The sequence below is a fragment of the Dialister invisus DSM 15470 genome (assembly GCF_000160055.1).
GTDB classification, from domain to species: Bacteria; Bacillota; Negativicutes; order Veillonellales; family Dialisteraceae; genus Dialister; species Dialister invisus.
Map to the genome: position 1 here is coordinate 346030 of NZ_GG698602.1, position 57671 is coordinate 403700.

General features: G+C 43.2%; 52 protein-coding genes, 5 tRNA genes and 1 other RNA gene (1 of these 58 running past the window's edge). 7 read left to right on the top strand and 51 right to left on the bottom strand.

The genetic code is table 11. The features are described from left to right. Positions 1 to 172: 172 nt before the first annotated feature. Positions 173 to 670, top strand: coding sequence for a Cys-tRNA(Pro) deacylase (gene ybaK, locus GCWU000321_RS01650; protein WP_007069333.1), 498 nt, complete (start codon positions 173 to 175; stop codon positions 668 to 670). A gap of 131 nt (positions 671 to 801) precedes the next feature. Here ybaK and GCWU000321_RS01655 read toward each other — a convergent pair. The 15 genes from GCWU000321_RS01655 to fumC form a co-directional block, all read right to left on the bottom strand. Further along, positions 802 to 890 (bottom strand) — tRNA-Leu (locus GCWU000321_RS01655). A 27-nt stretch (positions 891 to 917) separates the two neighbouring features. Continuing rightward, positions 918 to 991 (bottom strand) — tRNA-Cys (locus GCWU000321_RS01660). Between the two features lie 3 nt (positions 992 to 994). Next, positions 995 to 1069, bottom strand: a tRNA-Gly gene (locus tag GCWU000321_RS01665). A 3-nt stretch (positions 1070 to 1072) separates the two neighbouring features. Next, positions 1073 to 1149, bottom strand: a tRNA-Asp gene (locus tag GCWU000321_RS01670). A gap of 323 nt (positions 1150 to 1472) precedes the next feature. After that, positions 1473 to 1549: transfer RNA gene (locus GCWU000321_RS01675), tRNA-Val, on the bottom strand. A 92-nt stretch (positions 1550 to 1641) separates the two neighbouring features. After that, a complete protein-coding gene (locus GCWU000321_RS01680; protein WP_007069335.1) occupies positions 1642 to 2886 on the bottom strand; it encodes a methionine gamma-lyase family protein in 1245 nt (414 codons plus the stop codon). 9 nt (positions 2887 to 2895) lie between these two features. Continuing rightward, positions 2896 to 3096 carry an RNA chaperone Hfq gene (gene hfq, locus GCWU000321_RS01685; RefSeq protein WP_007069336.1) on the bottom strand — a complete coding sequence of 67 codons (201 nt, stop codon included), beginning with the start codon at positions 3094 to 3096 and terminating at the stop codon, positions 2896 to 2898. Then, positions 3081 to 4004, bottom strand: coding sequence for a tRNA (adenosine(37)-N6)-dimethylallyltransferase MiaA (gene miaA, locus GCWU000321_RS01690; RefSeq protein ID WP_007069337.1), 924 nt, complete (start codon positions 4002 to 4004; stop codon positions 3081 to 3083). Before miaA ends, hfq begins: the two co-directional genes overlap by 16 nt. After that, a complete protein-coding gene (locus GCWU000321_RS01695; RefSeq protein ID WP_007069338.1) occupies positions 4001 to 4777 on the bottom strand; it encodes a class I SAM-dependent methyltransferase in 777 nt (258 codons plus the stop codon). Before GCWU000321_RS01695 ends, miaA begins: the two co-directional genes overlap by 4 nt. Beyond that, positions 4774 to 6711, bottom strand: coding sequence for a DNA mismatch repair endonuclease MutL (gene mutL / locus GCWU000321_RS01700; protein ID WP_007069339.1), 1938 nt, complete (start codon positions 6709 to 6711; stop codon positions 4774 to 4776). Before mutL ends, GCWU000321_RS01695 begins: the two co-directional genes overlap by 4 nt. Continuing rightward, complete coding sequence (gene mutS, locus GCWU000321_RS01705; protein WP_040381089.1) at positions 6711 to 9269, bottom strand: DNA mismatch repair protein MutS; 2559 nt, start codon at positions 9267 to 9269, stop codon at positions 6711 to 6713. Before mutS ends, mutL begins: the two co-directional genes overlap by 1 nt. Before the next feature lie 5 nt (positions 9270 to 9274). Next, positions 9275 to 10615 (bottom strand): tRNA (N6-isopentenyl adenosine(37)-C2)-methylthiotransferase MiaB, encoded by a 1341-nt coding sequence (gene miaB / locus GCWU000321_RS01710; protein ID WP_040381741.1) that lies wholly within the window; start codon positions 10613 to 10615, stop codon positions 9275 to 9277. Positions 10616 to 10711: 96 nt separating this feature from the next. Then, positions 10712 to 11545, bottom strand: coding sequence for an Asp23/Gls24 family envelope stress response protein (locus GCWU000321_RS01715; protein WP_007069342.1), 834 nt, complete (start codon positions 11543 to 11545; stop codon positions 10712 to 10714). A 49-nt stretch (positions 11546 to 11594) separates the two neighbouring features. Continuing rightward, complete coding sequence (gene murB / locus GCWU000321_RS01720) at positions 11595 to 12500, bottom strand: UDP-N-acetylmuramate dehydrogenase (RefSeq protein ID WP_007069343.1); 906 nt, start codon at positions 12498 to 12500, stop codon at positions 11595 to 11597. A 179-nt stretch (positions 12501 to 12679) separates the two neighbouring features. Further along, positions 12680 to 14068: a class II fumarate hydratase gene (fumC, locus tag GCWU000321_RS01725; RefSeq protein ID WP_007069344.1), complete on the bottom strand. Its 1389-nt coding sequence runs from the start codon at positions 14066 to 14068 to the stop codon at positions 12680 to 12682. A 142-nt stretch (positions 14069 to 14210) separates the two neighbouring features. Here fumC and ffs point away from each other — a divergent pair. The 5 genes from ffs to GCWU000321_RS01745 all read left to right on the top strand — a co-directional run bounded on the left by ffs (position 14211) and on the right by GCWU000321_RS01745 (position 17825). Beyond that, an RNA gene (gene ffs, locus GCWU000321_RS09335) (signal recognition particle sRNA large type) lies at positions 14211 to 14427 on the top strand. Positions 14428 to 14491: 64 nt separating this feature from the next. Further along, entirely contained in the window at positions 14492 to 16408 is a 1917-nt protein-coding gene (gene dnaX, locus GCWU000321_RS01730) for a DNA polymerase III subunit gamma/tau (RefSeq protein ID WP_007069345.1), read from the top strand. Positions 16409 to 16519: 111 nt separating this feature from the next. Further along, positions 16520 to 16846, top strand: a complete 327-nt coding sequence (locus tag GCWU000321_RS01735; RefSeq protein WP_007069346.1) for a YbaB/EbfC family nucleoid-associated protein — start codon at positions 16520 to 16522, stop codon at positions 16844 to 16846. Further along, positions 16846 to 17436, top strand: a complete 591-nt coding sequence (recR, locus tag GCWU000321_RS01740; RefSeq protein WP_007069347.1) for a recombination mediator RecR — start codon at positions 16846 to 16848, stop codon at positions 17434 to 17436. Before GCWU000321_RS01735 ends, recR begins: the two co-directional genes overlap by 1 nt. Before the next feature lie 140 nt (positions 17437 to 17576). Then, the gene (locus tag GCWU000321_RS01745) at positions 17577 to 17825 is read left to right on the top strand and encodes a hypothetical protein (protein WP_007069348.1); all 249 of its coding nucleotides are present in this window, start codon (positions 17577 to 17579) and stop codon (positions 17823 to 17825) included. A gap of 65 nt (positions 17826 to 17890) precedes the next feature. Here the strand turns inward: GCWU000321_RS01745 and dnaJ are convergent, their stop codons facing one another. The 15 genes from dnaJ to GCWU000321_RS01820 all read right to left on the bottom strand — a co-directional run bounded on the left by dnaJ (position 17891) and on the right by GCWU000321_RS01820 (position 31646). After that, positions 17891 to 19066 (bottom strand): molecular chaperone DnaJ, encoded by a 1176-nt coding sequence (gene dnaJ / locus GCWU000321_RS01750; RefSeq protein ID WP_040381742.1) that lies wholly within the window; start codon positions 19064 to 19066, stop codon positions 17891 to 17893. Positions 19067 to 19162: 96 nt separating this feature from the next. Beyond that, the gene (gene dnaK / locus GCWU000321_RS01755; RefSeq protein WP_007069350.1) at positions 19163 to 21025 is read right to left on the bottom strand and encodes a molecular chaperone DnaK; all 1863 of its coding nucleotides are present in this window, start codon (positions 21023 to 21025) and stop codon (positions 19163 to 19165) included. Between the two features lie 59 nt (positions 21026 to 21084). Continuing rightward, positions 21085 to 21687, bottom strand: a complete 603-nt coding sequence (grpE, locus tag GCWU000321_RS01760; protein ID WP_007069351.1) for a nucleotide exchange factor GrpE — start codon at positions 21685 to 21687, stop codon at positions 21085 to 21087. Between the two features lie 70 nt (positions 21688 to 21757). Continuing rightward, a complete protein-coding gene (hrcA, locus tag GCWU000321_RS01765; protein WP_227137554.1) occupies positions 21758 to 22819 on the bottom strand; it encodes a heat-inducible transcriptional repressor HrcA in 1062 nt (353 codons plus the stop codon). A gap of 231 nt (positions 22820 to 23050) precedes the next feature. Further along, positions 23051 to 23716, bottom strand: coding sequence for a metal-dependent hydrolase (locus tag GCWU000321_RS01770; RefSeq protein ID WP_156777726.1), 666 nt, complete (start codon positions 23714 to 23716; stop codon positions 23051 to 23053). Between the two features lie 46 nt (positions 23717 to 23762). Next, entirely contained in the window at positions 23763 to 24359 is a 597-nt protein-coding gene (locus GCWU000321_RS01775) for an ANTAR domain-containing response regulator (protein WP_007069354.1), read from the bottom strand. Further along, the gene (locus tag GCWU000321_RS01780; RefSeq protein ID WP_007069355.1) at positions 24356 to 25759 is read right to left on the bottom strand and encodes a sensor histidine kinase; all 1404 of its coding nucleotides are present in this window, start codon (positions 25757 to 25759) and stop codon (positions 24356 to 24358) included. Before GCWU000321_RS01780 ends, GCWU000321_RS01775 begins: the two co-directional genes overlap by 4 nt. Before the next feature lie 14 nt (positions 25760 to 25773). Next, a complete protein-coding gene (tsaD, locus tag GCWU000321_RS01785; RefSeq protein ID WP_007069356.1) occupies positions 25774 to 26808 on the bottom strand; it encodes a tRNA (adenosine(37)-N6)-threonylcarbamoyltransferase complex transferase subunit TsaD in 1035 nt (344 codons plus the stop codon). Between the two features lie 9 nt (positions 26809 to 26817). Then, the gene (rimI, locus tag GCWU000321_RS01790; RefSeq protein WP_007069357.1) at positions 26818 to 27276 is read right to left on the bottom strand and encodes a ribosomal protein S18-alanine N-acetyltransferase; all 459 of its coding nucleotides are present in this window, start codon (positions 27274 to 27276) and stop codon (positions 26818 to 26820) included. Next, the gene (tsaB, locus tag GCWU000321_RS01795; protein WP_007069358.1) at positions 27249 to 27941 is read right to left on the bottom strand and encodes a tRNA (adenosine(37)-N6)-threonylcarbamoyltransferase complex dimerization subunit type 1 TsaB; all 693 of its coding nucleotides are present in this window, start codon (positions 27939 to 27941) and stop codon (positions 27249 to 27251) included. Before tsaB ends, rimI begins: the two co-directional genes overlap by 28 nt. Next, on the bottom strand, positions 27925 to 28398 hold the full coding sequence (locus GCWU000321_RS01800; RefSeq protein ID WP_007069359.1) for a bifunctional tRNA (adenosine(37)-N6)-threonylcarbamoyltransferase complex ATPase subunit type 1 TsaE/phosphotransferase: 474 nt from the start codon (positions 28396 to 28398) through the stop codon (positions 27925 to 27927). Before GCWU000321_RS01800 ends, tsaB begins: the two co-directional genes overlap by 17 nt. After that, positions 28391 to 29293, bottom strand: a complete 903-nt coding sequence (locus tag GCWU000321_RS01805) for a patatin-like phospholipase family protein (protein WP_007069360.1) — start codon at positions 29291 to 29293, stop codon at positions 28391 to 28393. Before GCWU000321_RS01805 ends, GCWU000321_RS01800 begins: the two co-directional genes overlap by 8 nt. A 38-nt stretch (positions 29294 to 29331) precedes the next feature. Next, entirely contained in the window at positions 29332 to 30093 is a 762-nt protein-coding gene (gpmA, locus tag GCWU000321_RS01810) for a 2,3-diphosphoglycerate-dependent phosphoglycerate mutase (protein ID WP_007069361.1), read from the bottom strand. 9 nt (positions 30094 to 30102) lie between these two features. Beyond that, a complete protein-coding gene (gene thiL, locus GCWU000321_RS01815; protein WP_007069362.1) occupies positions 30103 to 31092 on the bottom strand; it encodes a thiamine-phosphate kinase in 990 nt (329 codons plus the stop codon). Then, positions 31092 to 31646, bottom strand: a complete 555-nt coding sequence (locus tag GCWU000321_RS01820; RefSeq protein ID WP_007069363.1) for an isochorismatase family protein — start codon at positions 31644 to 31646, stop codon at positions 31092 to 31094. The genes thiL and GCWU000321_RS01820 overlap by 1 nt, the downstream gene beginning before the upstream one ends. A gap of 174 nt (positions 31647 to 31820) precedes the next feature. Here GCWU000321_RS01820 and GCWU000321_RS01825 point away from each other — a divergent pair, with 174 nt between their 5' ends. After that, the gene (locus GCWU000321_RS01825; protein ID WP_007069365.1) at positions 31821 to 32795 is read left to right on the top strand and encodes a hypothetical protein; all 975 of its coding nucleotides are present in this window, start codon (positions 31821 to 31823) and stop codon (positions 32793 to 32795) included. A 233-nt stretch (positions 32796 to 33028) separates the two neighbouring features. Here the strand turns inward: GCWU000321_RS01825 and nth are convergent, their stop codons facing one another. The 21 genes from nth to GCWU000321_RS01935 form a co-directional block, all read right to left on the bottom strand. Beyond that, a complete protein-coding gene (gene nth, locus GCWU000321_RS01830; protein ID WP_007069367.1) occupies positions 33029 to 33688 on the bottom strand; it encodes an endonuclease III in 660 nt (219 codons plus the stop codon). A 1-nt stretch (position 33689) separates the two neighbouring features. Next, positions 33690 to 34604, bottom strand: a complete 915-nt coding sequence (locus GCWU000321_RS01835) for an NAD(P)/FAD-dependent oxidoreductase (protein ID WP_050754512.1) — start codon at positions 34602 to 34604, stop codon at positions 33690 to 33692. A 65-nt stretch (positions 34605 to 34669) separates the two neighbouring features. Continuing rightward, positions 34670 to 36319, bottom strand: a complete 1650-nt coding sequence (locus tag GCWU000321_RS01840; RefSeq protein WP_007069369.1) for a nucleoside kinase — start codon at positions 36317 to 36319, stop codon at positions 34670 to 34672. A gap of 667 nt (positions 36320 to 36986) precedes the next feature. Continuing rightward, positions 36987 to 37718: an alpha/beta hydrolase family protein gene (locus tag GCWU000321_RS01850; protein WP_007069372.1), complete on the bottom strand. Its 732-nt coding sequence runs from the start codon at positions 37716 to 37718 to the stop codon at positions 36987 to 36989. After that, positions 37715 to 38611: a lysophospholipid acyltransferase family protein gene (locus GCWU000321_RS01855; protein WP_040381094.1), complete on the bottom strand. Its 897-nt coding sequence runs from the start codon at positions 38609 to 38611 to the stop codon at positions 37715 to 37717. Before GCWU000321_RS01855 ends, GCWU000321_RS01850 begins: the two co-directional genes overlap by 4 nt. An 85-nt stretch (positions 38612 to 38696) precedes the next feature. Next, positions 38697 to 39722 carry a UDP-3-O-(3-hydroxymyristoyl)glucosamine N-acyltransferase gene (gene lpxD, locus GCWU000321_RS01860; RefSeq protein WP_022027182.1) on the bottom strand — a complete coding sequence of 342 codons (1026 nt, stop codon included), beginning with the start codon at positions 39720 to 39722 and terminating at the stop codon, positions 38697 to 38699. Between the two features lie 8 nt (positions 39723 to 39730). After that, a complete protein-coding gene (locus GCWU000321_RS01865) occupies positions 39731 to 40186 on the bottom strand; it encodes an OmpH/Skp family outer membrane protein (protein WP_007069375.1) in 456 nt (151 codons plus the stop codon). Further along, positions 40183 to 41148: a hypothetical protein gene (locus tag GCWU000321_RS01870; RefSeq protein ID WP_007069376.1), complete on the bottom strand. Its 966-nt coding sequence runs from the start codon at positions 41146 to 41148 to the stop codon at positions 40183 to 40185. Before GCWU000321_RS01870 ends, GCWU000321_RS01865 begins: the two co-directional genes overlap by 4 nt. 12 nt (positions 41149 to 41160) lie before the next feature. Continuing rightward, complete coding sequence (locus GCWU000321_RS01875) at positions 41161 to 41700, bottom strand: OmpH/Skp family outer membrane protein (RefSeq protein WP_007069377.1); 540 nt, start codon at positions 41698 to 41700, stop codon at positions 41161 to 41163. Between the two features lie 15 nt (positions 41701 to 41715). Continuing rightward, complete coding sequence (locus GCWU000321_RS01880; protein WP_007069378.1) at positions 41716 to 43014, bottom strand: hypothetical protein; 1299 nt, start codon at positions 43012 to 43014, stop codon at positions 41716 to 41718. Positions 43015 to 43034: 20 nt separating this feature from the next. Next, a complete protein-coding gene (locus tag GCWU000321_RS01885; protein WP_007069379.1) occupies positions 43035 to 45002 on the bottom strand; it encodes a BamA/OMP85 family outer membrane protein in 1968 nt (655 codons plus the stop codon). Positions 45003 to 45044: 42 nt separating this feature from the next. Beyond that, entirely contained in the window at positions 45045 to 45545 is a 501-nt protein-coding gene (locus tag GCWU000321_RS01890) for a hypothetical protein (protein ID WP_007069380.1), read from the bottom strand. A 141-nt stretch (positions 45546 to 45686) separates the two neighbouring features. Continuing rightward, positions 45687 to 46304 carry a sigma-70 family RNA polymerase sigma factor gene (locus GCWU000321_RS01895; protein ID WP_007069381.1) on the bottom strand — a complete coding sequence of 206 codons (618 nt, stop codon included), beginning with the start codon at positions 46302 to 46304 and terminating at the stop codon, positions 45687 to 45689. 9 nt (positions 46305 to 46313) lie between these two features. Then, positions 46314 to 50699, bottom strand: coding sequence for a translocation/assembly module TamB domain-containing protein (locus GCWU000321_RS01900; RefSeq protein WP_007069382.1), 4386 nt, complete (start codon positions 50697 to 50699; stop codon positions 46314 to 46316). Positions 50700 to 50732: 33 nt separating this feature from the next. Further along, on the bottom strand, positions 50733 to 52214 hold the full coding sequence (locus tag GCWU000321_RS01905; protein ID WP_156777727.1) for a TolC family protein: 1482 nt from the start codon (positions 52212 to 52214) through the stop codon (positions 50733 to 50735). A 30-nt stretch (positions 52215 to 52244) separates the two neighbouring features. Then, on the bottom strand, positions 52245 to 53393 hold the full coding sequence (locus tag GCWU000321_RS01910; protein WP_007069384.1) for an MlaD family protein: 1149 nt from the start codon (positions 53391 to 53393) through the stop codon (positions 52245 to 52247). Then, positions 53390 to 54151: an ABC transporter ATP-binding protein gene (locus GCWU000321_RS01915; RefSeq protein ID WP_007069385.1), complete on the bottom strand. Its 762-nt coding sequence runs from the start codon at positions 54149 to 54151 to the stop codon at positions 53390 to 53392. The genes GCWU000321_RS01910 and GCWU000321_RS01915 overlap by 4 nt, the downstream gene beginning before the upstream one ends. A gap of 8 nt (positions 54152 to 54159) precedes the next feature. Continuing rightward, entirely contained in the window at positions 54160 to 54921 is a 762-nt protein-coding gene (locus GCWU000321_RS01920; RefSeq protein ID WP_007069386.1) for an MlaE family ABC transporter permease, read from the bottom strand. Between the two features lie 91 nt (positions 54922 to 55012). Next, complete coding sequence (locus GCWU000321_RS01925; protein WP_007069387.1) at positions 55013 to 56959, bottom strand: SpoIVB peptidase S55 domain-containing protein; 1947 nt, start codon at positions 56957 to 56959, stop codon at positions 55013 to 55015. Between the two features lie 20 nt (positions 56960 to 56979). Continuing rightward, positions 56980 to 57282 carry a hypothetical protein gene (locus tag GCWU000321_RS01930; protein ID WP_007069388.1) on the bottom strand — a complete coding sequence of 101 codons (303 nt, stop codon included), beginning with the start codon at positions 57280 to 57282 and terminating at the stop codon, positions 56980 to 56982. A gap of 125 nt (positions 57283 to 57407) precedes the next feature. Then, positions 57408 to 57671, bottom strand: partial view of a rod shape-determining protein gene (locus GCWU000321_RS01935; RefSeq protein WP_007069389.1) — the final stretch only. It continues 825 nt past the right edge of the window; 264 of the gene's 1089 nt are visible here — the last part of the coding sequence; its start codon lies beyond the right edge, outside the window; its stop codon occupies positions 57408 to 57410.

The window sequence follows — 57671 nt, forward strand, 5'->3', positions numbered from 1 at the left end:
TCCATAAAATCTCTCTCAATTCTGACAATCAAATCCATCGCCCAAATGATTCCACAAAGAAGAGTAATTGTATAAAAACCCCCATTAAAATTTTATATCAACATTGCATAAAATCAGCAATAATTGATTGACAATGCTTTTGCACGCGCGTATGTTCTAAGCAGGAGGTTTTATGAGTAAAGAAAAGAAGACCAATGTTATGCGTATACTTGATAAGGCAAAAATACCATACATCGCAAGATCTTATGAATACAAAGAAAGTAATCTGTCAGGCACCCACGCTGCTACTGCCCTCGGATATGACCCCGCCATAGTTTTTAAGACCATCGTGACAAAAGGCGATAGAACCGGCCCTATTATTTTTTGCTTGCCATCCTCAAAGGAACTAGATTTAAAGGCAGCCGCCCGAATTAGTAAAAATAAAACTCTTGAAATGATTCATGTAAAAGACCTTCCCGCTCTCACCGGATATGTAAGAGGCGGATGTTCACCGATAGGAATGAAGAAACAATTTTCTACTTATATAGACAGTTCCTGTCTGTTTCATGAACAAATCAGTATCAGTGCCGGCCAACGGGGTCAACAGATTCTTTTATCGGCAAGAGCACTGATTGATTTTATCCATGCCACTACTGCAGATATTACACGGACCGCTTCATCTCATTTATGACAAAGCGCGACATCATGCACTAATGATTATAAGTTGTTTTACTGATCAGTCAGTTAAAAATAACTCACAGACAAATCCATTTTAGAAATAAGCAATAAAAAACTGCTGCGAAATTTCACAACAGTTGTTTTTGGTGCCGAGGACCGGAATCGAACCGGTACGAATCTCACGATTCGAGGGATTTTAAGTCCCTTGCGTCTGCCAGTTCCGCCACCCCGGCAGGTTCATGGAACTTTCATCTAAAATATGGAGGCGGCATCCGGAATCGAACCGGAGATAAAGGTTTTGCAGACCTCTGCCTTACCGCTTGGCTATGCCGCCATATGGAGCGGAAAACGGGACTCGAACCCGCGACCCCAACCTTGGCAAGGTTGTGCTCTACCACTGAGCTACTTCCGCACTTGGCGACCCGGATCAGATTTGAACTGACGATCTCCGCCGTGACAGGGCGGCATGTTAGACCACTACACCACCGGGCCGCAAGTTACCTTATAAGTATATCTATCACCCCCTGTTTTGTCAATAATTTATCAGCATCTTACCGACATTGATTTCTCAGTGAGTAAACTTATTTACCACTATCTTCAGGCAGATAATAAACCGAGTTTCCTGTTATTTGTCAAACAGACATTATGCCCGTCTTTCTAAATCAAAAGACACATCATTTTAAATCTTATTTTTATTTTCACCAAATTGCAGTAGCAAATTGGACAATCAAGAAAAGAATTATGAAGTATATAAAAGCCGAATAATCTGCTCCTTGAAAGCAAAAACTTCCGCCTCATAAGAATTGGAAGTTCTGTGGTGGGACTATTCAGATTCGAACTGAAGACCTCTTCGATGTCAACGAAGCGCTCTGACCGGCTGAGCTATAGTCCCATAAGTGAAGTCCATTATACATTAGCATACGTAAAAAAGCAATCATACTTTGTTAAAAGAAAAAACTGCCCACTACAAAGCAGTCCTCTTAATTACAATTCATTTTGACTTTCTATGATTCTTTCTGCTGCCCCCATGACGGCAAGAAGAGCATGTTCAAATACAAGTCCGCCTTGAAAATACATAATGTATGGAGGACGCACCGGACCATCTGCCGACATTTCTATGGTTGACCCCTGCACAAAAGTACCGGCAGCCATGATAATAGGATCTACATATCCCGGCATGGGACCGGGAATCGGTGTTGCATCAGAATCGACAGGCGACCAGCTCTGAACGGCTTCCGCGAAGCGGCACATATTTTCCTCAGTGTCTAATGTAATCGCTGTAATCAGGTCTGTTCTTAAGTGTCCCGGTTCAGGAGTTACTGAAAATCCGAGTATCTTAAATACGGATGAACAGAATTCGGCACTCATCATGGCCTGACGTGTTACATGCGGTGCCATAAAAAGTCCCTCGAAAAACGGCCGATAGCTGGCTGCATAAGATCCCATCTCAGAGCCAAGCCCAGGAGCCGTCCATGCATGGGCACAAAGTTCCACCAGATCTGCCTTACCGCAGATATATGCTCCGGTAGGAGCAAATCCGCCGCCAGCATTCTTAATGAGCGAACCTGCCGTAATATCCGCACCGAGTTCGATTGGTTCTTCTTTACAGGTAAATTCACCATAGCAGTTATCTACAAAACAAATCGTATCAGGATTTTTTGCTTTGACCGTATCGACAATTTTTTTTATATCCTCAGGAAATAAGGAATCGCGAAGCATGTAACCACGGGACCGCTGTATTTCCACCAGCTTTACATTTTCATCCACCGCCGCGGCAATGGCATCCAAATCATATGCATTCCCTTTGAGCGGCACTTCTTTATACCGGACACCGCGCTTTTTCAAATTGCCGGGTGCATCGCCTGTAATCCCAATAACACTCTGCATCGTATCATAGGGACTTCCCACAGCGGAAACCATGGTATCACCGGGATTTAAAAGCGCCAAAAGAACCGTCGCCAGCGCATGAGTACCCGAAACGAACTGGGGCCGTACCAAAGACGCTTCCGCATGAAAAATATCGCACCAGACATCCTCCAACTTCTCCCTGCCGGGGTCACCGTAACCATATCCGTTAGATGGCGCAAAGTGATAAGCCGACAGATGGTTTTTGCGAAAAGCTTCTAGTACTTTTTGCATATTGAATAAGGAAATTTCTTCCATCTTATGAAAAACAGGTGCGCAGAGCATAAGAGCTTCCTGCCGCACCTTCTGTAATTGTGTATTCATTATAAATAATCAGATCCTTTGAATTGTAGATATAGCATGCTTATAGATAAGTTGTGAACGATTTTCGCTCACAAGCAGCACTGTAAAGCTGTCGAATGATTTAACTTTACCCTTGAGTTGTACTCCGCTTAAAAGAAATATGCTGACCGGTACATTTTCTTTTCTCGCTTCATTTAAAAACGTATCCTGAAGATTCATTTTCCCTTCCATTCTGATTCTCCTCTGATCCATGAAATCACATACGCTTCTATTTCCCTGAGCCATGTGTCCGTATCTGTCCGCTCTACCCAATGGATATAAGGCATGCGGCGGTACCAGGTTAGCTGTCTTTTGGCAAAATGACGTGTATTCTTTGCAATGAGCGCTTCCGCTTCCTCAAGGGAATACTTACCGTGAAGAACGGGAATCATCTCTTTATAGCCAATCCCCTTGAATGCCTGTGAATTTTCAGGCACGCCTGCAGTAAGAAGAGCCGCAACTTCCTCCTTGAGTCCTCTTTCAATCATTTGATGGACTCGCTTATTTATTCTATCATATAAAACCGATCTGTCCATAGTAATACCTATAACAGGTCCGTCATATACGAGATGCTCCGCTCTATCCGTTACAAGGCTTTGCCCTGCATCAGCAAGCTCTAACCGCCGTACCATACGTTGGGGATCCAAAGGAATTACCTCTTCAGGAAGAAGTTTCTTAAACGCGTCCGCCAATCCCTCTTTCCCCTGCATCTTATAAAAAGTGTACCACTTGCTTCGGCCTTCTACTTTTGGTGAAAAGACATATCCTTCCAAAAGTCCCTGCACATAAAGACCTGTACCGCCGATAAGAATAGGAATTTTATCCTTTTTATTTTCCTTAGAGATATATTCCCGCGCTTTCTCTTGAAATATAGCGGCTGAATATGATTCTGCAGGTTCCATACAGTCTACCAGATAATGGAAAATTCCATCCGCCTCTTCTTTCGTTACCTTCGCTGTACCGATATCCATACCGCGATATACTTGAAAAGCGTCACCGGAAATGATGGAACTGCCCAGAATTTTTGCTAAATAGACTGACAACTCCGTCTTACCAACTGCCGTAGGTCCAAGAATGGTCAGCAGTTTTTCTTTCTTCATAGTTTTATCACTCCATAAGCGGTTGTCTGTCCTCTTTTACCGTGAATTTCTGTAAATAATCCTGTACGGAACAGCGCAGAAAACGGCCTCTCTTTCACTATTACTTTTTTTCTGGCTGCTCTCATTGCAAACTGTAAAATATCTTCTGTCAAAGGATCATAAACCGCGGCACTGCGAAATCCTTCTATACTATTTTCTTTCCGTTTTACAGGATACCTAAACATAGGATCAAAGTAAATTACATCAAAAGAATTTGGCGCTGCTGTTTCTAAAAATCCACGAAAATCGGCATGCAGCAGCTGAATACGCCGTAAAGCTTCCGTCATTTCTCCATCTTGTCCTGACAATGCAGCAAGACCTTCTTTCCCCACTTCATAAAGAGGACGGCTCCGTTCAAGAGAAATAACTTCTCCGCATTTCCGCAGATACCAGCTTAAAATGACAGAATCCCTGCCCTGTCCAAAGGTACAGTCCAGTACAGATGTACAGTCTCCCGGCAAAAGATTGCACAGCCTGTCTCCATGCCCTTTTCGCATTTCAAAAATACGAAGAACTGCCGTCCCCAAATGAAACCGGTAAGTTCCTTCTTTTGACCAGAAGAATACCGGTTTCTTTCCATAAACCAGAAAGCCTTCCTCTCCATATTTTTCTGACATATGGAACAGGTTCTTTTCTCTTTCATAAAAAGCGGTTCGCAAGTCTTCCGCCTTTTTCCTTGCACGCCGAAGAGAATCTGCATCAGGCTTTAAAACGGTGGTGACGGCTATATTCATGTTCTGTCAAAGAGGCGCCCCAGTTCGTCAGGTGTAAATTTCACAATGGTCGGACGACCATGGGGACAAACGAATGGCCGCGTGGTATGGAACAGATCAGTAATAAGTTCCTTCATCTGCCGTACATTAAGCGGATCGCCTCTCTTAATTGCACCACGACAGGCGGCATAAGCCATCATCCGATGACGCAGGGTTTCAGGAGAAGGCATGTTTTCATCATGGAAAGTAAAAAGCAAATCTTTAATAATACGATCCATATCATTTTCTGAAAAGTCTTCCGGCGCACCTGTAATTCGGATGACATCACGACCTGCCTGCTCAAAAGTAATTCCTAACTTTTTAATCTCTTCTTCTTTCTCAAAAAGAAGATCCATATCTTCCGGTTCCACATCAATCAGGTAAGGAATTAGAATTGCCTGAACCGGAATTCCGTCAGTCTTTGCAGCAAAACGATCATACCTTACCCGTTCATGGGCAGCATGCTGGTCAATAATAAATAAATCGCTCCCATGCTGGCACAGAATAAAGCAGTCCGCCACCTGTCCCAAAGGAATGACAGGATCATCTTTTTCAGCAGGTACTTCAAAAAGCGGTTCACTTTCCGCTTTCATCGACTCTTCATGTGGTTTTATAAAAACGGGTGTTGTCGATAAAATTTCTGATCGGGTTTGTTTTGTTTCAAAATCAGTTCCTGATCGGGATACAGCATGTTCCGATTTGCGAAAATCACGATTTCCATAAGAAGAAAAAGATTCGTTCCATGAAGACTGTACCGGCACAGACGGTTGCGGTTTCTGCACGACTCCGTCCGCTTCAGTGAGTCCGATATCATGCGCACCAAGCTGCTTATCTTCCACCACCACCTTTGACAAGTCCAGTTCCGTTCCCAACGGTACCTGATGAGCAGGTTCTTTGATCATATCTTTCACAATAGAATCAGGTGCAGATTGGGATGTCAGCGTATTAAGAACTGCGTGGTAAACAAGACGGAATATTTTCTGCTCATCATCAAATTTAATTTCTCTCTTCTGCGGATGAACATTTACATCGATACTTTCAGGCGGCAAGGTGAATGTCAGCACCATAATCGGATAGCCGTTCTTAGGCAGCAGGGAATGATAGGCATTATCTACCGCCTTCGTCACTACGGCGCTTTCCACCACACGGCGGTTAATAATAATCGTTTGGTTCTGACGGCTGCTTTTCAAAAGAGAAGGCTTAGAAATCATTCCTGTCATAACAGAGTCTTCCCCTTCACTTTCCACTTCTAACATTTCTCCGGTCACCTTCACCCCGTATAATGCAGAAATCACATCCATCAGGCGCCCGTTTCCCGGTGTCTCAATGACAGTACGTCCATTATTGATAAGAGTAAAAGAAATATCGGGATTTGCCAGTGCCAATTTACCAATCATTGTATTAATCCGACTGCTTTCCGTCCGTTCTGATTTCAAAAACTTCTTTCTTGCCGGCACATTGTAGAACAGTTCACGTACTTCCACTGTAGTTCCTGCAGGTGCACCCACACCTTTAATTTTTTCCACCGCTCCGCCTGTCACATCAATAGCGGTTCCTTCCATATCTTCCGCCCGTCTTGTGGTAATTGTCGTTCGGGATACAGACATAATACTTGGCAAAGCCTCCCCGCGAAATCCAAGGGAACAAATATGATAAATATTTTCAACACTGGAAATTTTACTGGTTGCATGGCGGATCACGGACAATTTCGCATCTTCCCTCGTCATGCCGCTGCCATCATCGGTAACACGGATATATGTCATTCCCCCGTCTGCTATTTCCACTTCAATCATGTGGGCACCGGCATCAATAGAATTTTCCACCAATTCCTTTACCGCATTGACTGGTCTTTCTACCACTTCCCCCGCAGCAATCTGGTTCGAAGTAACTTCATCAAGTATATGTATTAATGACATTAGCGCCCCTCCTTTGCTTCTTTACTAAGCCTGAACAAAATCTCCATCGCCTCGATGGGTGTCTTGCTCATGACATCCAAATCCGCCAGTTCATCTATAATCGGTGAAGAAAATAAATTAAGAGCAGTTTCTCTTCTTATAACCGGAGCAGCAGGCTCTTCCTTTATTCCCTCCACTTCCAGCCCTTCCAGTATTTCATCGGCCCGCTTCAGGAGCGATTCAGGAAGTCCTGCCAGCCGTGCCACATGGATGCCGTAACTTTTATCAGCACTCCCCGGAACAATACGACGGAGAAATGTAATCTCTTTTCCCCGCTCCTTAACGGTAACCGTATAATTTTTGATATGTTCATTTTCTGCTGCCATATCTGAAAGTTCGTGATAATGAGTAGCAAAAAGAGTATACGCATGCACCTTGCTATTAAGGTACTCCACCACTGCCCGTGCGATACTCATTCCATCATAAGTACTCGTACCGCGTCCTATTTCATCCAAAAGAATAAGACTGTTCTTCGTAGCATTGCAAAGAATATGAGAGACTTCTTTCATTTCCACCATAAATGTACTCTGTCCCGTAGAGATGTCATCAGCCGCACCCACTCGTGTAAATATGCGGTCCACAGGTGCAAATGATGCACTTTTTGCGGGAATAAAAGAGCCGGTCTGCGCCATAATCGTAAGTACTGCAACCTGACGCATATAGGTAGACTTGCCTGCCATATTGGGCCCGGTAATAATAATCATTTCTTGATCCGTATGGTTAAGCTCTGTATCATTCGGCACAAACATCTCTCGTTTCAGGGCATGTTCCACCATCGGATGACGTCCGTCATGGATAGAAATACGCCCTTCACGGCTGTTTGTAATCTGTGGACGGACATAACGGTCTTTCAGTGCCGCCCGGGAAAGCCCCGTCAAACAATCCAGCGCCGCAAGAGCCTTTGCGGTCCTCTGCATAGCAGCAATTTCAGGGCGGATAGCCGCCTTGACAGCCTGATAAATTTTCAATTCCAGTTCTTCTGTTTTTTCTTTTGCTGAAAGCGCTTTTGTCTCAAACTCCTTCAATTCAGGTGTGATATACCGTTCTGCATTGACAAGTGTCTGCTTGCGCATATAATACTCAGGAATCGGCACCTTGTTGGCGTTCGTAATTTCAAAATAATACCCGAACACATTATTGAATCCGATTTTCAGTTTAATCCCTGTTTTTTCTTTTTCTCGTTCTTCCAAATCGGCAATCCATTTCCTGCTGTTTTCAGAAAGGGAACGAACCTCATCAAGTTCCGCAGAATATCCCTCTTTTATATACTTGCCGTCACGAATGTTTCCCGTACCGTTTTCATTCATAGAACGATCCAAAAGCTCATAGACCGTACTGTGGATATCCATTTGATCGGACAATTTTCTAAGGACTATTGAAACTGTGCCGGAAAGCAGTTTCTTTATTTCGGGAATCATCCCGAGAGATGCCTTAAGTGCCAGTAAGTCCTTTGGGGATGTCGTGTTTGCTTCAATGCGGGTTAAAATACGTTCGAAATCAAAAACATGTTCCAGCATTTCTTCCAGTTGGGAAAGTTCCGTCGTATGCCCCGTCAGTTCTTCAATACCATCCTGTCGTTGAATAATTCGATTCACATCCGTCAACGGGCGTTCCAACCAACGGCGTAACAGACGTGCCCCCATGGCAGTATGGGTGTGATCCAATATTTCAAGAAGCGTTCCCCGTCGCCCTCCATCACGCATATTTCGCGTGATTTCTAAATTCCGTAAACAGTCTTCTCCGAGTAAAAGGCAATCCTCTTCACGAATAGGCATCACCGTATGAAACTCTGCTGCATCAGCCTTCATCATTTCTTTTAGATATGCTGCCAGCCATGCAAAGACACAGCGGATATTTTCATCTCCTAACGCTTCCGCCACGTGGGGAACCGGATAATCCCCCTCCTCTCCACGCCGGGTAAGAAGACAACCTCCAAGACGCGCCCGGCAGTAAGCTTCCAGTCTCCCATAAAAATTATCACTTAAAGAGCATACTGCTTCTGTCGGTGCATAAACAGACAGCATATCAAAAAATGCTTCCCGTTCTTTCTTTTTATCCCAAATTCCCCACCAGCATTCCCCTGTGGAAATATCCGCCAGTACCGCGTCAATGTCATTATCCGTTTCATAAAGGTAAGCAAGATAATTATTGGATTTATCGGCGATAGAATTTTCAAAAAGGATCGTTCCCGGCGTAACGATACGAATCACATCACGCTTCACTAAGCCTTTCGCTTTTTTCGGATCCTCCAATTGTTCACAAATGGCAACCTTATAGCCTTTCTGTACAAGCCGGTAAATATACGTTTCTGCCGCATGATACGGAATCCCGCACATAGGAACTCTTCCTTCAGGGCCCGCATTCTTCCCCGTCAGCGTCAATTCCAATTCATGAGAAACAGTTACTGCATCGTCATAAAAAAGCTCATAAAAATCACCGAGCCGATAAAAAAGAAATGCGTCTTTGTGCTCATTCTTAATAGACTTGTATTGTTCCATCAAAGGAGATTTAGCTGCCATCTGTATCACTCCACAATAGTTCCTTTTAATATCCAGGTCTGCGCCGTATCTACACGCACCTTCAAAATGTCGCCCACAGAAAGAGACCCTGCCTTAGGAAAAATAACCATCTTATTGCCTGATGTACGACCGAACCAATTATCAGGATTCTGTTTTGTTTCCCCTTCCGCAATGACAGTATACACCTTCCCTTCCATTTCCTTATTAAGAGAAAGACTGATTTCATTTTCCACATTCATGATTTCCTGCAAACGGCGGTGGCAGACAGCATCAGACACCTGATTTGTCATACGCGCCGCAGGAGTTCCTCTGCGGGGAGAATAAATAAAGGTATAGGCTGAATCAAACTTCATTTCTTTAAGGAGTGTAAGCGTTTCCTCATGCATGTCCTCCGTCTCGCCAGGAAATCCAGTGATCAGATCAGTCGTCACAGTGATGCCAGGCATCTTTTCCCGGACGTACTTTAGAAGCTCCTTAAAACGCTCAATTGTGTATCCGCGGTTCATCCGCCGCAGTATTTCATTCGCCCCATGCTGAACGGGAAGATGCATATGGCGCACCACCTTGGGTGAAGCAGCCATAGCATCCACCATTCCAAAAGTCATATCCTTGGGATGAGACGTCATATAACGAACACGCTTAATTCCGTCAATCTTGTCAATGGCGTGAATCAGACTGCCGAAATCCGTACCATCATGAAAATCAAGTCCATAGGAATTGACATTCTGACCAAGAAGAGTGATTTCTTTATACCCTTCTCGGGCAAGTTTCTCAATCTCACGACAAATATCATCAATCGTACGGCTTGTTTCCCTGCCGCGGACATAAGGCACAATACAATAAGTACAGAACTTATTGCATCCCTGCATAATAGGTACCCAAGCAAAAATCCGGCTTTTTCTCACAGAATGAAGTTCACTGTAATCATTCACGCGGTTCGGATTCATCTGCGTCATGACCACATGCGAACCTTCTGCCCCCCTGCGGGAAACAATATCCTTTAAATCATGGATATGGTATGGTCCAATAACAAAATCGATCACCGGCATACGCTCAATAAGCTTTCCTTTATTTTCCTGCGCCATGCATCCGGCAATCCCCAAAAGGACACCGGGCTTCTTCCCCTTTAATTTCTTTACCTCTCCAATTTTGCCATATACTTTCTCTTCTGCATTCTGCCGGATACTGCAGGTATTCAGAATAACAACATCGGCATCATCCAATATATCCGCCGGCACATAGCCAAGCTCTTCCAGCTGCCCGCTGATACGTTCCGTATCGCTTTCATTCATCTGGCAGCCATAGGTTTCTATAAAATATTTCTTATCAAAAGACACTTCTTTCAAAATAGTCCTCCAAGTATAACCATGATATTTAATTATATCATAACCGCCCCCATTCTCCTGAAAATGAAAAGCCTGCCCCTTACGGCGCAGACCCACTCATCCTGTTACATCAGTTATGATATTGACTTTAATTGTATCCAGAGCCATACCCGTGGTATGCTCAATTTCACGCTGAATCTTGTCACGCATCAGGTGAATCAGTTTCTTGATCTCCTGCGGCGTTCCCTGCCGGACCGTTACGTCAAGAGACAAAATGATACCATTCATCTGGCTTGTACTTTTCACACTGGAAATATGGCTGATATGTATCTTTCTCAGATCACGCACTGCGTAATGTGCCAGTGCTTCAATAACATGATTTGAAAAAGACAACTTTCCATAATAACTGAATACCGGACGGACGACAGATCGCTCTTCATTGCCCTTCGTTTTTCCCCTTACACTTCTGCGATTGCGGAAAAACTGAAGCGGATCTACAAGGTATCCTTTGAAATAGGGGCGCAGCTCCATCGTCGGCACAGGAATAACATGCTTTCCTTCCTTATGGCGTGCGTAATTTGCCTGAGCAATTTCCTCAGGTTTTGCCACATCCTCGATATGAATATACCGTGAAGGTGCAGGAAGCTTAAGTGTTGCAGCAATCTTCTGAACCATACGGTCAGATGTGCCGAGGATTAAAATACGCTCCGGATTGATTTTCATAATATGGAAAATTACATCTTCCGCCTGATTTGAATCCCAAAAAAGCGCGCGGCGTACCGCCGTTAAACGGCTGGCTTCCCTTTTTGCCGACTTTCCTGCCACAATACGATTATGATATATCAGGATCCCATCATCGATAATACAAGAAGCTTTATTTTCATAAGCTACCACAAGTGCACGGTCACTTTTCCCTGATCCCGGCGGTCCTGTAAATGCTAAAACATCCATACGATTCTCCCTGTCCGCAGGCAGCCTGTCCAATCCTTACAAGACAAAACTACTCTTCTCCTACAATTTGCACTTCCGTCATAAGTTCCACACCATACCCATCAAAAACCCGGCGCTTAATTTCAGAAATCAGGTTCATCATATCCGTACAGGACGCATGTCCGTCATTGATAAGGAACCCAGCATGTTTCATGCTTACCTTTGCATCACCTACGGCAAATCCCTTTAGTCCCATCTCCTCAATCATTTGCCCCACAAAATATCCAGCAGGACGCTTAAACGTACTTCCTGCACTCTTCTTCTCCAACGGCTGCTTCATGCGGCGGCGGCGATTAAACTCTTCCATCATTACTTCTATGTCATGAATATTACCAGGTGCAAGCTCCACTGTAATTTCCACAATTATTTCACCATTCTCCATAAAAAGACTGTGGCGGTAATCATAATGAAGCTTCGATTTATTGTAAACAGACAACTGCCCATTCCGATTACAGGAAAGAACAGACACCACAATATCTGCCATCTCCCCGTTATACGCACCAGCATTCATGTACGCCGCTCCACCTATAGTTCCGGGAATACCGGCGGCAAATTCCATCCCTGAAAGGCCATACTCCATTGCCGCCTTGGCAGCCTTTGCCGTAGAAACACCCGCAGCTACACGGAGCCGGTTTCCTTCATGAATAATAGACTGCAGCCGTCCCGTATAAATCACTACACCGCGGATTCCTTTATCACGAACAAGCAAATTTGCGCCGCCCCCAAGAATAAAAAACGGCACATTCGCTTTAGTGACCTCCACAATGACTTTCTGCAGCTCCTCTATCGTTTCAGGCATAACAAAACAGTCCGCTGCCCCACCGATACCAAATGTTGTGTGACGGCTCATGGGTTCATTCAGCTTAATTTGATTCTTTCTTAAAAAAGAAGAAAATAATTCCGTATATGCAACCATAAAAAATCCTTCTTAATACATATTCCTATTTTCACTATTATATGAATGAATATCTATATCGTCAATTATTCAAAAAGCACCATTCCCAAAATCTTTTTTACAATTTTTCAGCAAAATTACGATAAAAAAGAACTGCCTATGATTACACAGGACAGTTCTTCACAATTCTATGAAGCAAATCATCTGTCCAAATTGGTCATATCTCTTGCCACGACAAAGCGATCATAATCTTCTTCTGTCACGTAGCCCAGTTTCAAAGCAGCTTCTTTCAAGGAGCTGTTATCGGCAAAAGCAGTTTCGGCAATCTTTGCGGATTTTTCGTAACCGATATGCGGAGAAAGCGCAGTGACAAGCATAAGTGATCTTTCTACCAATTCAGCCATCCTGTCTTCATTGACCAGCATACCTTCCACACAATGGATATCAAAAGAGTGGATGGCTTCACCCAGAATAGCGGCTGATTCGATGAAGGCTTCTGCCATAACAGGAGCAAATACATTCAGTTCAAATCGCCCCTGGGAAGCCCCAAAGGAAACAACTGCCTGATTGCCGTGAACACGACAAGCTACCATCGTCAAGGCTTCGCACTGCGTGGGATTTACTTTACCGGGCATAATGGAAGATCCCGGTTCATTAGCAGGGAGTGTGATTTCCCCTAATCCTGCACGGGGTCCGCAGCCGAGGAGACGGATATCATCAGCGAATTTCATGCAGTCCATGGCAAGCGCCTCAAGAGCGCCATGGGCAAAAACAAAATCGTCCCGTCCGGTAAGGGCATAAAACTTATTTTTTTCGGAAACAAAGGGCAATCCCGTTTCTTTCGCAATAGCAGCAGATACTTTTTCACCGAAATCTTTCGGGCTGTTCAGACCTGTTCCTACCGCAGTCCCTCCGATAGCAAGCCCAAGAAGGTATTTTTCAGAATCATGAAGCATATCACGGCTCTTTTCCAGCATCACTTTCCATGCGGAGATTTCCTGCCCGAAAGTAAGAGGGACAGCATCCTGCAAATGGGTACGTCCGATTTTGACAAGATGCATGTACTTTTTACTTTTTTCCTCAAAAATCTCAATAAGATGATTCAATGGTCCGTACAGTTTGTTATGAAGTGTCTCCACAGCAGCGATGTGCATAGCTGTCGGGAACGTATCATTAGATGACTGGGACATATTCACATCGTCATTGGGATGAATACGGGTTTCACTTTTTTTGCTCCCCAATTTTTCATTAGCAATATGTGCAATTACTTCATTCATATTCATATTGCTCTGTGTACCGGATCCGGTCTGATATACAACAAGTGGAAATTCTTCTTTCCACTCTCCCGCAATGATTTCGTCACAAACCTCACAAATAACCTTCTGCTTTTCAACTGATAATTTTCCGGCTTCTTTATTCGCTATGGCGGCGCACTTTTTCAGTATGGCAAAAGCACGAATAATATCTTCAGGTATTTTATTTTTACCGATTTTAAAATTTTCAAAAGACCGCTGTGTCTGAGCTCCCCATTTATGATCAGCCGGTACCTTCACTTCTCCCAGCATATCATGTTCAATACGGTATTCCATGTCGTTTCCTCCTTCAGAAATGAATTCTATATTATTCTACCATTTCCTCCTGAAAATTGTCATTTAGAAAAGGTTATATTCTTTTAAATTATCACGCTTTTTTCAATCAAAACAAAAATATTTTGCTTGGATTAGCTCTCAGAAATAAAATATTTTGCAAAATAAAGTCCGTATAGTATAATAACAGCACATGGCTTTACAGTTCTGATTTATGGCAGTCTTCGGGTCCCGTGCAATGGAATCCCATGAATCCTGTCAGGTCCGAGAGGAAGCAGCAGTAAGTGGCCCTTTCTATGTGCCACGGTGTATTCTGAAGGCTGTCATAAATGAGAGTTGTAAAGTCTTTTTTTATGTTATTTTTGGTATAATTAATTTATACATCTTTCTATTAAAGGCTGTTATTCCTTGTCCAAGGAGGGTTCAATGGCTTACCTATCACTATACAGAAAATGGCGCCCAAGCACTTTTAAAGAAATAATCGGGCAAAAGCATATTTCCATTCCCATTCTTCGCGCATTTGAACAAAACCGCCTTGCCCATGCCTATCTGTTTTCCGGCCCCCGTGGCACAGGAAAGACAAGTATGGCACGAATTCTTGCCAAAGCAGTAAATTGCCTTGATTTAAAAAATGGCAATCCCTGCAATGAATGTGCTAACTGTAAATCAATTAATACCGGCGCCAGTATGGATGTTTATGAAATAGACGGCGCTTCTGCCCGTGGTGTTGATGAAATTCGCGTACTTCGCGAATCGGTTCGTACTCTTCCTGTAGCGGGGAATAAAAAGGTTTATATCATTGATGAAGTCCATATGTTGACAAAAGAAGCGTTTAATGCCCTTCTAAAAACTTTGGAGGAACCTCCGGCCCATGTACTCTTTATCCTTGCCACCACAGAACCTGCCAAGATTCCGCTTACAATTTTATCCCGCTGCCAGCGGTATGAATTCCACCGTATTTCTGTAAATGACATCAAGGAACATTTACTGCACATTTCCCAAGAAAGCCATCTTTCTCTCACCCCTGAAGCGGCTGCTTTAATTGCTGTACGCGCAGAAGGCGGTCTTCGTGATGCGCTGTCTCTTTTGGATCAATGTTCCGGCGCATCAGCAGGTAATGAGCTTTCTGCAGAAATAGTCTATGATCTTCTAGGCCTTACGGACAAAGAACAGATTATAGATTTGTTCCACATGATTGTGTGTGGAAAAAGCAGTGCCACACTTCAGCTTTTTTATAAGATTCTCCAAGACGGAAAGGAACCTTCCGCTATACTTTCTGATTTACTGGAACATTTCAGAAGTATTATGATCTGCAAAGTGAATCCAAACGCACCGGAATTATCTGCTTATGGAAATAAGATTTCTGTTATACAAAAAGATGCTCAGGAATTAAGTGATGCTTACTTGGACGCACTTTTCGATTCTCTCCACCATTCTTTTTCTGAAGCTAACAGAAGTTCATCTCCCCGCATGAGTGCTGAAATGGGACTTCTCCGCCTATGCCGTCTCCGTGGTTCACAGGCATTGGACAGTTTAGAAGAACGGATCACAGCATTGGAAAAAAACGTATCTGTACTTATGAAAAGCAGCACGCTCCCGCAAACCGAAACTATACCCGCTGCTCCGTCACCCGCCATACTGCCCCCAACGATTTCTATACCTCTCGTCACACCTACAGCACTTACCCCCGCCCCTGCGGCAAGTACAACCACCTGCCCGGATTCTCCAAAGGAAGTGGTACCGCCCCCTCCTGCTGATAAAACACCGGTAAAAATGGAACCTGCCACAAAAAGTAAGCCGTCTCTTCCCTGTAAACCAAAAAAATCTCCCGAAGAAAAGAAGGCTGAAACCAGCCATGAAATTGGTGAAACACTTCTGGATCCCTCGACCTATAATGATATATGGGCAAAGGTACTGGCATTTTTTGAAATTAACCATCGCATTGATATTTTATACTGTCTTCAAAAAAGCAGTCTGATCCTGTTAAGTAAATCCCGGGCTATTGCAGTAGCCTCCCAGCCTTACCTTGTTCTCGCAGGAAATAATAAAGGCTATCAGAATACAATCAAAGATGCGTTCATAAATGCCATCGGAATTCCTGTCGAATTCCATTCCATCTTGAAAGGTACTGTCGATGAAGCAGATGCTCTTAGGCAAGTGCAAATGTATACAGATTCCGCAGCATCGGTTCATGAAACTGAAAAGGAACCGATGGCGGAAACCGCAGATAGTGATTACCGACTGGTTGAAAAATCTGAAATCCCAGACGATGAGAAAGATATGCCTGCACTTGCAAAAGCTTTCCGAATTCTTTCCGACTGTGATATCTATGAAAAGAAATAGATCCAATTTGACAAATTTACTATATTTGCCGATATACGGTATAATAATGAATGTGAAATTATAAGTTTTATTTGTAAAAGGTAACAATCGCTTTTCGAGGAGGAATTATTTATGTTTGGCAACAAGGCACAGATGCAGAATATGTTGAAAAAGGCTCGTAAAATGCAGGAAGATATGCAAAAGATACAGGAAGAATTAAAACAGCAGACAGTTGACGTTTCTGTAGGCGGCGGTGCTGTGGCTCTCATTATGAATGGCGAAAAAAAAATTGTTTCCCTGAAAATCGCAAAAGATGCTATTGATCCGGAAGATCCGGAAATGTTAGAAGATCTCATCACCACTGCTGTCAATGAAGCAGGCAAAAAAGCTGATGAAATGGTACAGAAAGGTATGAGCAAGGTCACCGGCGGCCTTGGTCTCCCCGGCGGCATGTTCTGATGAACAGTGATTTAGAACTTGTAGCCGAACAATTCCGCAAACTCCCCGGAATCGGTGTAAAAACGGCAAGACGGCTTGCTTACTTTATGTTGGAACGTCCTAAAGAAGATATAGACGCATTTATCAATGTCATCCATTCTGCACGGGATAAGATTTGCTATTGTTCTATCTGCTGTAATTTAGCTACATCAGACCCCTGTGAGATTTGTGGTGACAACCGACGCGATTCATCAGTGATTTGTGTAGTGGAGCATCCTCAGGATGTGCAGGCACTAGAACAGAGCCATGAATACCATGGTTTGTACCATGTTCTCCACGGCGTCCTTTCCCCTCTTGATGGTATTGGTCCAGAACAGCTCAAAATCAAAGAGCTCTTAAACAGGCTCGCCGATGATACAGTAAAAGAAGTCATTATTGCGACAGACCCCAATACAGAAGGCGAAGCGACAGCATACTACCTGTCCCGCCTGATTAAACCGCTTTCTGTCCGTGTTACACGGATTGCCCGCGGCCTTCCTGCCGGCGGTGACGTAGGATATGCTGACAGCATGACATTGGCCGGCGCAGTAGAAAATAGAAAAGAAATGTAAAAGCGTGTGCTTTGTGTAAAAAACCGGACAACTTACACATACATGAAGCATATGCTTTTTTACAGGGCTTCTCACCTTACTAATCAGATTTCTTGAAATACTAAAATATATCAAATTGATTCATCATCGGGAGGTTCTCTATGGAAATTATGGATGCCAGCATCGTCGGTCTCATTACATCTGCTATTTGTATTTTTCTTTTGTGGAAATTCCTAAGCTGTGCCGTATTTCCTTTACTTGGAAATATTATTTTGGGCGGTCTGTTATATTACGTCATCAATTTACTGCATATTGTCCATATGCCGTGGAGCTTTTTTGACATTGTCGTTATTGCTATCTTCGGAATTCCGGGAACCGTTTTCCTTGCGATTTTCCATTTTTTCTTCTAATAATAGATCACGGTACGAAAAAATCGTATCCTCTTTCAGAGGATACGATTTTTCTACTCCAAGATTCAGCAACTTTTTATTTTGTCAATAATTTTATCCAGCCACGAGCCCTTCCCTTTATACTGGGTAACATCTTCACCTGATACATTCGCATAGTTCAAAAGAGCTTCTTTCTGATTTTCTTTCAGCTTTTTCGGAACAACCACTTTCACTTCCACATATAAATCGCCCTTATAGGATGACTGCAGGCGAGGCATTCCCTCTTTTGAAATACGAAAACGTGTACCACTCTGCGTTCCTGCAGGAATCTTGAGTTCCACCTGTTTATCCAACGTTTTTACCTGGATAGTGCTTCCCAACGCCGCTGTCGGGAAAGAAACAGGTACCCTGCAGTAAAGATCATCCCCTTGCCGTTCAAAATCAGGATCAGATCTGACGTAAATATATACATAAAGATCCCCCTTCGGCCCTCCCCGTTTACCGGGTTCTCCTTCACCGGAAATACGCATACGTACACCCGTATCTGCGCCTGCAGGAATATTTACTTCCAATTTCTTCTGCTTACGGGTCGTACCGCTCCCATGGCAGCGGCTGCATTTATTTTTAATAATTTTGCCTGTACCGCCACAATCCGGACAAGTCACAACATTCACCATCTGCCCGAAAGGACTGTTCCGAACAATACGCTGCTGACCTGTACCATGACAGGCATGGCAGGTGTCTACTGAACTTCCCGGTTCCGCTCCATCCCCATGACAATGGTCACAAGTTTCATTTTTCGTTACAGTAAAGGTCTTATGAATACCACTGGCCGCCTCACGAAGAGTAATTTCCATATCATAGCGGAGATCCGCCCCCTGTTCCGGACCATTTCGGCTCCTTCTCCCACCTCCGCCAAACATATCGAAAATATCGCCGAAGTCAAAACCGCCTGCTCCGCCACCAAAGCTGCTGAAATCAAAACCGCCAGTTCCGCCGAAACCTCCCGGTCCGCCGCCATTCCGCGCCGCTTGACGAAAGGCATCGTGCCCCATCTGATCATATTGCGCTCTTTTATCCGCATCAGAAAGAACGTGGTATGCCTCATTTACCTTTTTAAAATTTTCTTCCGCTTCCTTCGGATGTTCCTTATTCAAATCCGGATGGTATTTGCGGGCCATTCTCCGGTATGCTCTTTTTATATCTGCTTCCGTGGCGTTTTTATCAATGCCAAGGACTTCATAATAATCCCGATTTGCCATTCCAGAAACACAATCCTTTTCTGCTACAATAAACAGCATAGAGCTGCGGATAACCGAAAATCACCCGCAGCCCGTATGCTAACTAACCACTGGCTGTTATTTATTATCGTCATCAACCACTTTGTAATCTGCATCAACCACATTATCATCCGATTTCTTTTTCTGCTGGGAATCCTGTTGGGCAGCTCCTGCTTCCGATGCACCCTGTTGTTGGGCCGCCTCGTACATCTTGCTGGTCATTTCATAAAGGGGCTTTGTGAGCGCTTCCGCATCAGCTTTCATCTTTTCTGCATCTTCCCCTTTTAGTGTTTCCTGTAGCCGGGTAATCGCTTCATTGATTTCTTTTACCTTTTCCGCATCGGCCTTATCGCCAAGATCTTTAATCGTTTTCTGAGCCTGATAAATTAGTGCTTCACCCTTATTTCTTTCTTCAATAATTTCTTTATGCTTCTTATCCTCTTCTTCATGGGCTTTCGCATCCTGCTGCATTCTTTCAATTTCTTCATCAGTCAGGCCAGAAGAAGATTTAATATCAATTTTCTGTTCCTTGCCTGTCCCCAAATCTTTTGCAGAAACATGGACAATGCCATTAGCGTCAATATCAAAAGTAACCTGAATCTGTGGTACTCCACGAGGAGCCGGCGGGATATCGGACAATTCAAACCGCCCCAATGTCTTATTGTTGGCAGCCATCGGCCTTTCCCCCTGGAGCACATGAATATCTACAGACGGCTGATTGTCGCTGGCAGTAGAAAATACCTGGCTCTTGGATGTCGGGATCGTTGTATTTCTTTTAATCATAGTCGTAAATACACCGCCGAGTGTTTCAATACCAAGAGACAATGGTGTTACGTCGAGAAGGAGAACATCTTTGACCTCTCCTTTTAGTACGCCCGCCTGAATAGCCGCACCAACAGCAACGGATTCATCAGGATTAACACTCTTGCTCGGCTCTTTGCCAAACTTATTCTTAATCAGCGTCTGTACGGCAGGGATACGGGAAGAGCCGCCGACAAGAAGAACCTTGTCAATATCGTTTACAGTAAGCCCCGCATCTTTCAATGCTAAGTCAATCGGTTCCATAGTATCCATAACGAGATCTTCCGTAATCTTGTCAAACATGGCACGAGTCAGAGCGGCATTGAAATGTACCGGCTGTCCGTTCACATCCATGGTAATAAACGGAAGATTGATATCGGTAGACATAACATTGGACAACTCGATCTTTGCCTTCTCAGCCGCTTCTTTCAAACGCTGATTGGTCATTGGATCACGGTGCAATTCAAAACCATTCTGTGCTTTAAAAGTAGTAGCGATCCAGTCCATAATACGGGCATCAAAATCATCACCGCCAAGATGTCCATTGCCATGGGAAGCTTCCACTTCAAATACACCATCAGCTAAATTCAAAATGGACACATCGAAAGTACCGCCGCCAAGGTCATAAACAAGAAAACGATGTTCTTTGCCATCTTTTATTTTATCCAGACCGTAAGCAAGAGAAGATGCCGTCGGTTCATTGATAATACGGAGCACATTCAAACCCGCAATAGTACCTGCATCTTTTGTCGCTTGACGCTGGCTGTCAGTAAAGTATGCCGGGCAGGTAATAACCGCATCAGTAACTGTTTCTCCAAGATAAGCTTCCGCATCTGTTTTCAGTTTCTGTAAAATCATTGCAGAAATTTCCTGCGGCGTGTAACTTTTTCCATCAATATTTACTTTGTAATTTCCTTCACCCATGTGCCGCTTAATAGAAACAACGGTGCGATCCGGATTGGAGACGGCCTGGCGCTTCGCAAGCTGTCCTACCAGCCTTTCTCCATTTTTAGAAAAACCTACCACCGACGGAGTCAGGCGGGAACCTTCCGCATTGGAAATGACGACAGGTTCACCACCTTCCATAACAGCTACGACAGAGTTGGTTGTACCAAGATCAATACCAATTACTTTTGACATTTACTATGTCCCCTTTCTTTTCAGGCTTTGCCTGATAATTAATGACTTTTTTACAAAAATTAAGGTTTATGGGAAACTTGTACAGAGGAAGGCCGGAGCACCATATCTTTATACATGTATCCCTTCTTTAATACCATAGAAACTGTATCATCTTCCCATTCATCAGAAGAAATTTGCATAACTGCTTCATGAAAATGGGGATCAAAAGGCTTTCCTACCGCTTCAATTTCTGTGACACCGGAATCATTTAAAAATTTCACAAACTGCTTAAGCAGCAATTCAACCCCCTGAATAAATGTATCAGGAGCGCTGCTTCTTTTTATCTGCGTAAGAGCCATTTCAAAATTATCCACAATCGGAAGAAATTCCTTCATTGTACCTGCTTTCACCGTATCTGACAGTTTCGCCTCATTTTCACGGCTGCGGCGGCGGAAATTTTCAAAATCCGCCTGAAGTCTTATATATTGAGAAATTGTAGTTGCCAGTTTGGACTCTGCTTCTTCCGCCTTATTTTTATAAGTTGCCAAATCAGCTTCTACCTTTCCCAGGACTTCTTCTCTCACTGCAGCTTTTTCTTCTTTATTTTCAGAAGTAGTTTTTACAGCTGCCTCATCAGCAGAAAAAGTATCTTCTAATTTTACTTTATCTTTATTTTCTGCCATTCACAAAACCTCCTCACTTTATTTTTGAGACTCTTCTTATCTTATGAATCATTACCATTGACTCAAAAATTTAATCATCATCCTTTTCCAAGAGTTGATTTAATTGATGCTGCATGAAATACATCATCCCTACTACTTTTTCATACTGCATACGGGTAGGCCCCAAAACAGCCATAGATCCAATCACTTTGCCATTGGCCGTAAATTGCGCCCGTACCACAGATAAATCTTCAAAATTCTTAAATGCATTTTCTGTACCTATATGGACCGCAATCGGACGATCCATAGTGGAGAGAAGCATGCTTTCCAGTATATCCCGCTTTTCCAATAAATTCAATATATCCTGCATTTTCTCCACATTTTGAAACTCAGGCTGCTCAATCAACTGTGACGCACCGTCAGAATAAACCTGTTTCTGCGTTTTCACTGCCTCCTGCATAGCTGCAAAAATATGTATATAAGGGGATAAATCTCTTTCCACGTCTTTTTGGAAAGACATAATAAACTTTTCATCCACACGCGCCAAATCCCGTCCATGAAGGAAATGATTCAATTTATCAGCAAGCAGCTGCATCTCATCAAAAGATGAATCATCAGGAATCTTTATAATTGCATTTGACACTTCCCCCCCACCGGTAACTACAAGAAGAATTGCCCGCCTGCCATCTAATGGAAGAAAACGGATATAATTCAATATACTTTGTTGTCCGGAAGAGGCTGCTACTGACAATGAACGTGTAAGCATTGACACAACCTTAGCCATATTTCGAAATATCTCATCTACCTTTGCCACGTGACCAGTCAATGCCTCCACAAGGAGAGACTCTTCTTCAGGAGTCACAGGAGACGGCTGCATAAGCCAATCCACATAGTACCGGTACCCTTTAATAGAAGGAACCCGTCCCGCGGAAGTATGAGGCTGTTCAAGATACCCTTCATCTTCCAAATCCTGCATTTCATTGCGAATAGTGGCACTGCTTACACCTAAATCATATTTCCGTGCAATAGTACGGGATCCAACCGGCTCAGCCGTAGAAGAATAATCCTGAACAATAGCCCACAGCACTCTTCTTTTTCTTTCAGTCAGTTCATTAAGTCCGTCAAAAGCATCATTCATTGTCCATTTTGCCATCTTTATCACCTTTATTAGCACTCACTCATATCGAGTGCTAAACTTACGTTATTAGTATATTCTTGCCCCCATGAATTGTCAATACGTTTTCATCGGAGATTAAATCCATCCCTCTCACAGTATGATATTTTGTGCTAGTCCACCACTTTCGCTACTCTGCTTAAAGGGCAGGTATTATCAGCCTTAGAACGCAAATAATACCTGCCCTTTATATTTTCTCATCTCCTACAATTATAATTCGACGGATTCTCCTGGCTTCACAACTACAACAGAAACATTTTCCCGCGCTGCCGCCTTCTTAAATTCTTCAGGATTTTGTGAAATAACAGGCCATGTATTATAGTGGACGGGAATAACTTTTTTCGTTTTTAAAAATTTCGCTGCCAAAATCGCATCTTTTGGTCCCATAGTATAGTTATCACCGATAGGAAGAACAGCATAGTCAATATCAAAAAGTTTCCCAAAAAGTTTCATATCGCCAAAGAGTGCCGTATCTCCGGCAAAGTAAAGTGTCAAACCATTATTGAAAGACAGTACAAATCCGCAAGGAATACCGCCTGCCACACCACAGCTGTGGATGGCCTGCACCATTTTCACTTTACCGAAAGGCGCCGTAAAAGTTCCCCCAAGGTTCATGGGCTGGAAATTGATTACGGTTTTCGGAAAAAGTCCGATGACTTCAGGAATAGCGATGACTTTTGCACCTGTCCGTTCCGCAATGGCAATAGCATCTCCAAAATGATCCGCATGGGCATGGGAAAGAAAAATATAGTCACATTCTACTTTGCTGGCAGCTTCTTCGGCAAGTCCATTCCCGGTGAGGAAAGGATCAAAAAGCAGTTTTTCCTTTCCTGTATCAATCTGGAAGCACGCATGTCCCAAAAATATAAATTTCATTTTCATCACTCCTTTGATCGAATATAAATATGGACACCATGAACAATTATGACAGCATATTCTTTCTCACCATAATTTCCTTAATAACTTTTTGCGCCACATCAGTCAAGAGAATTCCACGACGCATACTGGTCTGCTGCATTTTATGATAAGCTTCTTCATCACTGATATGATAGTAATCCATCAGCAGCCCTTTGGCGCGGTTAATGATCTTGCGTGATGCCAGTTCCCTCTCCATTTCTTTCACACGGTGTGCTATTTCATGTCTGCTGCGATACTGACTGACAGCAATCTGAAGTGCAGGAAATAAATTTCTTTCTTCTACCGGCTTCATGACATAGCCAAAAACATGGGATCGTTTCGCTTTCTCCACCGTCTCCGCATCACCATAAGCGGTTAAAAGGACAACAGGCGCCAAATCATCATGGGCAATCAGTTTTGCAGCCTGTAATCCATCAAGCTTCGGCATCTGTACATCTAGAATCACGAGATCCGGTTTTTCCTCTTTTACCAGTTCCAAGGCACGCACGCCATCTGCACATATACCGACCACCTCATGCCCTGCCTCTTCTAATATTTCTTTTAAATCCATACATATAATCGCTTCATCATCGGCAATAACGATACGATATGTTTCACTCATCTTTTGTTCTCCATAATCGATAAAGGGATTCGGATATGGGCTTCTGCCATATCTCCTTTATTTTTCAATATAAAAGAACCATTTAATTCTATTTCTACTAAGGTACGGACAATCTGCAACCCCAGATCGAAAGATTTCGTACTGAAATGTGTATCTAAGATATGCCCATTATTTTTCACACAGGTATGGAGCATACCATTTTCTACAGAAGCACTTACAATAAGTACACCGTCTTCCATACCTTTAAAACCATGGGCAATAGAATTATGAATTAATTCACTTGTAGCAATAGCCAATGGAACCGCTTTTTCCGAATTAATAAGTAGCTTCATTTCATTATTCGGCCGTACTAATTCGATAGGGCATACTGCCAGACTGTCGACAGAAAGCCGGCAGATTTTATCCAAAAATACATTCCAATTCACATGGTCCCCGCTTTGGCTCGCCAAAACATCATGGATTTGGGAAATTCCCAATATGCGGTTCACCGCAACTCTCAATGCCTCTTTCGTATCAGTATCTTTTGCCCGGCGCGCCTGCATCCGAAGTATCCCGGCAATAGTATTCAAAGAATTCTTCACACGATGGTGTATTTCTCGAATAACGGAGTCCTTCACCATAATCTGTCGTTCCTTTTCACGGATTGCAGTTACATCACTTAAAAGAAGGATCGTGCGAGACACACGGCCGCCGGAAAGAATAGGCATTCCCCAGGCAGACAATATCATATTCCCGGATACTTCATCGCCATATGCCGGCTTTTTCGTTTCCATAATTTTATCCACCAATGGCAGATGAACCATAGAATGCCCAATGATTTCTTTCCGTTCCACCGTTTCCTTATCAAGAACAAAATATAAATCATCCGCCATATCATTGGCATACATGATACGTCCTACGGAATCAAGGATAACCATCCCATCCTGGGGACGAAGATAATGGTACGCCCCTTCTTCCATCGGCACTTGGAGCATCATATAAGCCGTATCGGTAAGAACCTGTTGCTGAGACTGGGAATTAGACAGAAAAGCAGCTACAGCAAAAGGAATCCCGGCATTATCAAAAACAGGATATGCTGTCAGCGCTACCAACCGCCCTAAATCGAGTTCTTTTCGTCCAACGACTTTACTGCCTGTAGAGAATACATTTTCCACAAGAGTAAATTCCTCATCTAAATAGGCATCCCCTCTGTCAAAAAAGGTATTCCCCATGGAATAAGAAGGCTTTGCCGCCAAAAGAACTATTTCTACACTTTCATTTTTTCCTTTTGCGCAGATGTAAATTTGATTTTTGGAAATATCAGCAGCGAACTGGAGAGCTGCTTCCATATGATCCAAAATACGAATCTGCACATCCGTAAGATTCGTCATCTCACGGGCCAGCGAATAGAGCTGATTCATAAGTACCGCCTGTATTAAATTACCCTTAAACCTTCCCCCCGTTCTGCCAGAAAGGGAAGGCGTGGATCTGCGTTCAATGTCATTGGCGCAAAATCCCCCTTTTGCGCCATGTAATACGCCCGGCAGCCAATCATAGCGCCATTATCCGTACAAAGCCCGGGGGCAGGACTGCATATACGAACATTTCTTTTCAGACAGTTTTTCTCCATTGCTTCACGAAGTCCGCTGTTCGCCGCGACGCCGCCTGCTAAGGCTACTGTTTTCAACTTCGTTTTATCCAAAGCTGCCATTGTCTTTTCAAGCAATGCGTTTACAACCGCTTTTTGGAAAGAAGCAGCTACATCTTCATAAGAAACGGGAACCTTCTTCATCTCTTTCGCATGAATGTAGTTAATCACAGCGGATTTCAATCCACTGAACGAAAAATCGAAACTATGTTCTTTCCTCAAGGCCAGCGGGAATTCTATAGCATTAGGATTTCCCGCTTTTGCCAATTTATCGATATAAGGACCGCCGGGATAAGGATACCCCATAACCCGTGCAATTTTATCAAAAGCTTCACCGGCCGCATCATCTCTCGTCTGTCCAAGGAGTTCAAAAGTATTGTAGTCACGAACAACAACAAGCATAGTATGTCCACCGGAAACGACAAGCGATAAAAAGGGAGGTTCCAAATCAGAATACTGGAGAAGGTTGGCAAAAATATGTCCTTCCATATGGTTCACCGCAATTAACGGTTTTCCTAAAACCCATGCTGCCGTCTTGGCTGCAGCTACGCCCACCAAAAGAGCACCCACCAGCCCCGGCCCTTGTGTAACAGCAACAGCATCGATATCCTCCCAGCCGGCTCGGGCTTCTTCCAGTGCTTCAATAGCCACAGGAAGAACGTCTTCAATATGGTGCCGGGATGCAATCTCGGGCACAACGCCGCCAAATTTTTTATGTATAGGAACTTGTGTGGAAATAACATTGGATAAAATCTTCCGTCCGTCTTCGATAACAGCGCAGGAAGTTTCATCACAACTTGTTTCAAACGCTAAGATTTTCATTTTATCTCCTTACACCTTCCGGGACATGATATATCCATTTTCACGGGGCAGTTCATAGACATCCTGTCTTACGCTGACCGTTTGAAAATTATGTTTCCTGTATAGCGACTGGGCAGGCAGATTACTCACACGAACCTCGAGAAAAATGACTTCCATATGACGCTCCGCAGCTTCCTCCAACCCCTGCTTCAATATTTTTTCCGCTGCTCCCATACGACGATACTCAGGAAGCACACCTATATTCATTAGCTGGGCTTCATCAGCAATAAACCAAAAACATCCATATCCAATAACTTTTTTGGCAAGTTTTGCAATGAAATAACAGCTGTGTCCGCCCTTCATATCATTTCTTATAGTTTCTTCACGCCAAGCATCAGAAAAAGAAACTGTCCCAATTTGATAAATATCGCTGATATCCTTTTCTTCTGCTTTTATAACTATTAATTCATACCGTGAAGTTTTTCCCATAAAACCTCTGCCTCACTTCTGCGAATATAATTTGGCATAAGCTGAAGGGGATCATCAATTTGTCCTTTTTCCCATCGGACAAATGCGGCCATCGCCACTGAAGAGGCACGGGCACAGCAATTATGGGGTGGTGCCACCTGTATCCCTTCTGCAAGAAGCTTTTCCCGATACATTTCTGCACCTTCACCTACAGCAAGAATCGGTCCGCCATGGCTGGCTGCTGCTTTAACCACTTCATCAATAGAGGCTGCTTCTGCGGGTGCTTCCTGCCATATCTCATCAAAAGAGCCATACATCGCCGCATAAACGTTTCCACGCTGGGCATCCAGCAGGGGAAGAATAAAAGCTCTCGCGCCAACCAGATTCCATACCAGCGCTTCCAGGGTATCTACGCCGATAAGCGGAACTTCCCATATATAAGCTGCTGTCTTTGCGGTAGCAAGTCCGATACGGAGACCGGTAAACGACCCCGGTCCTTTGGCAGCAGCAATGGCAGTAATCTCCTTTTGATCCACTCCTGCATCTTTCAGTATTTCATCCATATGTGGTATGAGCTGTTCTGAATGGGTTAACCTTTTTTGTACTGTCCACTCGGCTACAAGCTTGTCCTTCTCCGCCAGCGCACAACTGAGAACAAAAGAAGAGGTATCAATGGCAAGCAACATACTTTATAATCTCCTTTACAACTGATTCCGGAGCGCCTTTTCCCCAGCACAGGGAAATATGGCGCATAGTCTCATTGATTCTTTCTATATGGACAGTAATACTTTCCGGCGGCAGCAAAGCAGGAAACACATCCGCCCACTCTACGACTGTCACGCCACCGCTGCTGTACTCCTCCCATCCGATATTATATAAATCTTCTTCGTCACCCAACCGATAAAAATCAAAATGCTTCAGTGGCAGTACCCCCTCATAATAATTCATAATCATAAAGGTAGGACTGCCAACCGCATCATTGATACCCATTCCCTTAGCCAGCCCCTGGACAAAGTGTGTTTTTCCCGTACCAAGGTCACCATTTAAGGCGATAAACAGGTCATTCACTGCATGAGCGCCAATCCACTCACCAAAGGCCATTGTTTCTTCTTCACTGTGAGTTGTCAAATTCACTTCATCCATGAAGCCACCTCATTAATTCATCAAAGCGCATCATGCCGATTCTGTATCCTTCGCCATGAAGCACACGAAGTTTGGCAGGGTTCCGTTCTGCCCGGCTGACTTTCACCGGATTTTCAGGACGGAAAATAAAAACATCTCCCTTTTTTTCCATCTGTAAAATCTTTTCCAGCCGTGCATTGTACCGTTCCGGAATAGTACACATGGAATCTACAATGGCAGGATATTTTCTTCCCCACACGGCTTCTGCCATCTTCCTCAAGAAATAGGGCATCTGCCTTTTTCTGTAGGAAATCGGCCGTGTCAATATATATACAGATTTTTTTACAGGAAAAGGAAGTTCATCATAAAATGGAACAAGTGGCATGGCAAGTCCGCCATCCACATAAGGAATGCCATCTATTTCTACAGGCGGCGAAAGAACAGGAATGGATGCACTCGCTTCTACGGCTTTCACAAAGTCTTCCTCACTGCGGCTTTTGTTTGAAATATAACGTGCCTTCCCTGTTTGTCCGTCGGTTACAACAGCATACAATTCAGTATCTGATGCACGATATGTTTCCATGTCCATAGGATCCAGTTCATTTGCCAGCTCGCCAAACATGAATTTAAAATTGAAATAGTTCTTTTCTCTGAGAAGATGTTTTATTCCCATGTACCGCGGATCATTACAATAAGTCGTATTGATTCGGATATTGCGTCCTTTTTGTCCGGACATATAACACATTCCCTGCATGGCTCCTGCTGACGTACCAACTACCTTCCGGAAATGGAGCCCTTTTTCAATAAATACATCTAAAACGCCTGCCTCAAAAACACCTCGCATAGCGCCGCCCTCCAGGACAAGGGGAATGTCCATCGGTACATAAAAATCAAATGAATTTATCTTTTCCGTCATACACCTCACGGCACTATACTGCCTTTATCCCGTAAAATTTACTTCTTTTCTTCCGTACGAACAGACTGCATTTTTACAGCGTCAATTTTCGCACGAATTATGTCTTCATCACCAAGATAACCTACATGATCAACTGTAAAGTCCTCATTCAAATGGTATACAAGTGGCACACCTGTAGGAATATTCATACCGGCAATTTCATCATCAGAAATATCTTCCAAATACTTTCTCAGAGCACGGATAGAGTTTCCGTGGGCTGTAATTAAAACATTTTCTCCCAATTCAATTTTAGGCTTGATTTCCGATTCAAAATAAGGTGCTACACGGGCCACGGTATCTTTCAGGCATTCCGTCAGCGGCAGCTCCACAGTTCCTTTATACCGACGGTAAGGCGCCTGTTTTGCAGGATTTCGTTCATCATCCTTCGGCAAAGCCGGCGGCCGCACATCATAAGAACGGCGCCAAAGATGGACTTGGGAGTCACCATATTTCTCTGCTGTTTCCTTCTTGTTCAAGCCTTGGAGCGCGCCGTAGTGACGTTCATTCAAATGATAATCTTTTACCATGGGAATCCATGCCAGATCCAATTCATCAAGAACAGTATAAGCAGTATGGATTGCCCGCTTTAAAACAGACGTATAGCATATGTCAAAATGGTAATTTCCTTCTCTCAAAAGTCTTCCTGCCTGATGGGCTTCTTCATACCCTGTTTCTGTCAAATCTACATCCGTCCAGCCACAAAACAGGTTCAGCTTATTCCACTGACTTTCTCCATGTCTGATTATTACGAGTGTATGCATAATTCCTCCTTATAAACGAAAATGGTCATACCCTGCTATTGTAAGCAGTTTTATACTATTTTTATCTTTAAGAAATACCTGCCCTTTCCCTGCTTTCGTGACATGTCCGATTCCGGTCACACCATCAATATCCTTTATATATTCCCAATTCTTTTTAGAAATCGTACCAACCAATTCATAATCTTCTCCACCATTAATGGCAAAACAGAAAGGGTCTTTTCCACAGTCCCGTCCCCACCGGCAAAGTTCATCAGACAGAGGAATCCGTTCTTTCTCCAATTCTATTGTCACCCGGCTTGCCGATGTTATTTCATTGATTTCCCGCGAAAGACCGTCAGATACATCATTGAGCGAAGAGGCTCCACTTTCTCGAAGGATCCGGCCAAAATCTATCTGCGGTTTCGGTCTTTGATGCCGGATTGCCAACATAGGGTATTCTTCTTTCTTACCATCTAAGAGGATAGACAATCCTGCTGACGAATCACCAAGCGTTCCTGTGACAAAAACGATATCTCCCTCTTTGGCACCGCTCCGCTTTACCGCTTGATTTTCAGGAACGATACCTACTATCGTCCCTGTGAGAATAACCCCCTGTTTTGAACCGGTGATGTCTCCGCCAAGAAGATTGACGCTGTATTCGCGGCAGCATTCACGGATTCCATCATAACAGGATTCTATCCATGTAATAGACAAATCCCCTGGAAGCGCAGCAGATATTACGAAAGATACCGGCTCCGCCCCCATGGCCGCCATGTCACTGAAATTCACAGCACACAGATGATATCCCGTATCAGCGGCAGACATCGTTCTTTTTGTAAAATGAATTCCTTCCACCATAGTATCCGTGGAAATCACCTCGTCGTATCCGCAAGGCGTCATAAATACAGCTCCATCATCACCTGTGCCTAGCTTAACCAATTCAGGCCGGTAAATAAGATCATGGGCAATACGGTGAATACATTCAAACTCTCCGATATCCCGCAAAGTTTCTTCCTTCATCACTCCAAAATTTCCACGCCAAGCTTTTTCATTGCATCTATTGCTACCAAATGGCCGTTATAATCCACATAACCAAGACCTTTGACAAGAAGCGTGACCTTATGCCCAGCCTTTAATAACTCAAAAACCGTTTCTTTGACACAATATTCAGAAGCAATGCCACCTACATAAACATGGTCTGTCACCATTGTTCCAAGTGGAATCCCTTTTTTATTTATTCCATGGAAAGCGGAATATTCTTCAACAATATCATCCATTCCTTTATGAAAAATATTTTCTTCATTCGGGCGATTTTTAACATCGATAATATCCGCAAAGAAATGTCTGTCCAAAGCAGAACCTTTTTCCCCGGCGACACAATGAATCGGCCAGATGCCTCCATTCACCTTAAAAGACCTGTTTGCCGGGCTGTGCCAATCAGAAGTATACAACACTTCCATCTCATGCCTGTTTATAAAATTAATAAGGTATGCCACCGCCTCATGACTTCCGCTGCATGCCAATGATCCATCAATAAAATCATATTGGCAATCAACAATCACTAAAGAATCCATACCCGCCTCCTTTATTGCCTGTTTTATTTTATTTTAACAGGTTTCACCAGCCATGTAAAAGTGACTTCCCATCAGAGAATATATCCTTGCCAAGTTTTTTCTGTTTCTTGCGTCAATTCTTTTTTATGGGTATACTTTGTAAGTACATCATTATTGAAATTTTCAGTTAAGGAGATGGAAGATTTGGACTTTATTACCACCCTCGCTTATTTTCTGAATGTAGGCGTATTCAGTGCTGTTATCTCTCGTTTTTCCGGTGCGCCTATATCCATCCTTGTATGCTGTGCTGTTCTCTACGTTGGTGCTACACCTTTGGAGACAATCGGCATAATGCTTACTTATCTCGTATTTATGCGTCTGACTATTTACACACAGAAAAATCGGGTAAATTTCAAAAAGATGGAAGTATTTCCGGGATGGAAAATTATCCCTGCAATTGCCCTTATTTTAATTTCTCTTATTCTCTATCCCTTTGCAGGTCTCGCTATTTTCCTTCTCGTATTCATGGCTGAAGTACTGGCAAAGATGCGGATGAAAATCCCAGAAGAACACCGGATGGAAAAAGGCGAACTTATGCCATACATCATCGGCGGCGCAGTCCTTATGACGCTGTCCATGGTTGCTGTAAAATTTATCCCGGAAACTCTTTATTATGGATTGGGCGGTTTTGTTATCTTAGCCCTCTGTGCATTCTTCTGGTGGGTCGGTAATGACCGCGATCGTTTAGCTTCCGTTTGGGATAAGGTCATTCTTGCCGCTTTCATTCCTGCCGGTCTCTATGGTTTTGATATGGCTGATTGGATTGACGACCTGAAAAGAAATGTAAATCCCACACGTCTTGCTTATAATCTTCCTTTCGTATTCCTCCCTGTTTTCTTTATCGCATTTCTCATGGCAAATATCCTTTTCGGTATTTTTTCCCTTTCCGGTATGGTCATTGTATTCTTTTCCGCTATCGGCCTGCGCATTTTCGGCTACTATGAAATGAGCGGCAAAGGTAAGACAAACCTAATCGCTGTAGGTATTACTGTACTGGTGGCTCTGCTCCTGTTTCTCACCGCACCGGTACCGATTGGTATTACACACACAGTAGACGCGTTCCTTAAGCAAAATCAATATGGTTTCATGGGATTACTGAATATGTTCTAAGTGTCTTTAAAACGAAATATTGCCTCATGCTCTTATGCATTTCATCGAATAATATTTTTTTATCTTTATTACCATATTGCAGAAATAACTGACGGATTTATTTTACTATTTTCCATATTCCAGTTAGAAAAAATATTCCTTGCTCCATTTTCTGAAACGTTATATTTAACCAAAGAAAAACCGGCGTCTCTTCATTAAAGACCTGACCTTGACAAGAGACATCCGGTTTTATTTCATTTTCTCGGTTTCCATGCTTCTACTTTGACGGAACATGACGGACATACATCAGCCAGAAAACAAGTTTCACAGCTCGGTCTGCGTGCATGACACACACGGCGTCCATGCCATATGAGCCAATGGTGCGCATTGGACCAGTTTCTCATGGGGATAACCTTCTTCAATCCTTCCTCCACCTGATCAGGGGTATCACCGACAGACAATTTTAATCGATTTGACACACGAAATACATGCGTGTCCACAGCGATGGCAGGATAACCGAATGCCACACTTCTTACTACATTTGCTGTCTTGCGTCCTACACCGGGAAGCTTCACCAATTCATCAAAATCTTCTGGTACTTTCCCGCCATATCTTGAAATAAGCATATGACACATACCTAAAAGATTTTTTGCTTTCGCCCTGTACAGCCCGCAGTCATGAATTTCTTTTTCCAACTCTGTCTGTGACAAAGCTCCCATCTTCTCAGGCGTACCTAACCTTGGAAAAATACGATTGGTAATAATATTCACACGTTTATCGGTGCACTGCGCAGACAATATGACTGCGACAAGAAGCGTAAAGGAACTGCCATAAGTCAGCATAGTCCCTTCGTTTTTGTATACATCAGCAAGCCGGCGGAGCTGCTCTGCTTTAACGGCCTTCGTTACCCTCATTTTAATTCCTCAGCAGATAATCATGGGCCGCCAGCGCTGCAGCAGCTCCCTCACCGGCAGCAATGATAACCTGCTTATTCTTTCCGTCTGTCACATCACCCGCAGCAAAAAGTCCCGGAATATTTGTCTTTCCTTCTTTATCTGTAATAATTTCCCCTAAAGAATTTGTAATAACATCTTTCGGTAAATAGCTGTTGTTTGGAATACCGCCTGCTTCCACAAATACGCCATCTACAGCCAATTCTATTTCTTTTCCATCCTTCTTATTTTGTACAACGAGGGACGTGACTTTCCGTTCACCATTAATACGAAGCGGAATGTATTCCATAAGCACTTCGATATTTTCTTTTTCATACATACGTTTTGCAACAATTTCTGCAGCGCGGATACGACTTCGCACAAGGAGATATACCTTTTGTGAAATCATAGACATTTCAATGGCAGCCTGCACAGCACTGTCTCCGCCACCCACAATCGCAACCGTCTTATTTCTGTAAAACGGTCCGTCACAAGTTGCACAGTAACTGACTCCGCGACCGGTATATTCTATTTCACCGGGGATATCAAGGGTACGGCTCTTTTTCCCTGCAGTTACAATAACAGTCTTTCCCTGAAGACTCTTTCCATCATCAAGCTGTACCGCAAAAGAACCATCTGGCAAATGCTTCAGTGCCTTTACACCTGCAGTAACAAAATCAACGGGGTATTGACGGACATGAGCTTCCATCTTTTCCGCCAGTTCAATCCCCGTGACAGACTGGAACCCCAAATAGTTTTCAATTTCATTGGTCAGCATCATTTGTCCGCCGATATCAGTCGATACAAGCGTTACAGATAAGGCTTTCCTTGCTGCATAAAGAGACGCATTCAACCCCGCAGGACCCCCGCCGATTACGAGCACATCAGACATTTCCATGATATCCCTCCACCTATTTATATCTAAATTTATTGATTTCATTATATCGCCTTTTATCGATATAGTCAACTTTCTTTTTGCGAAAATTTAGTTTTTTTATAACCGATAAATTCACGGAGAATCGAGTTGTCAGGAACAAAATCATCTGATAATTCGCGAAAAGGCTCAAAGAAATGAATTAGTCTCTGCGCCTCCGGATAAAGCGGATTTCCTTTTTTTATCCTCTCCAGCATGGGCCGTGTCATTTTCTTGAGAACAGGAAGCTCATAGATAAGGGCGGAATTGAATACGCGATCCGCCCGATTTTGAAAGGAAAAAATGTTCTCTTCTTCTCCCCGGCGTACTGACTTCCAAATAGACAGCGTATCTTCAGGACTGTGCCCCCTGTATTGGACATCCCGTACCATACGACGGAGCAGACGCGTATCGGACGTAGAAATGCGGTTATGGTTATTGATATTGATTTGTGTCAATGCCGATAAGTATATGCGCATTTGCTGGTAACCGGGAACAAAGTAGGTCAATTTAGGGTTAAGCGCATGCAGTCCTTCCACTAAAACAGGCTGGTTTTCCCCGAGTCGGACAGGTTCATCATACCACTCTTTTTTCCCTGTAATAAAATTGAATCGTGGCAGCTGAACCTCTTTCCCTTCCAAAAGATTTATCACTGTTTCCTCAAAAAGGGAAATATCCATTGCCTGCAGGTTCTCCCAGCTTTCTCCTCCCATTTCATCGCGATTCCTAAAATAATCATCAAGAGAAAGCATTACGGGATGAACGCCATTAACCCATAGATGGATAATCAAGCGTTTCATAAAAGTCGTTTTCCCCGATGATGAAGGCCCTGCAATGCATACCAGACGGATTCCAGGATTTTGGCCGCAGATTTCATCTGCTAATTCTGCCAATTTCTTTTCATGAAGAGCTTCTGCTACGGCAATCAGATCAATGATTGAACCTCCGTCAATGGCATCATTCAGTTCTGCTAAAGAATGGCAGCCTATGAGTTCGCTCCATTTTTGGGATTCCAAAAAAACACGGGCAAACAAAGGCGTTTCTTCCTGTACTTTAATCTCTTTTTCCCCGGGATCAGGTACATGGAGAAGAAACCCCGGTGCATATGAAGACAAATGAAAGATTTTCAAAAAACTCATGTCCGGCAGCATGGGGCCAAAGAAGTAATCAATAAAAGTACCACATTGACTTACACTGATTTCTTTGACCGGCATTTGTGTAACCAGATCTGCATCCGCCTTCCGCCCTTTTAAGCGCAGGAAAGCTTCCGCTTTGGAAATCCCCACAGTCAGCTGCGTAATATCTCTTCCTTCTTTTACGATTTCTTCCATCTTATAACGAAGCACATCCAATTCCTTTTGAAGAGGCACATGTCCATCACTGAATTCACAGTAAAGCGCTTTCCCTAAAGCATGCTTCACTGCTACTTCTATTTTCCCGCCATATACTTCTTTCGCAGCAATAGCAAGCAGCATAATAAGAGATCTTTGATAGGCACGGTGAGCCAGAGGAGAACCAAGAGGAATCCATTTTACATCAGTATCACCGGTAAAGGGCGTTTGGAAATCAATAATATCCCCTTCACAGTCCGCCAGCACTGCCATTTCAGGATCACGGCCTCCGGAAACCATATTCCATAAATTCTGTGGTGTTGCCCCCTCAAATAATTCATATGCCTTCCCCTCACAGGTAATATGCATTATCTTCCCTCCTTTAATTTTCGATCCGGTTTTCCTTTAGGATACCATAAATCAAAAAAAGATGACGATTTACAAAATGATATCCTTTATAAAATCAGCGATTATCTTCCTTAATACAAACAATATAAAACAGGCCCGCCCTATAAGTGCAAAGGTCATGCCTGTCTGATGCCCTATTATCGAAAATACTTTATTTTCCAAATTCGCTTTTTCATATATGCCGCCAGTAAATGGCAAATCCCATGACAAACCGGATGATTCCCGCCAGAAGATATACCTGCCAGATGACTGAATAATAACCGTCGCTGCAATAAGAGATCCTGCCATATTCCCAAACTGCTGCGCTGCGAAAGACAATCCAAACACACGTCCATGAAAAGATCCGGGTGCATACTTGACAAGTGCTGGATTAAGTGATGAATTAAGACCGATTATGAAGCAGCCCGCAAGAAACTAGCATGCTGCACCCCCAAAAATATTATCGAGAACCGCCTGCAGTATCGTGATGGCACCTGTAACAGTAATTATCATGGCAAAATAATATCCATTATTCCGTCCAAAACCTCCCCACAAAGCCGTCGTTAATGCGCCGGCTATACCACACCGGCACTCATGATGGCTCCTGCAGCAATTTCCTCATTTTCCCTTCTTTCTGCTTCCAATTGTATCATTTGACTGTTTCCATCCACGCCACAGCGTCATCCATCATATTTGTTGTCACAAAATGTCCCAGTCCGGGATATTCTATTTTTGCCCCGGCACCGCCTGCTTTTTTAAAAGCATCAAAAAAATGTGCCTGCGCCCGCGGATCGACAGAAGTATCACACTCCCCATTAATCAGCAAAAGAGGACATCTTTTTATATCAGATAAATGATTTAAAGGATTTCTCTTTTCCAATTCTTCATAAAGTGTCCAATTTCTCCCAAAAGAAATCCCAAAACGCGCCTGCATGAATAAATGAGATAATTCCCAGTCACCGGAACCGTTAAAAGAAACAATCCCCCGCAAATGAGCGGAATGCGACGCGGCAATTCCCAAGACAGACAGACCTCCCATAGAATGTCCTATAAGAAAAGGCTTTTCATATCCACAAGAAAAAATTCTTTCATATAAAAAAGGAAATTCTTCCACATTGCTAAAAATTGTTTTCCAAAAAATATCATATCCCTCAGATGTATAATAATCAGACAGTGCATGGCGTTCTCCATGGTTTACCGCATCAGGAATAAAAACTGTATACCCATGAACGGCCAGGAACGCCGCCCGATTGACCTGCAATTCTCCCTTGCTGCTCCAGCCATGATAAAAGATAACTGTCTTTCCAGTTTCCCGTATGGGATAAACCACATAGCAGGGAATCGATCCATATTTTACCTTTTCTACTTTCAGCTGCATCATGATTCCTCCTTTAATTCAGGATAAAACCTGTCAGTCCACTTCCACCGATTATGCAGCCAAAACCAATCTTCAGGATGTTTTTTTATCCAATTCCCAAGTCTTTTATTGATATCATCAGTTATCTGCCGGACGGATTCTTTCTTTCCTAAATTTTTGTCCGCATAGATAGGATCTTCAACAATAATTTCGTAAGTATAATCCGTAAGTTGGTGCATGAATGCCATAAGGACAGGACGGCCTGTCATAAGTGCAAAATGAGCAGGTCCTGTAGGTGTCAATGTCTTTTGTCCAAGAAAGGGAGAAATAAGTCCGGTATCCCCCGGATCCTGATCACAAAGAAGCCCCACAAAATACCCCTCTTTCAAACGCCTCAACATATCTCGAACACCGGTTTTGTATTCTACCGTCTGTCCAGGAATGGACCTATACTCACGAATAAATTTGTCAAAACCTTCATTCGACTGTTTCATCCCCACTGCAAGTATAGGATACCCGTAAAGAGCAAGCGCCGCCCCTTCCAGTTCCCAGTTGCCGCAATGATTCCCCGCAATAATACAGCCTTCCCCTGAAGCAAGAATCTCATCAAGTTTTTCCTTTCCTTGAATAACCACATAGTCGGAAATATTTTTTTTATTCAACAAAGGAAAACGGAATACGGACATCCCGATAGTGCCGAAACGGACTGCCGCCGCCTTAGATATTTCTTCCGCCGTTTTTGCATCCTTCGTGATGTTCCCACGAAAGATATTTTGCAGTGCCAATTTTTTTCGACGGTTGGGGATAAGCATCCAAAAAAACTCGCCCAAAATATGTCCCATTTTTACCGCACTGCGATCAGAAAGACGACAGCAAACACGGCTCAGAAATTTCAATAATTGATAACTCCCATTCATATACATCCTGCCTGACTTGTAATAAAAAAAGATGCAGATGCACCTTTTCGAAAATAACAAAGAACCCTTGTAACAGAATATCTGATTATAATTTGATACCCTTTTCAGTGAGCAGCTTTTCCAAACGGCGCATCTTTTTCATCAACTCCGGAAGACGAGTCACCATGATTTGTTCCCGCCCCCATTCTCCGTGCGGCCGAGCCGGATATCCTACATAAGTTCCCGGAGTTTCGATATTTCCTACCACGCCGGTTTTTCCTCCAAGTACCACATGATCCGTAATATTCACATGTCCCGTGATTCCTGTCTGTCCTGCCAGTACGCAGGAATCACCAATCTTCGTGCTCCCTGCGATTCCAACCTGCGCAATAATAAAGCAATCTTCTCCAATTTCCACATTATGTCCCAAGTGAACCAGGTTATCTACTTTCGTACCACGGCCGATTACGGTGTCATTCATCGCCCCATTATCTACGGCACTGCCGCTTCCCACTTCCACATCATCTTGCAGAACCGCTTTGCCAAGCTGCCGGATATGGGTATGATGACCTGCCGCATCCGTAGAAAACCCAAACCCTTGTCCACCAATTACCGCATGGGCACGAAGAACCACACGATCACCAAGAATACTGTTCTCATGAATCACTGCGCCTGGATTCAACTCACAATTCTTGCCAATTTTCGAATTCTTACCGATATATACATAAGGATAGACGACAGTACCGCTTCCGATTTCTGCACCGTCATCCACAACAACATACGGCATAATCGTTACATGCTCGCCAATAACCGCTGTTTTACTAACTACTGCCGTAGGATGAATTTTACCGTCATGCTGTTCTTCAGGATGATATAATTCAATTAATTTCCCAAATGAACGTCGACAGTCTTCCGTTACAATCAGATTCTTCGTGTATTTTGCAGGGAGGGCATCCACCAAAATAACACCAGCCTGCATCTCTTCGATATGCTCAGCGTACAAACCTCTTGCAAAAGTCACATGGGACGATCCCGCGCTCTCTGCACTGCGCACATCATCAATAACTACTGCAGGATCTCCGTACAGTGTGCCACCGACAATTTTCGCCAGTTCTCCGGCTGTTTTTTTCATATTAATCCTCATTTTTTATCTGTTGATGACGGGTCGGATACACCATTCAATTTTTTTAACACTTCATCAGTAATATCTACTGCGCCGGCAGGAACAACCCGCTTGTGCATAACGATGCCTATATTCTTTTCTTTTGCAACAGCCGCGCTTTGTGTTTCCACCATTGACTGGATCTGTTTCTGTTTGCTTTGTACAAAAATCATTCTCTCCTGCTGCGCTTCCTGTACCTTTTTCTGCATATCTTCATCAGACAACCCCGCCTGTGAATCTGTTGTCAATCTATTCTGTATTTCCGCATTCTTATCTGTAATTTCTTTCTGGATCGCCTGGATCTTCGCGGAATCCTGCTGTACTTTCTGTACATCAACCACAGCCACTTTGTTCGCACTTCCGCATGCAGAAACAGCAGCAGCTGCCATAAGTAATCCAATGCATGCTAACTTACGTAATATAGTCTTTCTCATTTATCCTCCTGCTTGCCCATAGCGATAATTTTTCCGGCAATATCACCCGTTACATCTTCCGCGCTGATATTCGCGCGATACTGTGTAAATATCATAGTCAGGTGTTTCTCAGAAGCGACACGCCCCGCTTCCCGTCTGATATCTTCCATCATTTTTTCTTTTAAAGCAGCAATTTCCTTTTGCTTTGCTTCCATTCTGTCTTTCCACTCGGCATTAAATTCCTCAGGTGCTGCCAATATTCCTTCAGCACCAATTGTTTTCATCGTCTCCGCCCGTTTTTTATCCAAATCTGCTTTAATTTCAGCAGCCTGTTCATCGGCATACTTTTCTAATTCGGCACTTCCCTTTTCCCGTGCTGAATTCATCTTTTCCACGTCCTCCGGCAACCAGCCGTTCATGGGATATCCGCCTTGAAACGCACGAGAGCTTAAAAGTTCATGAAGCTCTTTTTTAATCTGCTCTTTTTCGTCACCCCTTACACCGAGAACGGTCAGTTTCATTTGAAGATTAGCCATACGGGCTCTTTCTTCCGCAGTCAGATTATCAACAGAAAAAACACCTTTTTCTTTATATTTCTCAGACAATTCCGAATAAAGATCTTGAATTTTACGATTCAATTCATCTTCTTTGGTCTTAACACGAATTTTCAGCTCATTCTCGGCTGCCAGCCGATCGCTTTGATCTTGAACGGAAGCTCTGATTTTAGATTGCTGAGAGGCGACACGGATAATCCGCTGCTGTTCATTCTTATATTTCTCCACCAAATGGCTATATTCTGTCTCCAGCCGAAAATATTCGCTGTACTTAGGATGAGATTTCACGAGAGTTTCCAAATCGGCCACACCATATACCGGATGAGGTGCGGTCTGCTCCGCCTTTTTCGTCCCGCAGCCGGCCAACGTAAGCCCCACACCTACAAAGATCATTGCCAGTACCTTTATCAAGCGGCTATTTCTTCTCATGGACTCTTACCGTTATTTCGTGGTCGATGAATCTGTCTTTGCTGCATCCGTCTTAGCAGCATCAGCACTCGCGGATGTTGATTTTGCCAGAGAATCACTTACATCTTTTGTAATATCTGTTCCGCCATAAATAACTGCTGCTTTATCTACCACAAGAGAAAGCCCTCTCTTGGAAGCAACAGATTTAACCGCCCCCGTTACTTGATCCGCCATTTCTTTTTCGATAGAAGTACGTTTCTGATTGAACTGCTGCTGCATATCGGCAAAAAGTTTCTCTTTTTCAGCATCAGTCATATTTTCTGCTTTTGCATCAAAATCTTTCTGCATTTCATCCGCCGTTTCCTTCAACTTTTTCTGGTAATCTAATGCAAGCGTCCCATTATCGGAAATTACCTGACGCTGATCGACGACCCCAATATCGGATGTAGGGGCGGCATTGGCGGTATCCCCCATAGAAACAATTGCCATGATACCGACAGATGCGATAAATACACCTGCCAGCGCAAACGAAAAGATTTTCACATTTTTCTTATTTCCAAGTGCTGTCATCATAATAAACCACTCCTTTTACAAATTGGCAATAAGCCGCAGCCATTTGCCTTCTTCTTCATTATACACATATTCAAGAGTTATGTAATTATGGATCTTGTAAGAAAGTCCATATTCACTCTCTTTTTTCCCAAAATCATGATCATACCGCAGGGCAACTTTTTCACCAAAAGGCACACGTGCAAATACATGATTGGCACTTTCCATAAAATCGTACTTATACCCTACCTCAAGAATATCTCCAAAACGATGCTGCCAGCCGCCATAAACATTCCACTCCATAGGACCGGGATACAGCTGTACTTCACCGAAAAGAATATCATGCTTCCCCATATAATGCCCAAGCATACCACGGAAAGCATAATTTTTATCCCCATCACGCCCTGTATCCAGCCAAGCTTCCGTCTTAATAATCCAGTGATCTGTCAGAGCGTCCACTTTTAAAACGGAATCCGTTCCTGCCGACAAATTTGTCTCTACATCTATCTCATACTTTTTGATAAAAGAATCCTCTAAAAGAATTTCCTTCATATGATTGGAAATGTCCTGGCTGTGCCGAGCCACGAAGCTCACGGGAAGTCCCTCCAATCCTTTCATCGCTTCTTCTGTCCGGCTGGCTGCGCGGAAAAGCAGAATCCGCGGAATCGTCGTTTTATGAAAGGACAAGACGCTGCTTCTCACAATCTCCCCTTTAGGAATCAGAAATATGCGTACTTTTGTTTCCTTGCCTGAATGAACCTCAAACTTCGCATCAAACTCAGGAAGAATCTGTTTCATCAAATCCTGTCCTGCAGACTGGGAGACACTTTCCGCCCACCCCACGGAATCCACGGGAAGACCGGTCAGTAATTCCGTCATAAGCACCGGTACGGAAGTCGTGTCTTTTTGGACATACTTCGCCGCTTCTTCTGTTAAATTCCCATAATCAATTTCTGTACTGACAGTTCGTATAATTTCCCCTACCGGCTGTAACTCCACAGAAATCGATGTATGTTCTCCATAAGCCACCTCCAAATCACTTACCATATACCCGATAACGACGCGATTAACAATATCCGCCAAAACTTTATTGTACTGAACCGCGTTCAGACGGAAAATATTTTCCTCCTTTCCCACAAAAACACGGTTCCCAATAGCAGAAATGCTGGATTCTATCCGTTTTCTCACAGAATCAGGAACTTCGCCCTGCATCGTTGCTACGGATACACCTACACTTTTTATGGGCGCCGCATCCACATTATGCGGCAGAAAAACAAAGCATGCGAGCAACCCCACGCCTGCCTGCACAACTGCTTGTCTCCGTAAAGAAGGAATCATTTCCCATCCTTATCCTGTGATTAAAACTGTGTTCCGAAACTAAAGTGGAACTTATTTCTGTCACCATGCCCATAATCAAGGCGGATCGGCCCGATAGGCGTCTGAAGACGAAGCCCGACACCCACAGAGAAATTAAGAGAGTTGTCATCCTTATACCACGGAATCTTTCCTTCATCAATCCCCCAAGTCGAACCCATATCGGTAAATACGACCCCCTGTACCTTCTTTGCGATGGGGAAACGGTATTCCAAAGTAGCGGCATACATTTTACTTCCCTTAAACTGGTCATCTTCATAACCGCGGAGTGTGTTGGAGCCGCCTAAATCAAAAAGATTACCGTAAGATACATTACCGTCAATATAACCTGCCATTACACGGAGTGCAAGAATATGTCCATTACCGAGTCCTTTGTAAAAACGCCCCTCCGTGGTGAACTTGTAGAAGTCATAATTTCCGCCAAGTCCGTGTCCGCCCCATTGTGCTGAAAAGGACAAACGTCTGCCCTTGCTGGCATTGAAGTAATTATCACGATTATCATATACATGGGTAAATGTCAGGCTGTTCGTCCTGCCGAAATTATCAAAGATAGCTTTTCTCCATTTTGCTTTTGTAGCGGCAGTTTCTTTGCTCGCACCACTTCCCCACTGGAATCCGTCTTCATCTTCATAGGATTCCTTTACAGATTCAAAGTTCAGATAATTGGTGCGGTATTCATCACTGACACGCCCCCAGGTAAGATTCCATCCTTTTCTTCTCTTATCGTATTCTGCAATAGTATCACCATCTGCATTATAATCATCGTATTTATAAACTCTGTTGAAAATAGAAGCACCCAGGGAATCACCGTTGGAATTGATCCATGGTTTCGTATAGGACAGCTGATAATTTTTACCATGCCCTGCTCCGCCAAATTCCCAGTGAAGATTTACTTTATCACCGGTTCCGCGGAAATTGGTATCTCCCAGTTCGAAAATACCGACCATGCCGTCAGAATCAGAGTACCCCGCCCCGACAGTAACAATCCCGGTCTTCTGTTCAATAACATCAATTTCTACAGATACGTTATGGTCTCCTTCCGTACCGGGAAGAAGCTTCATATTTACATCTTCAAAATACCCCAAATTATAAAGACGTTCCATGCTGCGGCTTGCGAGGAATTTATTAAAAGGCTGCCCTTTCTTGAATCGTAATTCGCGAAGAATAACCTTGTCTTTTGTCTTTTCATTGCCTACAAGCACTATGTTTTCAATCTTACCTTCAGAAATTGTTATATGCAGTGTTCCGTCAGGGGTTACCTGCACATCAGGAACAGAAACAAGAATGTACCCTTGTTTCAAGTACATGTTTTCAATTTCATGTATTTTCTGATTAACCAGGACAAAGTTCAATACGCTGTCCTGGGGAATATTCATGATATTTCTCAGATATTCATCAGTAAAAATAGTATTCCCCGTAAATTCCACATGATGGACAACCGGATTAGATACCAGTTTGTAATCAAGCCGTACGCCCTCCGGAATTTCCGAAAAAGACGGAGAAATCTGGGAAAATACACCTGTGCTGCCAAGGGATGCCACATCATTTCTTACACTTTCAGCAGAAACAACACTACCCGGTTTGCTCTGCAGCAAAGGATACAGTTTCGGTTTGACTTCTCCAGGAACACCTTTGAAATCGACAGCAGTAATCGTTTTACCCTCCTGCGAAGCAATTGCCGCATCATCTTCTGCTGACAAATACAGGGATGCATCGCCCACAGCCACTGTCTGTTGAGACTGCTCCACCGCAAGGGCATCCGCCTTCCCTATTTCATTGGAAATTTCCCTTTCACCTGTGGCCTGTCCACTTTTTACATCAACCATGGAGCTCTGGGACATATTATTTCCGCTCCCTGCCATCTGCGGTGCTTCCGCAAAAACACTGAACCCTGAAATAGAAATCAGTACTGCAGATACGAGCAAAGTCTTTCTCCGTCTTGAAGTAATCATAAATATCCTCCTAAATTATTTCTTGCTTAGATTTATATTATATCAGGACTGCCCCCTTAAAGCACGTCCTGCTTCACCAACTACGCTTTGAATCTCACTTTGCGACATAACGGGAAGTACGGGCGCAGGCGCTTCCGTCTGTATACTTTTCGTCGGTACCGGATCCGTATTAGATGATTCAGTTGCCGCCACGGTCGGCTGTACCGTTTCTGAAAGCACCAGATTTTTATCTTCCGGCACTTTCGGCACTTCTTCTTTTGAAACAGTTGTTTCCCGGGATATCACAGGGGATTTATCCGCATTTGCAGAAAACAGATTGCTAAATCCAATAAACAGGACTGCCGCGGCTGCCATGGCGGAAAGTCGGATTCCCCACTTCTTTGCTTTTTCATGAGGATGTGTTTCTTTCAGCCGCTGCATTTCCGCCTGCGCCATCATCAAATTTAACTCACCGGAAATGTCTTTATTATTCGAATAAGAATTTTCCGCTTTATCGAGCCATCTTTTTACAGATTTTACCCGTTTCAGTTTATCGCCAGGCATATATTTTCCCCCTTATATAAACATAATCCGGTTTTTATATGTGGTTATAAACATCAATTATTGCCTAAACACGCCATTCCTCTATCAATTTCTTCCGTTTTCTGAATTTTTCAGCATGAAATCATATTGTATTGATTTTCACTATTTACGTTCATGCATTAGCTTGGAAAGCATACCGCGAAGGCGGTGGATTCCGCGTTTTTCAAGGCGATACACATAAGCCGTACTTACGTCCATCTCATTGGCAGTTTCAGCTACCGTTTTTTCCTTCAGATACACACTTCGGATAACATCCTGTTCTTTCATTGGTAATCGACTGACTGCCATCGAGACAGCAGAATGCAGAGAATTTCTATCAGTAACTTCAAAAGCCGTATCGGGTGCAACCTGCAGTGTAAAAAGTTTTTCTTCCTGTTCTTCCCCCATAAGAATATCATTCTGGCCTTTCCGTAAGAAGTCCAGCATTCTTCCTCTGATGCGATGAATGGCATATAAAGAAAATGCAACGCCCTGCTCAATATCAAATTTTTCAGCGGCTTCCATAAGCCCGACTGTCCCTTCCTGAATCAAATCCAAAAGCACGGTTTCCTGCACAGGATACTTTGTCGCCTCTTTGAACACAAGAAGCTGGTAATGCTCTATCAGTTTCTGACGTGCCTCCAATTCCCCTTCATTCTTATAGGCATCCCAGAGCCGTGCTTCTTCTTCACGGGACAGCTTCCCTTCTTTAGGGAGGGAACTTATATACTCTGATAACATTAGACTCTCCTAAAATTTAAACTTCCAATCCGTACCGATATAACTATCATGTTCGTTATTATACCATGAAGAAATACCTATGTGCGAATTTAAATCATAATGAAATCCGATACTTGTTTGATTATTATTAACACCAGTCGTCGCAGTGAGCATAAAATTATTGAACAAATATTTCCCTATTTTAATATAGTAATAGTTGTCATTATTTACTGTTCTGCTGTCATAATAATCAGTCAGGCTTGATGTAATACTGATCATATCAAGCCCAATGGTTTCTTTAAAGAAATCCTGCACGCTGTTTCCCAAGACCATCGTCAAACCCGCATTGAAAAGTGCACCCTTTATAGCTTCGGTATTATCGCCTTCCGGATTAGCATGTAATGTCAGAAGCATGAGAATTTGGGAATCGTTCAGATATGGTTCACTGTGAAACTCTGTTTTCAGATTACCGGGAATTCCATCCATTTCCGCTGTAATATTGTAACTTCCTACTTTTGTTGTTCCTTTCATATGGATTGCGGGAAGGATATTTCCCTGCTCTCCATTCCAAGCCGCATATCCCGAAGAAATATTAAATTCCGTCATATTGACTTTAACGGTACCTTTTTCCACATTGACCTTCCCTATGACAGCAGGTGCACTGACAGGACCTTCTGCTTCTATATTTCCTGTCAGTCGCAAATCATAAAGAGAGCTGCTTTTTGCCCTGACGTTATCCCCAACAAGGACCTCCAGCTTTATCAAGGCCGGTATGGATGAACTGCCTGAATCTGAGAGCAATGTAAGCGGAAATTCAACAAGCGCATCATGAACATGAATATTACCCTCGATACCCGGTACGTCCATCACTTCACCAAGGCCAAAATCAGCATCTAAAGAGCCTTTATAGTAATCAGAATGTATATCGGGCGCATGGAGATGCGCTTCCCCATTATATGCAATAATAGCACCACGATCCCATTCCAATCCGCCTTTTACTGAGGATTTCCCCGTCCCAAAAACGGCATTCCCCTCCACAGTTGCGCTCTTTCCATCAAATTTCACATCCATATTTAAAGGAAAGATAGGATCGTGTAAAGTAAGCAATTCTATCCGTCCATTCTTTACGGAAACATCCCCCCTGAGTTCCGGATCATCCCAAGCCCCTGATACCTTTACATATCCTTTGATCGGGCCCTCTGCTGAAGTTACCGGATTAAAGAACAGTGCCAGCGCATTCATATCTGCATGATCAAGATTGATATCTAAATCCAATGGCGCCGCATTAGCGGATGGAACACGTGTAAGCACATTAACAGGTATGGATCCTTTCATGCTTGCTTTATACGGATTTCTCCTTGCAAGAGCCTGTGAAATATAGATTACATCCCCTTCCGTATTCCCCATAAATGAAATATCATCAAAAGCATAGCCATTATAAACCGGATGATCAACACCTACAGAAAAGTCAATTTGCGGATTTTCTTTTGTGCCCTTTAAATCGACTGCTGCAGTCATTTTTCCATCTAAAGTTATATTTTCTTTCCCTGTCACCCGGGGTATCCAAGAAATGTCCATATTGCTGGCGGCCGCCTGAATATCAAAATCACCATTACTTGACATCCCGCCCTGAGCAGCTAAAATACCCTCTCCTACAGGAATATACAATTTTCGTATAGAAAGTGCATGGTTTATATAAGAGAAATCTATATCGCCTTCTCCCAGAACAGCATTTGCCAACTGCCCCCCATTCACTTTCGCACGAAATGTAATATTTGGGTCCTCCATTGTGCCGTTAAGAGACATCCCGCCATTTACAGTTCCGCTAATATTAGAAATCGGTAACCCCAAAAACCGGACGACCTCTGATATATCCCAATCATGAAATTCCAAATCGCCCGCTATAATTCCTGACTCTTCATTATATAGGCCTTTCCAGTTAAAAGCCCCTCCTCCTTGATGAAAATCCCCATCAGACACGGACAGTATATGATTCTCATATTGAATCCCCGCAGAAAGACTGCCAAGACGGCCTTTACCGATTTGAATTTCACGGCTCTGTGCCATTCCTGTAAATGCGGGATTATCAGTCGTTCCGGAAACATGACCTTTCAATGTGGCTTTCCCGTTGAATCCCTTATCAGGCAAAAGCTCACCTACATCTATATCTGTCAGCGTGACATCCATATTCAGCGTATCGCCGATAATACTGCCATTAATCAAAGCCGTCCCATCATAAATATAGGCTAACCCGTCCTGAATGGTTATCTTTCCATCATCATAGGAATATTTCCCTGATACGCTTTGGAATAATTGCCCTGCAACAGATCCGTCCCATGCAAGAAAGTCCCCCGACACGGATGGCTTCTCGGATGTTCCGGTGACATTCACCGTATTTTCAACCCATCCGGTAACAGGATATGACATACCTGCCATTTTCAAAATACTTTCTATACGAATTTTTTCACTTTCAATTCTTAAATTTAATTCGTGCGGCGTCTCTAATCCGACTGTCCCCTTTATATGATGACTGCCTTCCCCGTTTTTCCACACGAGAGAATCAATCCTCAAACTATCTTCCGCTCCGGTAAGATGTCCGTCTATAGTATCAAAAGCGGCATTATATATATGCCCGTCACGGGCATGAATCTCCCCTGTAAAAGAAGGAAGCGACTCTGACCCCGTAATCCGCATATCAAAAGAAGTTCTCCCCGCAAGATTTATATCGACGAACTCAGAAAACTGCGCCATATCTAAATTCGTCCCCACAGCCCTGATACTCATATCATCTGCAACATAAATACCATTTATGGAAAATATTCCCTCCCCCGATTGCCCATTCAAATAAGAAATCTCATATGTATCATCATGAGCCGCTATTTCACCGGCAATGGAATCCGCACAAAGCCCATTAACTTCTACACCATCTCCGGTAAAAGTCGATGTCCATCTCCCATTTTTATAAATGCCTTCACCGGTAATAAAAGACGCACTATTCCCATTATATGAGATATTCTGTCCTTTTCCCGCTGCCGTTGCCGAATATAAAGTCATACTTCCATCAAAGTAATTACCTTGGGCAATAACCGACCCGTTTATAATCCCTGATAAATCATAGCCTAAAGGAATATCGCCTGCGGAAATATCCTCTACAGTTATTTCACCATTAAAATCACCGGTTGAAAAACTGTACTTCCCTTTTCCTGTCACAGTTCCGCCGGCCATATGAATCATCAACGATGAAAGTGCCAGCGTCCTTTCACCATAATCAAAAGCTGCCGATCCGTCTTGTATTAAAACATTCCGGCAACAAACGTCTTTTACAGAGATTTTCCCTGTCAGTACCGGATTGGAAAGACTACCTCCTATATGCACATTTCCTGTAGCATACCCCTTAACGTCTTCCGTTAAAATAACTTTTGATGCATCTAAATAGGAAAAATTCACATTACCACTGATAAGAGGATCTTCGCCTTTCCAATTCATTGCTCCGCTGCCGGCAATAATCTGTCCATTCACTTTCCCTGAAAAATTTTCTATCTGAAGAACCCCGTCACAAATATCAAAAAAGGCCGCCACATCCGTAAGAGCATAATTTTCATAGCTCACCGCAGTCTGATCAAGGCGACCTTTTACATGATAAGACAGGACGCCATCACTTCTCCAGATTCTGGCGCCCGTCACTTCTCCCATACCGTTTCTTATATCAAAAGAATGCACCGCTCCCGGCATTTTCTCAATCAGCGGCTTTAAAAACTGTAAAGATGCCGGTTCCGTCTGTATATTTCCTTCAAAATTATTTTCATCCGTATATGACAGATCCCCATCAAAAGGGACTTTCAAAAATTCTCCTGCCAGGGTTCCTTTGATTTTCTCATCTCCCCCCCTGGTAAGATCGCATTCTACCCTTTCAAAAGTGTAGATGTCTCCCGTCTGCGTTTCCACCTTGAGATTCCCGTTTTTCAAAGCTACGGAACCATGAAATTCTCCTGCAGATTCATCAGCAGAGTGCTTAACCAATTCCTGCACGTTCCACTGCCCGTCTTTTCTTTCACGCACAGTCATCATCGGTTCTTCCATAGTGATACCACTCACCACATTAAAAAGATCACCATCATGCATCAGATAATTATATAGAGCACCTGCTGACCAGCTGATTGTCACATTAGCAGACTTTAAAACATCTTTTCCCTCTTTATCCTTTAATTCCACAAAGTCAAAAGACAGATTATACCGGGGATCTAAATCCATTGTACGCCATACAAGTGTGCCATTGATTTTTTCCTTAACAGCATCTTGGATAACAGGCTCTAAATTTTGCACGACAATAGGCCGTATAAGAAGGTAGACCACGGCAAGCGCAAGAAAAATAATTGCACCAATCCCGTTTAACCACCATTTAATTTTATCGTTCAAAATAAACTCCTATCATGGATAATTTTGTGACAATTACTTTTTGGCAGTAAACTCCGGATGGATAACTGCCGGAATCCCCATGGCATTTTCAAGCGTAGCCAAACCGACATTGTAATTATATAATGCGGTAATATGATTTGTCCTCGCCTTATTTAAAGCAAGCTGGGCATCAAGAACATCCAAGTTGATTCCGACACCTGAACGATACCGGACCGTCGCAATCTTGTACGCCTCTTCCGCCTGTTCTACAGTAGCTTCTGTCGCACGGATCTGCTCCCTAGCAGATAAAATGTTTAAATAATCCTGTCTGATTTCAAGCTCTATCGATTCTCTTGCCTTTAATAAGGTTTCTTCCGCAGACTTCAAGCCGGAAGATGCACTCTTAATTTTTGCATCAGTCGTACCACCATCCCAAATACTCCAGCTCACCGTTCCTGTAACAGTCCAATCATCTTTATCCAAACCGCCAAGACCAGCCGTGTTCCAAGAATAACCGCCCCCTACAGCGACTGTGGGCATGTATCCCGCCTTTGCAATACGAACCTGTTCCTTGGCAATACGGACATTATAATCTGCTTTAATCAGTTCCCATCTGTACTTTTGCCCCATGGCAATAGCTTGTTCCAACGTAATATCAAAAGTTGGTTCCGGAAAATCTTTATCAATTGGGTTTAATTTCGTATTCATAGGAAGGCGCATGATATTATTCAAATTCGCTTCCGCTATATCACGAGAGTTTGCCGCTGCAATACTGTTCTGTTTTGCATTTGCAAGAGAAACATTTGACGAGAGAACATCCAGCTTTGCCACAACCCCCGCATCATACTGCTGTTTTACATTAGTCAGGTGCCTATCAAGGTTTGTAACCGATTCCATAGCTACATCCGCCAGTTTAATCATTTCTAAATACTGGTAATATGCCTTAGCCGCTGCAAGCTTTGTTGCAGCTTCCGTTTGGTAAACGTTTATATGAGCCACATCTTCTGCATAACGGGCTGCATCAATCGCGCCTTCTACGGCTCCCCCTGTCCAAATCGGCCAAGATAACGTCAACCCCTGATTATATCCATGATTTGCACCGTAAAATCCTGCACTATTAGCAGAGCCCGCTTTCACCTGGTTTCTTGCCCATTTATAAGATAATGATGGGTTTTTAGCCGCTGCCGCCTGGCTGACTGCAGTTTCCGCCTGTTCCAAAGACAATTCTGCCAACCGGATATCACGATTATTTTGAATGGCCGTAGAAACTGCACCCTTTAAATCTATATCTATATTAGATGTTTCTGCCTTTACCTTTCCCTCGGGCATCATATCATTTAAATTTTTCTGCAAAAGCATATTGTCAAAATTTACTTCTTTTGCAGAAACACTCTGTTTCATTTGGGCTTCAATCGCCTTTTCTGTCAGTTTCGGGTCAGTCGACAAACGAAGGCCCTCTCTCGCATCTACAGTAATACCTGCTGATAAAGCTGACAATAACGCTATTGATAAAATTACACTCTTCTGCTTGTTCATATTTCTCTTCGCCCTTTCCAAAATCATTTTTTAATACGCATAGCCTAATCCGATATATTCACCTCCGCCATGACGACCATGAGGGAATATTGATTGCCCCACCGCATAAATGCCGGGATATGCTTCATAAGCCCCCCGCAGCCTGACAGTTAAATCATTCGGATCAAAGATATCTGCATCAAATTTCCACTTATCTTTTTTATAGGAAGCCCCGATACCCAATTTATTACGGATAATCCCGCCCCGGATATCGAATTTTCCCTTTTTCTGCCCATACTGCACATTATATACGCTGTCGTTGCCAAAAGACTCAACACCAAGAATTAAAGGGGAATCTCTGCCGATACGAAGCGATACATTGGGAGAAAAATCTTCTCTTTTCGTATTATATAATAATTCGCCCGACACAGACAAACTGCCGCCTGCCATAAGATTGTTTAATTTGTCAGAAACATTTTTTGCATCACCGGAAATTAATCTGGCATTTTCTGAAGCAACTGCCAAATTATCCATGATCTTTCTTGCATCCGCCACTGTTTTTCCATCACCATTCAGCTGGTATAGCATAGAATTCATCTGCGACGTGACACCCTGTATCTGATTGGCAATTTGTATCCCCTGCGCTGTCAATATAGTAAGATTTTCAGAAATAGCGTCAAAGTTGTTTAAGCTTCTCTTGACATTTTTTTGAGCCGCCGGATCGCCTACAATTGTATTGATTCCGTCAAGCATCACCTGCGCAGAAGCCATGAGTTTATCCATTTTGTCCATTGCTGCATCAATCCCCGGCGCAGCCTGCCCCTGTACAGTCATCCCCTCACGCAAGTATCCCCGATCCTGATGTCCACCAACGACTTTGACAAACCGTCCGCCCATCACACTGCTGGTTTGGATAGAAAAATTCGCATCCTTTGGGACTTTTACGTCATCATAAAACCGAAGAACAAGCACAGCTTCTCCATTTTCGATAGAAATATGATCTACCATGCCCACATCAACACCGGCATAATGAATAGGGTTTCCCGGCTCGATCCCTTCTGCTTCCCGAAAATATGCTGTTACATGAAATCCGCTTTTGCCAAACAAAACAGCACTGCTTAGCTGAATTATAATCACGGAAAAAAGTAAAATTCCGATAAAGGAAAATACTCCTACTTTCGCTTCTTGTGACCATTTCAACTAAATTCACCCGCCCTTACCGTGTATTGTTCTGAAGGCAATCCATTCATAAACTGTTTAACTCTGTAATCCCTCGAGGATGCTAATGCTTCTGCCGTACCGACAGCTAAAAAGGAACCTTTATAAAGAAAAGCCATTCTATCAGCAACCATTTCCGCTGATTTCAGATCGTGAGTCACCACAATGCTGGTGACCTTCATTTCTTTTTGCATTTGTTTAATCAACAGACTAATATCGGTCGCACGAATCGGATCCAATCCTGCCGTAGGCTCATCATATAAAATAATTTGGGGATTTAGTGCAATGGCTCTGGCCAGACTCACACGCTTTTTCATACCGCCGGACAAATCGGCAGGCATTAAATCACCAACATCATCTAAGCCTACTAAATGCAGTTTTCCTTCCGTGATATTCTCTATTTCTTCTTCTGATAAATCGGTGTGCTGCCGAAGACCAAAAGCTACATTTTCCTTTACATTCATCGAATCAAAAAGAGCTGAATATTGAAATACCATTCCCATACGGCGCCGTTCCTCATTCATTTCCCGTTCTGTCAATGACGATATCTCTTTCCCATTGACTTTGATAGAACCGGAATCAGGTTTCAAAAGCCCTATAATCAACTTCAGGAGAGTTGATTTTCCGGATCCTGAAGCGCCGAGGATTACCATGGTTTCCCCATCATAAACCGTTAAATTAACGTCTTTCAATATTTTCCTTTTCCCAAAAGAAAGGCATATATGTTCTACTTCAATCATAGATATCCTCAAAATAAAATAGAAGACAGAAGATAATTAGCCGCAAAAATCATAATTATAGAATATACAACAGACTGGGTTGTCGCCCTCCCGACACCTTCCGCCCCTGCTTCACAGGTCATTCCGCGATCACATCCGACAAGTGCTACAATCATCCCAAATACGACAGATTTCATCACGCCGATATAAAGATCGGAAGGTATACAAAAGACTTCAATGGAATGGATAAAAACATAAGAAGAAACTCCATGAGTCAACGATGCTACAATCATACCGCCAAAAACACCAATAGAAACACCGAATACTGTCAAAATCGGCAGCATCGCCATACATGAGAGTAGCCGTGGAAGGACAAGATAGCCGACAGGGCTGACCGCCATGCATCGAAGAGCATCAATTTGCTCAGTCACGCGCATCGTCCCAATTTCTGCCGTAATAGCAGCACCTACGCGCCCCGCCAAAACAACTCCGCAAAGCACCGGCCCCAATTCGCGCCCCATTCCGATAGCTACAATTGCACCGACAGTAAACCCGGCGCCATATTTTGTCAGTTCTCCCGCAATCTGCACAGAAAGAACCATCCCCGTAAATAAAAGGGTCAACGCTACAATGGGAAATGACAGTACCCCCAAATCAAGACACTGCTTAATCGTTTCCCTAAAACGCAGATGATTTAACTCCTTACATGAGGAATTCAGGAGCAATATTACGGCGCCAAGCTGATGGAACAGACCAATGGTCTTGCTGCCAAGCAGTTCAAAAAATCCCACCGTAACACCTCTTTCTCCTAAACCTACAGGAATCCCTAATATAATACCTCAAAATATAGTTTGATACAATATTTTTGACTATACGTCATTTTTATTTTTTCCCCTTATTCCCGTTATCTTTAGGCCCCGGTGATGATTTTTCCGATTTATTTTTATCAGTATTCTCATCTGTTTTTTCACCGTCAATCAATTTCTTTTCCTCCGTCGTCATTTTGGCAGAAAGTTTTTTATTTGATTTAGCCAATTTTTTCAAAGCAGTATCCCTGTCCGATGGATTCATCACCTTGAACGTAAATTGCCCATCACCATAAATAACATAGTCCGTATCCACACGGCTTTTTGGTGATTCTTTATCAGTATCAAGGCCGGTTCCGCCTTCTTTCTTTTTTAAATCTACCGGATCTTTGCCCGCCGGTTTGTTTTGAATTTCCGCTTTCACTTTACCATCTTCCTCTTTCGAAACCATGCTGACATCCGGATCAATGATTTCTACCACAACCTGGTTGTTCTGATCTTCTTTCATCAGTTTTCCGTGAAGATCATCAAAATTCTTATAGCTGCGGAGACGGCTTAATATTTCTTCCGTTAGATTGTATTTCTGCTGCTGGAGCAGGTATGGTAATGGTACAACACCTCCACCACGTACTTCCAGCACCATATTCCCAAGCGGCTGATCTTCAGGCACATCAAAAGACAAATCTTTATAAAAGACCTCTCCGCGCCAAGGCTGGAGACGAGCACGGACATAAATTGTGTCTCCCGGACTTACCACAATAGGTGATGCGGATGCATCAAGGATTTTTGCTGTATTCCTTTCCTGCGTCACTTCCATATCCATGGAAATATTTCTAAGAGCATAACTTTCAAACCGGTTTTGCTCCAAAAGTTTCACTATCTGATAAATCTCATCCACACTTCGTTCTGCAATATCGGTAGAAGACCAGTACATGTTTGTCCGGGTAAACGGTTTTTGCTTCATGTCTTTAGGGTGCAAAGTATAAGTAAACTTCACCGTCCCCTGTCCGCGGCGATCCATGGCCGTGCTGATTGCATTATAAACAGATGTAGCAGAAAGCGTAGGCAGCAAGGATTCATTTTGTATCATCCGAACATTTAAATCTTTTTCCACACCCGTATCTTTGTCTTTTACGAACGCATGAAGTGCCACAAAATCCGGAGATGTTCCGCTGATTCCACCGATTCCTGCGCCACGGTCCTGATTTACTGTACCAATTTCTGCGCCTACAGATCCCAATTTAAAGGGAATATTCTTGCTTGGAATTACAGTAAATATGTAAGAATTATGCATGAAATAACCGGTATTTCCCCTGCTCATGAAAGGATGCCCAAAAGCAAGCATTTGGTTTCCATCTACATAAGTAACCGTTCCAATCGCCCCTAATTTCAAATCTCCTGTCACCAAAGAAGCCGCCACTGCACCACCCGCCTCAAGCGGTCTTGCAACGGTATCCTGATCCACGGAGACGGCCGAAAAAGGAATCATATGGAAATCCTGCATCTTATCAGACAGATATTCCATGCCTCCCGCACTATATCCCGATGCCATAAGCGGCGTATCAATAGGGATTAGATCAGAAGACGGCTTTGGTATATAAGCGGACTTCTTATTATCGGTAAGCCAAAGCTCAAGCATATCTGAAATAGGAGTCACCATACCGATACGTCCCCCCGACTGCGGGAATCCATACGCAATGGCACCCAAAAGTTTTCCGTTAATATAAACCGGACTTCCGCTCATTCCCTGAGCAATCCCTTCCGTCTTATCAATCAGATCCCCCGATACTTTTACAAGGATAAGATCCCCGCCCGTGGCGCCTTTCTGCTTCATTACACCAAGCACATCAACATCAAAGGTCTCTACTTGTGTTCCATGAACGACCGTTTTTGCATATCCATGCATCCCTTCACGCACTTCGGAAACAGGAAGAAATTCTTCTGCTGAAACAGCTGCCCAACCTGCAAACACCAGACATACTGATATAGACAGCACTTTGTATTTTATTCTAAAACCGGACATTTTAAATTCTCCTAAGATAATCAGCGATATTCAATAACTGCCACGACATCCTGCTTATTCAGACTTTGTCCTTTAACCACTTTGACTTCTTTAACGACACCATCAGCAGCAGCCCGAGATGCAGGTACCGCTCCGGCCAAAGAAGTTACCGTTACCAACACATCGCCTTCTTTTACGGCAGTTCCCGGTTCGACGACGGATACAACCGTTCCCGCCATAATTGCTTTTTCTTCTACCACCCCGGTAAAAGCGTATACATATGCAGCACCTAAGATACTCGCAGCGGCAATAATCGCCATTCCTATTTTTGTTGAATTTTTCATAATAACCTCACTTTTATAAAAACTACTTTTTATTTTAACATTTTATAAGTAATTTCACACTCAAAAGAAAGCATTCTTTACGAATTAAAGAAAAAGAACCATCCCAAGACAGTTCTTTCCTGCTGTTAATGCAAATCCTGCAATGAATCACGAAAATAATCCATATACTCCAAGGCAGATCCTGCGCCTACTGCATTTACATAAGAAGGATGATCCGCCACATGTGCTTTCATGTCTGTTACTTTCAATACGAGCTCTTTTAATCCTTTCAGCTGCGCTACACCACCGATCAATACAATCCCATGTTCCCGGATATCTCCCAGGATTGCCGGCGGTGTCATTTGTATCACAGAAGTAATACCTGAAAATATCCTGTATAAAATCGGATT

Coding starts and splice junctions, on each gene's coding strand:
- ybaK (WP_007069333.1), top strand. CDS start 173: ATGAGTAAAGAAAAGAAGACCAATGTTATGCGTATACTTGATAAGGCA.
- GCWU000321_RS01680 (WP_007069335.1), bottom strand. CDS start 2,886: ATGAATACACAATTACAGAAGGTGCGGCAGGAAGCTCTTATGCTCTGC.
- hfq (WP_007069336.1), bottom strand. CDS start 3,096: ATGGAAGGGAAAATGAATCTTCAGGATACGTTTTTAAATGAAGCGAGA.
- miaA (WP_007069337.1), bottom strand. CDS start 4,004: ATGAAGAAAGAAAAACTGCTGACCATTCTTGGACCTACGGCAGTTGGT.
- GCWU000321_RS01695 (WP_007069338.1), bottom strand. CDS start 4,777: ATGAATATAGCCGTCACCACCGTTTTAAAGCCTGATGCAGATTCTCTT.
- mutL (WP_007069339.1), bottom strand. CDS start 6,711: ATGTCATTAATACATATACTTGATGAAGTTACTTCGAACCAGATTGCT.
- mutS (WP_040381089.1), bottom strand. CDS start 9,269: ATGGCAGCTAAATCTCCTTTGATGGAACAATACAAGTCTATTAAGAAT.
- GCWU000321_RS01715 (WP_007069342.1), bottom strand. CDS start 11,545: ATGGATGTTTTAGCATTTACAGGACCGCCGGGATCAGGGAAAAGTGAC.
- murB (WP_007069343.1), bottom strand. CDS start 12,500: ATGGTTGCATATACGGAATTATTTTCTTCTTTTTTAAGAAAGAATCAA.
- fumC (WP_007069344.1), bottom strand. CDS start 14,068: ATGGAATACCGTATTGAACATGATATGCTGGGAGAAGTGAAGGTACCG.
- dnaX (WP_007069345.1), top strand. CDS start 14,492: ATGGCTTACCTATCACTATACAGAAAATGGCGCCCAAGCACTTTTAAA.
- GCWU000321_RS01735 (WP_007069346.1), top strand. CDS start 16,520: ATGTTTGGCAACAAGGCACAGATGCAGAATATGTTGAAAAAGGCTCGT.
- recR (WP_007069347.1), top strand. CDS start 16,846: ATGAACAGTGATTTAGAACTTGTAGCCGAACAATTCCGCAAACTCCCC.
- GCWU000321_RS01745 (WP_007069348.1), top strand. CDS start 17,577: ATGGAAATTATGGATGCCAGCATCGTCGGTCTCATTACATCTGCTATT.
- dnaJ (WP_040381742.1), bottom strand. CDS start 19,066: ATGGCAAATCGGGATTATTATGAAGTCCTTGGCATTGATAAAAACGCC.
- dnaK (WP_007069350.1), bottom strand. CDS start 21,025: ATGTCAAAAGTAATTGGTATTGATCTTGGTACAACCAACTCTGTCGTA.
- grpE (WP_007069351.1), bottom strand. CDS start 21,687: ATGGCAGAAAATAAAGATAAAGTAAAATTAGAAGATACTTTTTCTGCT.
- hrcA (WP_227137554.1), bottom strand. CDS start 22,819: ATGGCAAAATGGACAATGAATGATGCTTTTGACGGACTTAATGAACTG.
- GCWU000321_RS01770 (WP_156777726.1), bottom strand. CDS start 23,716: ATGAAATTTATATTTTTGGGACATGCGTGCTTCCAGATTGATACAGGA.
- GCWU000321_RS01775 (WP_007069354.1), bottom strand. CDS start 24,359: ATGAGTGAAACATATCGTATCGTTATTGCCGATGATGAAGCGATTATA.
- GCWU000321_RS01780 (WP_007069355.1), bottom strand. CDS start 25,759: ATGAATCAGCTCTATTCGCTGGCCCGTGAGATGACGAATCTTACGGAT.
- tsaD (WP_007069356.1), bottom strand. CDS start 26,808: ATGAAAATCTTAGCGTTTGAAACAAGTTGTGATGAAACTTCCTGCGCT.
- rimI (WP_007069357.1), bottom strand. CDS start 27,276: ATGGGAAAAACTTCACGGTATGAATTAATAGTTATAAAAGCAGAAGAA.
- tsaB (WP_007069358.1), bottom strand. CDS start 27,941: ATGTTGCTTGCCATTGATACCTCTTCTTTTGTTCTCAGTTGTGCGCTG.
- GCWU000321_RS01800 (WP_007069359.1), bottom strand. CDS start 28,398: ATGGATGAAGTGAATTTGACAACTCACAGTGAAGAAGAAACAATGGCC.
- GCWU000321_RS01805 (WP_007069360.1), bottom strand. CDS start 29,293: ATGACGGAAAAGATAAATTCATTTGATTTTTATGTACCGATGGACATT.
- gpmA (WP_007069361.1), bottom strand. CDS start 30,093: ATGCATACACTCGTAATAATCAGACATGGAGAAAGTCAGTGGAATAAG.
- thiL (WP_007069362.1), bottom strand. CDS start 31,092: ATGAAGGAAGAAACTTTGCGGGATATCGGAGAGTTTGAATGTATTCAC.
- GCWU000321_RS01820 (WP_007069363.1), bottom strand. CDS start 31,646: ATGGATTCTTTAGTGATTGTTGATTGCCAATATGATTTTATTGATGGA.
- GCWU000321_RS01825 (WP_007069365.1), top strand. CDS start 31,821: ATGGAAGATTTGGACTTTATTACCACCCTCGCTTATTTTCTGAATGTA.
- nth (WP_007069367.1), bottom strand. CDS start 33,688: ATGAGGGTAACGAAGGCCGTTAAAGCAGAGCAGCTCCGCCGGCTTGCT.
- GCWU000321_RS01835 (WP_050754512.1), bottom strand. CDS start 34,604: ATGGAAATGTCTGATGTGCTCGTAATCGGCGGGGGTCCTGCGGGGTTG.
- GCWU000321_RS01840 (WP_007069369.1), bottom strand. CDS start 36,319: ATGCATATTACCTGTGAGGGGAAGGCATATGAATTATTTGAGGGGGCA.
- GCWU000321_RS01850 (WP_007069372.1), bottom strand. CDS start 37,718: ATGATGCAGCTGAAAGTAGAAAAGGTAAAATATGGATCGATTCCCTGC.
- GCWU000321_RS01855 (WP_040381094.1), bottom strand. CDS start 38,611: ATGAATGGGAGTTATCAATTATTGAAATTTCTGAGCCGTGTTTGCTGT.
- lpxD (WP_022027182.1), bottom strand. CDS start 39,722: ATGAAAAAAACAGCCGGAGAACTGGCGAAAATTGTCGGTGGCACACTG.
- GCWU000321_RS01865 (WP_007069375.1), bottom strand. CDS start 40,186: ATGAGAAAGACTATATTACGTAAGTTAGCATGCATTGGATTACTTATG.
- GCWU000321_RS01870 (WP_007069376.1), bottom strand. CDS start 41,148: ATGAGAAGAAATAGCCGCTTGATAAAGGTACTGGCAATGATCTTTGTA.
- GCWU000321_RS01875 (WP_007069377.1), bottom strand. CDS start 41,700: ATGATGACAGCACTTGGAAATAAGAAAAATGTGAAAATCTTTTCGTTT.
- GCWU000321_RS01880 (WP_007069378.1), bottom strand. CDS start 43,014: ATGATTCCTTCTTTACGGAGACAAGCAGTTGTGCAGGCAGGCGTGGGG.
- GCWU000321_RS01885 (WP_007069379.1), bottom strand. CDS start 45,002: ATGATTACTTCAAGACGGAGAAAGACTTTGCTCGTATCTGCAGTACTG.
- GCWU000321_RS01890 (WP_007069380.1), bottom strand. CDS start 45,545: ATGCCTGGCGATAAACTGAAACGGGTAAAATCTGTAAAAAGATGGCTC.
- GCWU000321_RS01895 (WP_007069381.1), bottom strand. CDS start 46,304: ATGTTATCAGAGTATATAAGTTCCCTCCCTAAAGAAGGGAAGCTGTCC.
- GCWU000321_RS01905 (WP_156777727.1), bottom strand. CDS start 52,214: ATGAACAAGCAGAAGAGTGTAATTTTATCAATAGCGTTATTGTCAGCT.
- GCWU000321_RS01915 (WP_007069385.1), bottom strand. CDS start 54,151: ATGATTGAAGTAGAACATATATGCCTTTCTTTTGGGAAAAGGAAAATA.
- GCWU000321_RS01925 (WP_007069387.1), bottom strand. CDS start 56,959: ATGTCCGGTTTTAGAATAAAATACAAAGTGCTGTCTATATCAGTATGT.
- GCWU000321_RS01930 (WP_007069388.1), bottom strand. CDS start 57,282: ATGAAAAATTCAACAAAAATAGGAATGGCGATTATTGCCGCTGCGAGT.